Consider the following 57,671-nt stretch of genomic DNA (forward strand, 5'->3'; position numbering starts at 1 on the left):
TAATGGCCCAGAACCAGATTTGGTTTTATTGGATCTGAATTTACCGGGCGCTTCAGGATTTTCAGCTTTGGTGCATGTTCGTGCACAATATCCTTCTATTCCGATTATTGTGGTTTCGGCACATGAAGAAACCACGATTATTCAACGGGCAATTGCACACGGGGCAATGGGTTATATTCCTAAATCGGCGCATCCAAGTCATATTGGTGAGGCCATTCGGCATGTACTCGAAGGGGAGATTTGGTTACCGCCAAACTTACCGACACATACTAATTTTGATCCTCGTGCTGCGGATGAAACGGCATTGGCTGAGCGAATTCAATCGCTCACACCACAACAATTCCGAGTACTCATGATGGTGGCAGAAGGATTGTTGAATAAACAGATTGCTTATGAACTTGATGTTTCTGAAGCGACCATTAAAGCGCATGTTACCGCGATTTTCCGTAAACTGAATGTACAAAATCGAACGCAGGCAGTTTTAGCGATTAGTGCTTTAAATATTGAAGATAAGAAAATGTAATTCGTTTGAAGACAGAATGAAAAGCATCAAAAAGGCACTGAATGAACAGTGCCTTTTTGATGCATTGATGTTTATAAAACGGTGGGTTTTTCATGGTTTAAATTAAGCGACGCAGCTTTGCTTAGGGGTTAAATCTGTACAAAAAAGTGGGTTGAGGGCACATTGTAATTCATCGATTTGTTCTTGTGACACATAGTCTTTTTCTTTCAAATAATCCGCTACACTGTCATCTCTCAAACTGAGAAATGCTGCATCATAAACGCCTAAGTCAACAAACAGAGCCATGGTTTCTAAACTGTTAAAACGGTCTAGATAAACATCATTGCCATACATCAGAAAAATATGATCTTCCTGCGCATGTGCATTTACGTCCAAACGTTTTGCCAACTCTAAAGGTGGTGTTTTAATAAATAATAAATCGGATAACTCGTCAAATTGAGTGGTATCTAATAAAGGTTGATCTGTTTTGACTTTACCAAGCCATGCTTTAAAGACCAGAACTGCACCACCTCGCAGCAACATACTCCAAATTTGATGGCGAACTTGCTCACTTAAACCATTTGATTCAACATCTAACGCTTGAATGAGTTTATCTTCTTGTTCAGCAAGGCGTTCAAATAATCCTAAACCTTGAGGCTTATAAGCTGCGGGTTTAAAGACATCAAAATTTAGTTCAGAAAAAACTTGTAGCGCGAGTGGAACAGCACTTTGATATAAAGTATTTAAGGCTTGAATATGAACATCAGTCAACTTACTGTTCTGAAAAAGTTTATCCCATTGAATTTCAGGCAATAACGCATTGCTGCCGTATTGACGGTAAAATTGTTGTGACTGATCTAGACCGATAGAATACACGTCAGAAATGTTCATTTTTTGGCTCCTGATTTTATATGATGACCAGTTTCTGAGTCGCATTTTTATGGGCCACTATAAATAAAAAAACTGATCGTTTCTTAAGCTTATATATGGAGCAGAGTCAGCTTAAACGGAATACGACTAAAGTTGTAGATAAGCTTTTTGGTTTAAAAAAAATTATTAAAAAATATATACTTAAAAATATTGTAACTAAGTATACAGCTGTGCATTTATAATCTGGTGCACTTTGCCATAGAAAATAGACAGTTGAAGTTTTTGGTCAATTTAATAAGGACTAAAGCGGGATTTTTTGAACAGTTTCGCCTAGAGCAAAAAATAAATTGCCAGTTGGCTTAAGAAAAGGTGTGTTTATGTAAGAAAACGTTCATTTCATGCAAGCGAAATGAACGTTTTTTAGCGATGTTATGAGTTATAAATTTTTAATCCTGAGAGCCAAGAACGTAATGAAGCTGGTTTTAATGGTTTTTTTAGCAATACAATATTCAGCTCTTTTAAAGACTGTGGAAGCTCTGGATCAGAATCTGCAGTAATTAAGGCCACAGGCACCTGTTCTTGCCGATTTTCCAAAATAAAATCCAAACCGATTTTGTGATTATTTAAATGCTGATCGACTAACCAGACCTGAATATTTTCTTGCTGGATTAAAATCAAGGCTTGTTCAGGTTCAGTGGCTTTAAAGACTTGATATCCCCATTTGGTCAAAAGCGTGCTCATGCCTTCTAAAATGGTTTCATCATTGTCTAAACATAAAATTTTGTAGGCCTTACTTTTTAAGGGAATGGCTTGTAGTGGTGTCAGGGCGACTTTGGGTGCTGGCACAATCGGCACTTCTATCATGAAGCAAGAACCTTTGCCATATTCAGAATACACATGCATTGGATACTCGAGCAGGTGAGTCATGCGTTGCACAATCGCAAGTCCTAAACCTAACCCTTGCTCACCCCACGGTGAGGTATGACCACAGCGCTCAAATTCTTGAAACAGTTTAATACGTTGTTCTTCTGCAATGCCGGGACCTGTATCCCAAACACCAATACGAATGGTTTGAGCCTGTTCGGCAGAACGCAGTACGCCAACAATAACGCGACCTTTTGCAGTATAACGTAAAGCATTGCTGACAAAATTCTGAATAATACGGCGAATCCATTGTGGATCAGTATCAATCCAGAATTGGACATCATGAACCCTAAACTGTATTCCACGTTGAGCTGCAATCGATTTAAATTGCAGTTCTAGATCACTGAGTAAGTCATGCAACGGATAAGGTTGTCGCTTCGGTTGAATGGTGCCTCCTTCTAAACGTGCAATATCCAACAAGGCAGATAACATGCTTTCTGCCCCATGTAAGGCACGATCTAGTTGTTGCAAGGTTTTGCGATCTTCATCAGATTGTACACTTTGTTCCAAAGCCGTACTGAATAAACGAGCAGCATGCATTGGTTGTAATAGGTCATGACTGGCAGCGGCAATAAAACGACTTTTTGACATATTGGCACGATCGGCTTGTTCACGCGCCAGTTGTTGTTCAGATAGGGCATTGGCCAATTGTTGAGTTCGATCTTGCACCCGACCTTCTAGGAAAGCTTCATTTTCACGGAACGCGGTAATGTCGGCAAAAGTCGTGACGAAACCACCGCCTTGAATGGGATTACCGCGCATCTGAATCACACGACCATCTTTACGAATGCGTTCAAACTCATGTGCATTGCCCATCGCCATCCAGTGAATACGTTTGCGAACGTGTTCTTCAACTGAACCTGGACCACATTCGCCACGTTCCGCGTTATAGCGAATTAAATCGGCAATCGGGCAACCGACATAAACAATATCTTTTGGGTAATCAAACAGTTTGAGGTATTGATTATTCCAAGCGACCAGACACATATTTTCATCCACCACACTAACCCCTTGGGTCATATGGTCAATCATGGTCATAATCAGATTTTGATTAAAGCGTTGCCATTGAGAAGCCTGATCTAGGATGTTGGCCACCTGACCGAGTGCCAAACCATTATTGACCATCGCCGTAGTCAGGAGGGTTCGTGCAGAAGCGGCACCGATGGTGCCTGCCAGATATTGCTCGGTGAAACGCCACCACATGCCATTGGCACTGCTATTTTCATTTAAGATCACGTTATTTTGAGTGCAAAATTGCTGGAATGCTTTTTGTGTTGGCCCCTCGCCAGTAATGCGTTTGGCTAATGCAATCAGATCACCGACTTTTAAACGAGCAACATCATGTTGTAAATAATTTGTATCATGCGTCATGCTTTGGGCGGGAAGGGGTTTAGTTTCATAATAAAAGAAACTTTCTGCTTGAATTTGTTCGGCAATACTTGGACGAAAAATACGCGATATCCAAATATATAACAGGATATTGAGCCCTAGCGCCCAAATTACGCCGTGGGTTAATGCAGCAAAAGATTCAAATCCGAGCAAGGCTTCTGGGCGTAACCAGCTCACGCCCAAGGGACCTTGCTGAAGAAAATTTTGTGCGAACTGCTGATATTCTGTTGGTAAGCTTCGTAAAACAGTAGGAAATAATAAGGTATAGGCCCAGACTAAAAAGCCGACAATTAAACCTGCATATACGCCCTGTTTACTTCCGCCACGCCAATATAAGCCACCAATGAGGGCGGGAGAAAATTGGGCCACCGCACTAAAGGCGAGCAAGCCAAAAACCGAAAGTTGATCAATATCATTAAAGAAATGAAAGAATAAAAAGCCCAGTAACATCACGGCTAAAATACAAATACGACGTGTAAATTTCAGCACCAACGGCAAACGCTTATCATGCCTTGATAGTAAGCCTGTGCGCCATAGAGCTGGCATAATCAGATCATTACTGAGCATAATAGATAACGCCACAGAGGATACCAATAGCATGCCTGTAGAAGCTGAGAATCCACCTAAAAAGGCCAGTAGCGTTAACCATTCTTGATCATAACTTAAAGGGAGGGATAAAACGGCCACATCTGGAATGGCTAAAAAATGCGGTGCGGCATGCAATGCCCAACTGGCAATTGGAATGATTGCGATGGTGGTTAAAATAAGATAAATGGCAAACCAACGACGTGCCCCACGGATATGTTTTTCATCACGTAACTCGACTACAGCCACATGAAATTGGCGCGGTAAGCAAATAATAGCGAGTGCAGCCAGCATGGTTTGTACCCAAAAAGTATCGGGCACACCAAAAAGTTGAACTTCTTTAAACGTATTGGCAACATCACTTGAAATTTGTTTCAAGTTGTCTGGGGCTTCAAAGACAAAAAATAAAGCCACACAAAGCAGCGCAAATAATTTGACAAAAGACTCAAAAGCCACTGCCAGCATCAGACCGCCATGTTGTTCGGTATTGGCAATCTGCCGAGTGCCAAACATCATCGCCAGAATGGCTAAAACACCCGTCAGGAAAAGTACGCCATTGGTGGTGCTTTCAATGCCAGAGTTTTGCTGCAGAATCACTGCTGCACTTAAAGCAATCGCTCTAAGCTGTAAGGCCAAGTAGGGCACAATTGCAATCACGGCAAGAATAGTCACCAAAGATGCCAGTGTGCCGCTTTTGCCATAGCGGGCTGCAATAAAGTCAGCGATCGATGAAATGGCATGATGTTGACGGACTCGACCTAGGCGTCGCCAAATATCATAACCGACACCGACAAAAATGAGCGGACCAAGGTAAATGGGCAGGAAAATAATTCCTTCACGAACTGCGGCACCCGTCGCACCGTAAAATGTCCAAGAAGAACAATACACGCCTAATGTTAGACTAAAGAGAAGCATACGGCCACGCGTGCTTAATCGACTTGCGTGTTTTTCACCAAAAAATGCACAAATAAAAAGTAATGCGATATAGAGGGCAAGAACCCCCATGATGAGCCAGCTATTCATATTGTCTACAGTGTAACGCTATGCGTTCATCATACCTTATCTCGTAATCTGACGGCTTGAGTTGATCAAAATTTAACGACCAAAGTCGTAATTACAACAACCGCACAAGATTGTTAACTTAGACAACGTAATCGTTAACTTAGACAACGTCATAATTCGAATTAAAAAATAGTGCCTAAATTGGGTGCAAATAGGAGGATTGGTTATGGATGAGAGACAGGTAGAAAGAATTCTACAGAATCCAAAATTTAAACAAATGGTCAGCAAAAAAAGCGCCTTAAGTTGGACGCTAACCGGCATTATGCTGTTTGTATATGTAGGTTTCATGTTGCTGGTGGGTTATAACAAAGAATTTCTAATGAGTTCTTTTAGTGGTGGTGTAACCACTTGGGGAATCCCACTCGGCTTAAGCATCATCGTTTTATCATTTGTACTGTGCGGTGTGTATTCTTATGTTGCCAATAAGATCCTTGATCCATTGACGCAAGATGCAATGAAAGAAGTGGAAGCGATTGCGAATGAAAAAGGACAGTATTAATATGAAAACGACTTCATTCAAAGCTCAGGCACTGGCTCTGGCGACTGTACTTTTTTCAGGTATGGCATGGGCTGGACCAGATTTAGGTGTGGCTGAACAACAAGCCACCAATTGGCATGCCATTATCATGTTCGTCATTTTTGTTGCTTTTACTTTGGTCATTACCAAATGGGCAGCAAAACAAACCACCAATACTGCTGATTTTTATACGGCTGGTGGCGGAATTTCAGGTTTCCAAAATGGACTGGCGATTGCAGGCGACTACATGTCTGCTGCATCGTTCTTGGGTATTTCTGCACTGGTGTTCAGCTCTGGTTTTGATGGCTTGCTCTATTCACTTGGTTTCATGGTGGGTTGGCCGATTGTTTTATTCTTGGTCGCAGAGCGTTTACGTAATTTAGGTAAATACAATCTATCGGATGTGGTTTCATTTCGCTTAGAAGAAAAACCAGTACGTACTTTAGCCGCCATCAGTTCATTGGTTGTGGTTGCATTCTATCTGATTGCACAAATGGTCGGTGCAGGCCAGCTGATCAAATTACTCTTTGGTTTGAACTATAATATTGCTGTGGTGATTGTCGGTTTATTGATGATGGCTTATGTCATTTTTGGCGGTATGTTGGCCACGACTTGGGTACAGATCATTAAAGCGGTAATGTTACTGAGTGGTGCGACTTTCATGGCATTTATGGTCATGAAAAGTGTCGGTTTTAGCTTTACCACAATGTTTGAACAATCGATTCAAGTATTCAGTCAAGTTCATGGCATGAGTCTAGCAGAAGCAGGCAATATCATGGGGCCTGGTAAACTGGCGGCAAATCCTCTTGATGCGATTTCATTGGGTCTAGCACTCATGTTTGGTACTGCAGGTTTACCGCATATTTTAATGCGTTTCTTTACAGTAAAGGATGCCAAAGAAGCACGTAAATCAGTTGTTGTCGCAACAGGCTTTATTGGTTATTTTTACCTGTTAACCTTCATTATTGGTTTCGGTGCGATTTTGTTTGTTTCAAACAATCCACAATTCCTTGATGTAGCGAAAATGGCAGTCACAGGTAAGTTAGAGTTGGTTGGCGGTAGCAATATGGCTGCGGTGCATTTAAGTGATGCGCTGGGTGGTGACTTATTTATGGGCTTCATTTCAGCCGTCGCATTTGCCACAATTCTTGCTGTAGTTGCAGGTTTGACGTTGTCAGGCGCTTCTGCCATTTCCCATGACTTATATGCAAACGTATTCAAAAAGGGTCAAACGACACCTGAATCTGAACTTCGTATGTCTAAAATTGCAACTTTAGGTCTTGCGATTTTTGCCATGATTTTGGGTATTTTGTTCGAGAAACAAAACGTAGCCTTTATGGTTGGTTTAGCATTCTCGGTTGCTGCATGTGCCAACTTCCCAGTACTGGTTTTGTCTATGTTCTGGAAAGGTTTAACTACACGTGGTGCGGTCATTGGTGGTGTGGTCGGTCTATCTTTAGCAGTGCTGTTGATTGTTCTGTCTAAAGCCGTTTGGGTCGATACTTTGGGTATTTCTGATACACCAATCAATCCATTTAATGGCCCTGCAATCTTTGCGATGCCGTTGTCATTCTTCTGTTGTTGGTTATTCTCTGTAACGGATCACTCTGCACGTGCACAGGCGGAACGTAAAGCATTTGATGCGCAATATGTTCGTTCACAAACAGGGATTGGCATCTCAGGTGCTTCTGATCACTAAGGTTTAAAACTTCACATAAACAAGTCCCTACGGGGGCTTTTTTTTTGTCGAATTGATCTGAGTTTTTGTTAAGAGTGAACAATAAAATGTCCAAACTTGTCGAACTCAGCTACTTTAATGCTCGATTCAGAATGATGAGTCAGGTTATTTTTAAACTTATTTGTAGATAAAATTTCATACAAATATAGTGAGAGTGAGTAATTCAATTCATGTTAGATTCAACAGAACCTCAATAAAGCTAAAACTTGATTAAAAATAAAAATAGAATGGAGCCATACATGCATGCCCTGATTGGTATATGGAAAGTTTTTCGTTTATTGCCGAGTGCTTGGCTACTGTTATTACAATTCTTTATTTTAATCTTATCAGTTGTGGTTAATCACAGTGCGACCTATCGGACTTTAACGTGGGTATTGGGCGTTTTAGTCTTATTGATTATTGCCAAAGTCATACGACAGACGCCTATGTTTACGATTATCGGACTTGTTTTTGTAGGAGGTGCAGTCTTTTTCTCGCTATTGCATTTACTCGGTGTGCAGCACGTCATGATTCAAGTGATTGCTCATGCCTTTGAAGCGGCCGCTTATTTTAGTGCAGCCTATGGCTTACTGCGTTATATGTTTGAAGACCGTTACCTTACCAAAGATGAACTATTTGCAGCGGGTGCCGTATTTACTCTGATTGCTTGGGGCTTTGCATTTTTATATAACATTTGCCAACTGCTCATGCCTTTGAGTTTTCAAAATCCCAATATCACCGGTTTACAAACATGGTTAGATTTATTGTTTCTCAGTTTTAGTCTCCAATCTGCGACAGGGCTTTCAGATTTGATTCCGATTAGTGCACCTGCGCGTGTGCTTGCCATGCTACAGATGTTTTGTGGTGTAATGTATTTAGCCCTCGTTGTATCGCGTTTAATTGCGCTGCAATATATTGCCCATTTACCCAATCAAGATAAATTGAATTAAGAATAATGGATGTAGATTCTGTTACAGGAATGTAACTGCTTTATTTATATCATTAAATTAATATGCCCTCAGTGTTTGCAAATTTCTACTGAAAGCATATTGGCTTCATCTCTGTAAAATGCGTCTATTTTGGCCTCACGGTCTGTCATATTCATTTAAAAAATAAATGGGGGATTTATGCCTTCGAAAAATCCATCTTGGTTTGCCAACGTCAATCCAAATGTTTTTTTAAGTACGGTTGTTATTATTGGGCTGTTTCTGGCTGTTGTCGTTTTAGCACCGAATTCATTTGATTTGATCACCAAACAGCTGAACCAATGGGTCACTGACTCATTTAGCTGGTTTTATGTTTTATCTGTTGCCATATTTCTGATTTTATTGATTTATATCGCTTTATCCGATATGGGAAAAATCAAGTTAGGTCCAGATCATAGCCAACCTACGTATAGTAACGGCTCTTGGTTTGCCATGTTATTTACTGCAGGCATGGGCATTGGACTCATGTTTTTTGGGGTGGCTGAACCCGTAATGCACTATGTTTCTCCTCCTACAGGGGAGGGTGAAACCATCCAAGCTGCGCAAACGGCAATGCAAGTGACCTTTTTTCATTGGGGTTTACATGCATGGGCAATTTATACTGTCGTGGGTTTGTCCTTGGCCTATTTTGCTTATCGACATAACCTGCCTTTAAAAATTCGCTCTGCCTTGTATCCGATTATCGGACGAAAAATCTATGGCCCAATCGGTGATGCAGTCGATACCTTTGCCACCATCGGTACTGTTTTTGGTGTCGCGACCACCCTTGGATTTGGCGTGACACAAATCAACTCTGGTTTGAATTATCTGTTTGGCATTGAGCAAGCACCCAGTACTCAAGTGGTTTTGATTATTGTCGTGAGTGCTATGGCATCCATGTCGGTGTTTTTAGGTTTAGACAAAGGCATTAAACGGCTGTCTGAACTGAATTTAATTCTTGCTCTCACCCTTTTACTGTTTGTGTTTTTTGCCAGTTCATCGATTTATTTGCTGCAAACCACCATCCAAAATGCAGGGCAGTACATTTCAAATTTATTTACCATGACATTTAATTTATATGCCTATCAACCCAATGGCTGGATTGGGGGATGGACCATTATGTATTGGGCATGGTGGATTTCATGGTCACCCTTTGTTGGCATGTTTATCGCCCGCGTATCCAAAGGTCGCAGTATTCGCGAGTTTATTGTCGGGGTATTGCTTATTCCAACAGGCTTTACTTTAATTTGGATGGGTTTTATGGGAAATGCTGCGTTATACAGCATTTTGCATGAGAGTAATCAGGCTTTGGTTTTGGCCGTACAACGCGATTCGTCAGTAGCATTGTTTGAGTTTTTACACAGTTTACCTTTTTCATCTGTCATGAGCTTACTGGCGACCTTTTTGGTGATGCTCTTTTTTGTCACTTCGGCCGATTCAGGTGCATTAGTCACCGATTATTTGACCGCAAAATCTGAAAATTCTCCAACATGGCAAAGACTTTTTTGGACAGTATTGATGGCTGTTTTAGCCATCGTATTGCTTCTGGTCGGGGGGTTAAGTGCCTTACAATCTGCCACGATGATGAGTGCGCTACCATTTACATTCATTATGTTGTTTATTTGCTGGGGATTATTGAAAGCATTGCGTTTGGATGTGACCAAAATGAATGCCTTACAAGAGGCAAGAATTACCCCGCGTGCTATTCAAAATCCACGTAGTTGGCAACAGCGTTTGGGTTTGATTATGCATTATCCGCATAACCAACAAGAGGTTCGAGACTATATTGATACACAGGTTTCGGTGGCTTTTAATCAGGTGAAGAAAGAGTTTAAACGTCGGCAGCTTGAAGTGTCCATTCAAAATATTCAGTATGGTATGGAACTTAGGGTTGATCATCAGAATGAAAGTAACTTTGTTTATCAAGTGGTTGCCCGAGAAACGGTTCCACCGAGTTTTATGGCAGAAATGACTTCGGATGAAATAACGTATTATCAAGCTGAAGTTTTTCTCAGAGAAGGTGGACAAAATTATGATGTTATGGACTGGACTTTAGATGATTTATTACAAGATATTATCGACCAGTACGAACGTCATTTACATTTTTTAAGCTTGATCCGAACTTCTGAATAATATTCAAACCTAAAAAAGGACTCAATATGAGTCCTTTTTTTAATTCATTTTCTAAAGTAACTTAGAAACGGAATTTAGCATTTACGCCAACAGTTTGAGTATCCAATACAGAACCTTGTTCAGCATTTGCATTCACATAAGTCGCGCCTACAGCAACAGCTGGAGTGATAAAGTAATTTACATTTGCACCCCAAGCTGAATCAGGAGTACCTGCAAAGCTAGATTCAGCATAAGAAGCACCCATGCTTAATTTAGGCGTTACATATAAATCAGTTTTTAATTGGAATGCAGTGTCATCACCGTAGATGAGGCCAGATTCAAAACCAATCGCCATGTTAGTGTCATCAATCGCGCCTACATATTTAGTACGTGCAGTGATGGCATCTTGATCTTGTCCAATGGTTGCAGTTTCAGCGACAGCTTTAACCACGCCATTACCCATCAGGTTGAACGCATCAATAGCAGTTTGGTCAGCAACGCTGGTATAACCTACAGCAACCAAAAAGTTAGGTACAACAACCGCACCAAGCTCTAACGCATAACGGTCGCCGTTATCATCAGAAGTGTTTGCATTTTTGCCATCAAGGTGAGTATGGCTATAAGACAAGCTTGTATATACAGGTACAACTTGAGTGGGTACATACGCTTCAGCTTTAATACCGTAGTTATGTGCAATCAAATCCATACCAGGAACAAAACTAAGTTCGCCGTAGTTATACGCTACAGAAACATTTGATGCTTGGTTTAAAAATGCAGCTTCAGCCAAAGGGCCTTTAGAAGAATCAACATCTTTAAGGTAGTAAGTACCTTGTAAGCCACCAGTAAAATCTTTGTCATTTACAGTAATGTCGATGTACTCAGATTGACCTTGTACTTCGAATTGATAAGCTTGAGCGCCGGTCATGGCTAATAATAAAGCAGTGGCTAAACCGAGTTTTTTCATGATAGATTTCCAGTTTTGTTACAAATGGATTAAACAGTGAGCATTGTATTGTAACAAAACATTAAGTCAATGAACTAAAACATGATTATTTGCTTCACTTCTTTTGCGATAAAAAATTGAATATAAATTATTCAATGAGTCAAAATGATGTCAACCTAAAAAAAACGTTGCTAGAACAAAAGAATATGGAATTATGGCGCTTGAAATAGTGAAAGAATTAATACCAGAGAATGAAATTATCACAATGTAAAATTAGATTAATATTTAGGTGTTAATTGTAAAAAGCAATTATTTTAAGTAACAAGATTCGTGGTATCAGCTCATTATGCAAATATCATCACATTTAAAATAAAGATGTAGCATGTTTCAACTTAATATTTTTAGTCATGAAACGAGCTAAAAGTCACTGTGGATTGAATCGTCTTTTATTTGAAGCAGTAATTTTTTTTAAATGAAAAGTAGACCAATTTAATAGGCTTTACTTTTTAAATTATTTTTTGCATAATAGTTCTATCAATTCGTGTTTCACACCAATAGTGTGATAATGATCTGATTCTCCATAAACAAGTTTTTGTTTTAATGCCCAACTTTCCCCAAAGTTGGGCTTTTTTTTATCTTTTTAAAATAATATTTCATAAATTTAAGATGAATTTTCCTTTATATATTGATATTCAATCAAATTCAGTTTCTATAAACGGGGCTTCTATTTGAAATTTCATAGATAATTTTTGCACACTATTGGTGCTATTTTGTTGGTATAAAATAATAAAGGTATAAAAAACCCCAGTTTTCAAAAAAAACTGGGGTTTTTTAGCCAAAATGGCAAGAAATTTAATATTTCTGCTGAGGAATAATATTAAATTGCCCTAATGGGGTGCATTATGCACTTATTTGAGGCATGTGTAAATATTTTATTCTCATTCAAATACAGATTCGGTAATTGAAAAATCATTACAACATGATCAATAAAATTTTGTTAAAACAAAATCAGGATTGAAATTTTTAACAGGATATTTAAACGTGCAAAAAATTGGAGTCAGTTTATTTTCTCTCAGCATAATCAGCATAATCAGCATTTTGGCTGGATGTCACAGTATGCAATCCTTACCAAATTATCCTCAAGCTACTGTTGATGGAAAAACAGTACAAGATGTGGCTACACAGCGTACCAAAGAAATTGCAACGCTTTTTAGTGCTGCAGCCAAGCATGCCGTTTTTGTGACTTATGATGGAAAAAACTTTAAATCTTATGGAAATGATTTGATGAGAGCCGAGCAGGCTTATATTCCCGCTTCTACATTTAAAATGTTGAATGCCTTAATTGGTTTACAACATCATCAGGCTACAATGACTGAAATCTTTAAATGGGATGGAGAAAAACGCGCATTTCCAGCTTGGGAAAAAGATATGACTTTGGCACAAGCCATGCAAGCCTCGGCTGTTCCTGTATATCAACAACTGGCAAGACGAATCGGTTTAGAGTTAATGCAAAAAGAGGTGTCTCGTGTTGGATTTGGCAATCAAAATATTGGTCAACAGGTCGACAATTTTTGGCTTGTTGGACCCTTAAAGATTACGCCTATACAGGAAGCAAAGTTTGTCTATGAGGTTGCCACCGAACAGTTACCATTTAATAAATCTGTACAAAAACAAGTGAAAGAGATGTTGTTGATAGAGCAACGTGGAGATGTAAAGTTATATGCCAAAAGTGGTTGGGGCATGGATGTAAACCCGCAAGTCGGATGGTATAGCGGTTGGGTTGAACAGCCGAATGGAAAGGTGACCGCTTTTATTTTAAATCTTGAAATGCAAAATGGAGATGAGGTCAGCGAGCGTAAACAATTAACTTTAGATGTACTGGATAAATTAGGACTATTTTTTTACTTATAGGTTGACTATTTAATGAGCTGAGTCGTGCGCATCATGCAGTTTCTTAATCTTGCTTAAAGTAGTTTTTAAATGTTAAAACAAATAGATCAGCCTTTCTTCTGAAAAAATGCATAATTTTCCTAAATAAAAAACGGTGAATAAATCACCGTTTTAATATGTAACTTTTATAATTTAAAGCTTACTTCAACATCATTTTTAAGAACTTCGCTGTATGAGAAACTTTCGATTTCGCAACGTGTTCAGGTGTCCCTTCGGCAATAATCATCCCACCGCCAGCACCGCCTTCTGGGCCTAAATCAACCACCCAATCAGCAGTTTTAATGACATCCAAATTATGCTCAATCACAATAATGGTATTTCCCTTATTGCGCAGCTGATGCAGAATATCCAGCAATTTCGCAATATCATGGAAATGCAGACCTGTAGTTGGTTCATCCAATATATATAAAGTTTTACCCGTATCACGCTTCGCCAACTCACGTGCTAATTTCACGCGCTGTGCTTCACCACCAGATAATGTGGTGGCAGATTGGCCTAAACGAATGTAACTTAAGCCGACCTGATGTAAGGTTTCGAGACGGCGATGAATCACAGGAATCGCTTCAAAGAAATGCATAGCATCTTCAACGGTCATTCCTAAAACATCAGAAATATTCTTGCCTTTATAGCCAACTTCTAAGGTTTCACGATTATAACGTGCACCATGACAGTTATCACATGGTACATACATATCGGGTAAGAAATGCATGGCCACTTTAATCATTCCGTCACCTTCACAGGCTTCACAGCGACCGCCTTTGACGTTGAATGAGAAACGACCTGCTGCATAACCACGTGCTTTGGCTTCAGGGGTTTGTGCAAAAAGTTCACGAATAGGCGTAAATAAACCCGTATAGGTGGCAGGATTGGAACGTGGCGTACGTCCAATCGGACTTTGGTCAATATCGACGACTTTATCTAAGAACTGTAAGCCATCAATCGAATCAAATTTTTCTGCCGTTAATGTGGTTGCACCGTTTAATTGGGTTGCTGCTAAGGGCAATAAAGTACGATTAATTAAAGTCGATTTACCTGAACCTGAAACGCCCGTAACACAGGTCATGACGCCTAGAGGAATGGTTAAATCAACGTTCTGTAAATTATGACCCGCAGCGCCCATTAATTTAAGTTGTTCATCCGGTTTAGGTGGCTGAACACGTTGCTTCGGCACTTCAATTTTGAGTTTGCCGGATAAATATTGTCCAGTGAGCGACTCAGGATTGGCTAAAATCTCTTCATAAGTACCTTCAGCAATAATATGCCCGCCATGGATGCCTGCACCCGGTCCAATATCAATAATATGGTCGGCTGCACGAATGGCATCTTCATCATGCTCAACCACAAGCACGGTATTTCCTAAGTCGCGTAAACGCACTAAGGTTTCAAGTAAACGATCATTGTCACGTTGATGTAAACCAATGGACGGTTCATCAAGCACATACATGACGCCCATGAGGCCTGCACCAATTTGTGATGCTAAACGAATACGCTGTGCTTCACCGCCTGAGAGGGTTTCGGCAGAACGAGATAGACTTAAATAATTTAAACCGACAGAAACTAAAAAGTGTAAGCGTTCACGGATTTCTTTAAAAATTTTATCGGCAATTTCACCTTTTGCACCTTCAAGGTTCAAATTTTGATAATAGTTTTCGGCATCGCCAATCGACATCTTAGTGATTTGGGCAATGGTTTTATCTTTGACACGCACATGGCGTGAAATTTCATTCAGACGTGATCCATCGCAGGCATCACATGCAGCATTAGATAAATATTGGGCTAAATCGTCGCGTACATAATTACTTTCAGTCTCACGATAACGACGTTCTAAATGCGGCAGAATCCCTTCAAAAGGTTGCACTCTATTGTGTTTACGACCACGTTCATCAACATAGCTTAAATCGACTTTGTCTTTCCCTGTACCATAAAGAAATTTCTTTTTGGTATCAGCATCCAGTTCATTCCAAGGCGTATCTAAAGAAAAACCAAAGTGAGCGGCGACTTTTTCAATCATGCTGTAGTAATAAGGACGCTGTCTATCCCAACCACGAATTGCGCCTTGGCTAATCGAAACCTCGTTATTTGGAATGAGTTTTTCAGAACTGAAATGACTACGTGTTCCTAAACCATCACAAACTGGGCATGCGCCAAACGGGTTGTTAAATGAGAACAAACGAGGTTCAAGTTCGGCCACAGCACGATCACATTCTGGACAAGAATGTTTTGCAGAAAATACCCGTTCAGGATGTTCAGCATTCATCCACGCCAATACCGCAATATCACTGCCTAAGCGCAGAGCTGTTTCAAATGATTCTGCAATACGATTGCCTAAATCATCACGCACTTTAAAACGGTCAACCACCACTTCAATGGTGTGTTTTTTCTTTTTATCCAGTTCAGGTGGCGTATCAATATCAATCACTTGACCATCAACACGGGCTCGTACAAAACCTTGGCTTTGCAATTGTTCAAACAAATGTGTGTATTCGCCTTTACGTTCTCGCACCACGGGCGCAAGTAACATCAGGGCAGTGCCTTCTTCTAATGCTTTTACCGCATCTACCATTTCTGACACGGTCTGTGCCACCATAGGTAAATCATGCTCAGGACAATACGGTGTTCCGACACGTGCATATAAAAGACGCAAGTAATCATAAATCTCTGTAATTGTACCAACTGTAGAGCGCGGATTGTGACTGGTTGATTTTTGTTCAATTGCAATCGCAGGGCTTAAACCTTCAATTGAGTCTACTTCAGGTTTTTCCATTTGTGACAAAAATTGGCGTGCATAGGCAGATAGCGATTCGACATAACGGCGCTGACCTTCGGCATATAACGTATCAAAGGCAAGGGAAGATTTACCAGAGCCTGAGAGTCCCGTAATGACCACGAACTTATCTCGTGGAATATCGAGTGACACATTTTTTAAGTTATGGGTACGTGCGCCTCGAATACGGATATGACTTTGACTCATAAAACATCTCGGTAATGTGCAAATTGAAGGGTATATATGATAGCGATTTAATTTTGTTCAAGTGGGATAAAAACGTTTTTTCACGACAAATTATGTCGGATTGTTTTAAAAAAATATTTTTGCAAAATGAACTTTATTTTATTCAGCAAAATAAGTACAAGTAGATAGGGAATAAAATGAATATACCTCGTCTATCTGATAAAAAACATGCGATGTCACAGGTATAGACAAAATGCCAACAGACCTTCATCTAAGCAGGAACAATTTATGATCATTGCTCAATGTTTAATTGCAATCATTGCTTTACTACATGTGTATTTTTTAGTTTTAGAAATGTTTCTGTGGGAAAAGCCGAGCGGTTTAAAAGCTTTTGGCAATAGTCCTGAAAAAGCAAAACTCACCAAAGTTTTGGCTCAAAATCAAGGGCTCTATAATGGTTTTCTAGCTGCAGGCTTGATTTGGTCACTCTTTGCATCTGCACCTTTTGCCATTCAATTGGCCAATTTCTTTTTGGGTTGTGTTCTGATTGCAGGAATATATGGAGCGATCACGGCCAGTCGAAAAATTTTATATATTCAAGCATTGCCTGCATTACTGGCTTTAATTTTGATAAATATTGTGTAAATGAACGGTTCTGTGGTGGTCTCAATTCAAGTATTCATGATGGTGCGGATGGATAAAGGACGATGCTGGCCTTATTTTTAAAATGTACACTGGGTGCGGCAGTGGTGCTGCTGATTTCGGTTTTATCCAAAAGTAAAGCGTTCTATATTGCTGGACTGGTGCCTTTATTTCCTACTTTTGCCTTGATTGCACATGTGATTGTGTCACAGCAGCAGGGGGCAGAGGCATTACGTAAAACGGCATTATTTGGTTTGTGGTCACTCATTCCTTATGCCTTTTATTTATTGATGGTCTATATATTGGCAACGAAAATGTCGATGTGGTGGTGTTTGGGTATTGCGACGCTGTGCTGGATTGTGGCTGCTGCAAGTCTAATTTATGGCTGGCAAATGTTTCAGCAATAATCATTGAATAAGCAAAAATTAAAGCATCAAAAATATTGATTATTGCGGAAAATCTATTGGCAACTGTTCAAGGCATAAGGTGGATACAGCACAAGATTGAATCAATAATTTTTTGCGATAAATTTGATATCTTCGAGTGCTTGGCGCGTTTTGCGAAGGACAAAGGTTTTTGTCCTCGCGAAGCAATACTTCTCAGGGTGAAACCAAAGTAACCCATGCGCTATTTTAATTCATATCATAGCTGCGAGGCGTCGCCAAAAAATAATCATTTTACTTCATGATCCAAACCTGACCACTGTCTTTGATGATAAGCGCCATCCCAAAATAACCATTCCAGTTCCGCACCACGTGTATATGCCTGATGCATTTTTTCAAGCGTATCCGCATCACAACCTGCGGCAACTTTGTCTATCGTCGCGATGACATTACGTACAGCTTGATTAAATTCTTCACCCGCATAGGTATCAATCCACGCTTGATAAGGATTATCGGGAACAGAATTGTTGACAATCGCTTTGCCAATTTCAGCATAAATCCAAAAACAAGGCAGTAACGATGCCAACACTACAGGATAGCTCTCAGACCATGCCGTTGCGGTTAAAAATGAGGTGTAATGGTGGCAGGCCAAAGTCAGCGGTGTATGTTCAAATTGTGTCTTAGAAATTGCAAAGTCTTGCATAAAGTCATGGTGTAAACTGCGTTCAACCACAATCGCAATTTTTGCGGCTTCAGAAAATTGAATAACGTCATCCGCATCAAAAGCTTTTGCCGCACAGACAGCTAAGGCACGACCATAGGCCAATAAATAATGTGCATCTTGAATCACATAATGACAAAAAATATCTTTATTTAATGTCCCTTGCGCCAATTCTTGATTAAAAGGCAAAGCAAGCGTGCGTTCATACAATGCTAAATTTCGCTGCCAAAGAGCTTGGGAAAAATGCATGTCGTGATCCTATTCATATTCGAAAGAAAATTTAACAAGCGCATGACTATAGCAAGAGTCTGAATAAGAAGATATGTAGCAGAACGCCTGTGCGACTGAATTCAAAAAAATCATACGAAGAACTTTGGCTAAATCTAAAAAAGTCGTCATAATTGTGCCCATCTCATTTAACTGCTTTTATTAGCATTATCGAACTCACTCGATATCAATATTTTCTATAGGTCGATCCACCATGATGAAACATTTTGGTTTCTCAATCTTTTTTACGATCGTGTGTTTGGCTATTTCTGCCTACTGGGGCTACAGCCATGGACCAGAAGCAGGAATAAAAACCATGCTTACGGCACTCACGATCACCACTATTTTAGCGGTGATGGAAGTGTCACTTTCTTTTGACAATGCTGTCGTTAATGCTTCAGTTCTCCGCGGTTGGGATCATTTTTGGAAAATGATTTTCTTAACTGTCGGTATTGTGATTGCGGTATTTGGGATGCGTTTGGTCTTCCCTATTGTGATTGTCGCAGTAACTGCTGACATGGGTATGCTAGACGTCGTAAAAATGGCGTTGAATAATCCAATTGAATATTCAGCAAAACTCATGGCACATCATGCAGAAATTGCAGCTTTTGGTGGTTCATTCTTACTTTTGGTCTTCTTAAATTTTTTCTTGGATGCAGAAAAAGATACCCATTGGTTCCGATGGTTAGAGCGCCGTTTGTCGAATTTAGCAAATGTACCCGCAATGTCGGTATTTTTGGCGTTGGTTGCGTTATTAATCATGGCATCTAATGTACCTGATGCTTCACGTTTGGTCGTAACCATGGCGGGAATTTGGGGGATTGTGGTTTACATTGGGGTGCAAGTACTGAGTCATTTATTGGGCGGAGAGCCTGAAGTTGATGAACAGGGTAATGCAGTAGGTCATGATGCAAATGGTGCGCCGACAGGGGTGATTAAAGCAGGTATTGGCGGCTTTATTTATCTTGAAGTCTTGGATGCCTCATTTAGTTTTGATGGTGTCATTGGAGCATTCGCGATTACCTCTGACGTCGTGATCATTATGCTGGGTTTAGCGATTGGTGCGATGTTTGTGCGTTCTATGACAATTTACTTGGTAGAACAAGGCACATTGGATGCTTATATTTTCCTTGAACATGGCGCACATTATGCGATTGGCGCACTTGCTTTCATTATGATTGCCAGTGGTGCAGGTCTGCATATACCTGAAGTTGTTACAGGTTTAATTGGGGTGGCATTTATTGTTTGGGCAGTGATTGCGTCTATTCAATATAGTAAGCGTCAAGAACACCTCGATTAATGGTCATTTAAGAAAAATAGATACAATAGCGGGCACATGAAAATGTGCCCTTTTTTATACAACCCTGACTTGGAATAAATCAGCATCTGGTCTTTGAATGTTGTAGCATAGACCATCCAAATGAAACCCATCCAGCTAAGCTAATTAATATGATGAATGCTTTAGAACGCCGTTCAACCTTTGCCTTAAGCAGTATTTTTGCACTGCGTATGCTGGGCTTGTTCATGATTATTCCCGTATTTTCCGTGGCAGGGCAGTCATATCAAGGTGCAACGCCCGCTTTGATTGGTTTAGCTGTAGGCGTGTATGGTTTAACCCAAGCGATTTTACAAATTCCTTTTAGTTTGCTTGCTGACCGATTTAGTCGTAAGCCCTTGGTGATTATTGGGTTATTGTTATTTGCCTTGGGTGGTGCAGTTGCGGCAATGTCCGAAACCATTTATGGGGTGATTATTGGTCGTGCAATTGCAGGAGGTGGTGCAGTTTCTGCAGTGGTGATGGCACTTTTGGCTGACGTGACCCGTGAAGAACAACGCAGTAAAGCTATGGCGATTATGGGCATGAGTATTGGTGTGTCCTTTATGCTGGCTTTTAGTCTTGGCCCTTGGCTTACCAGTCTAGTCGGTATTTCAGGTCTATTTTGGGTGACCACGATTATGGGCTTGGCTGCAATTTCGATGCTGTTTTTAGTTCCTAAAATAACCCGTCATCATAAAAATTATCAGCAAGGCTATCTTCAACAACTTAAACAAGTCCTCAAAATGGGTGATTTAAACCGTCTACATATTTCGGTTTTTGCCTTACATTTATTATTAACCGCCATGTTTATTTATATGCCATCGCAGTTGATTCAAGTGGCAGATATTCCTTTAGCCAGTCATGGTTGGGTGTATTTGCCTTTATTGATTATTAGTTTATTTTTTGCATTTCCCAGTATTATTTTGGCTGAAAAATATCGACAAATGCGCGGTATTTTTCTGACTGCAATTGCTGGCATTGTTTTAGGTTTGCTGGTTCTTATTTTTGGCTTTGAATCAAAATATATTTTACTGCTGGGTTTAGGTCTATTTTTTGTGGCCTTTAATGTTATGGAAGCTTTGCTGCCTTCTTGGTTGTCCAAATCTGCACCCATTCAATCTAAAGCCACCGCGATGGGCGTAAATGCCAGTAGCCAGTTTTTAGGGGCTTTTTTTGGCGGCATGATTGGCGGACAGCTTCTGTTGTTGAATAATACCTCAATGGGGTGGGGCATTTTAACGGCAATTGCTGTGCTGTGGTTATTGATCAGTTTTGGTTTGGTACAACCGCGTTACCTTTCATCGCTCGTTTTGGCCTTACCCGAGAGTAAACAAACAGATGAATGGACTTCTCAACTTTTAGCAATTCGTGGTATTGAAGAAGTTGTGGTAATGCCCGATCAGCAATTTGCTTATGTTAAAATTGATAAACAGCTCATAGATGAAGCTGCGCGACAAGATTTAACGCAGTTGTTAGGTAAAGAGGTAGCCATTTAAGCATAACTCTTATAAAGTAAAACATAGTATAAAATAGGAAGAATACGTCTGATGCGTGGTGTTAATAAAGTCATTTTAGTGGGAACTTTAGGAAAAGATCCTGAAACCAAAACTTTTCCAAATGGTGGTTCTCTTACTCAGTTTTCAATTGCAACGAGCGATTCGTGGACAGATAAAAATACGGGTGAGCGCAAAGAACAGACGGAATGGCACCGTATTGTATTGCATAATCGCTTAGGTGAAATTGCACAACAATATCTACGTAAAGGTTCTAAAGTATATATTGAAGGTTCATTGCGTACACGCCAATGGACAGATCAAAGCGGTCAAGAGCGCTACACCACAGAAATTCGTGGTGAACAGATGCAAATGCTAGACAGCAACAACCGTCAGCAAAGTGAACAAAGTGCGGATAACGGCGGTTATAATCAACCTCGTTTTAATAATAATCAGGGTGGTGCAAACAACTCGGGTTATAACAACAACCAAACTAATCAAGGCGGTTTTAACAACAGTCAGCAAAGCGGTTATGCCAACAATAACCCAGCGGCTTTTCAGCCTAAGCCTCAATCAGCACCTGCGGCGACTGCGCCGAGTGACTTAGATGATGATTTACCATTCTGAGATACCCTAAAGATATAGTTTTGTTAAATTTTAATTGATTTGAAAAACGTTTTATATCCTCTAAACCCTTTGTGAAAACAAAGGGTTTTTTATGAGGTGTAGATTTTATGGTAATTCATCCATAGATTAAATCAGAAAACTCGAGAACTGAGCATATAGTGTTGAGTGACATGATTGAGGCTATCTAAAATCAGTGCTTTATCTTGAGTTTGAAGTGCCGTATTTAATTGTTGCATGTAGTTTAATAATTGAGTTTTCGCAGCCGTAGAAAATTCTGCTGTTACGGCTTGATCTTCGTAGAGTAAGACATAGTTTTTTGCAAAACCATAAATCAAAAACAAGGCGCTCTGTTCTAAAGCAGAATTTGCCATTTTGATGTGCTGCTCACACTGATTTTTAAGTTGTTTAAAACTGTCAGAGCCAGAAGGTAGGGCTTGGAATTGTTCAAAAAGAAACTGAAATGTCATTTTAATTATCCACTCAAAAACAAAATTTACAGAACAAGTAGATATTGGTCAACCTAAATTTGAATTGAGTTTAACGATGATAAAAAGCGGAATGATAGAAATATTAAATCTATTTTTTCAATTGTTTTTATTAAAAACTACGGTTTTACCAATGTTTAAAATTTTTGTATTCTCGTTTTACAACATAAGCAATCCCAGAAACGAGCTAGAGGAATTTATCATGAGTTTAATCAATACTGAAATCAAACCCTTTACTGCAACGGCCTATCAAAATGGTGAGTTCAAGGACATCTCTGAACAAAACTTTCAAGGTCAGTGGTCCGTGGTGTTTTTCTATCCTGCCGACTTTACCTTTGTGTGTCCAACAGAACTGGGTGATTTAGCGGACAATTATGCTGAATTCCAAAAAATGGGTGTAGAGATTTATTCAGTGTCAACGGATACTCATTTTACCCACAAGGCTTGGCATGATAGTTCAGACGAAATCAAAAAAATCCAATATCCAATGATTGGTGATCCAACATGGACTTTGGCAAAAAACTTTGAAGTACTGATTGAAGCAGAAGGTTTGGCTGACCGCGGTACTTTTGTCATTGATCCAGAAGGTAAAATCCAAATTATTGAAGTGAATGCTGGAGGGGTTGGCCGTGATGCACAAGAGTTGTTGCGTAAAGTAAAAGCAGCCCAATATGTGCATGCACACCCAGGTGAAGTGTGTCCAGCAAAATGGAAAGAAGGCGATGCTACTTTGGCCCCTTCAATTGATTTGATTGGAAAAATTTAATCTAACTTTTAAATTAATTTTTTTTAAAAATCCAGGACAATATGCCTGGATTTTTCATGGAATCAATACCTAAATGATGCATGACTATCCTATGGTTGGGACGCTGTATATCATAACTCAGCTAGGGTAAAGGCTTTAAAAAGATTAAAATAACCTCATATTATTTCCTAGTGATAGGAGCTGTGAAATGAAAAAAGTAGTGGGCATTTATCGTAATCAAAATATGCATTGGGTCGGAGACGGTTTTCCAGTTAAAAACCTGTTTTCTTATGACCGTTTAGGACAGGCGATTAGTCCTTTTTTGCTTTTGGATTATGCGGCGCCGTATCATTTTAGCCCAACCAGCACGCAGCGCGGTGTAGGTTCACATCCTCATCGTGGCTTCGAAACGGTCACTTTGGCTTATCAGGGTGCGGTGTCCCATAAAGACTCAAGTGGCGGTGGCGGTCAAATCAAGTCGGGTGATGTGCAGTGGATGACCGCAGGTGCAGGTTTAATGCATGAAGAGTTTCATGCGGAAGAATTTGCGCAACAAGGTGGTTTGCTTGAAATGGTGCAGTTTTGGGTGAATTTACCCGCCAAAGACAAAATGACTCCGCCAAAATATCAAGCGATTCAAGCCAAAGATATTCCTGTCATTCAGTTTGATGAGAATGCGGGTTATCTGCGTATCATTGCCGGTGAATATAGAGATCATCATGGCCCAGCCAGCACTTTTAGTGCTGTGAATGTTTGGGATGGTGAGTTAAAAGCAGGTCATTTGCATCCTCTTCATGTGCCTATTGATCATAATACTTTGCTGGTGGTGTTGTCTGGTGAACTATTAGTGAATGGAACGCAAAAGGTTCAAGACAGTTCTATTGTGCTGTTTGCTCAGGATGGAGAGTCTGATATTCAACTCGAAGCCACGACAGATAGCCAATTTGTCGTTTTGACCGGAGCACCGCTGAATGAACCTATTCAGGGTTATGGGCCATTTGTCATGAATACCAAAGATGAAATTGTGCAGGCCTTTAATGATTTTAATCAGGGCAAGTTCGGAGAAATTCCTGTTGCAGGATAATATCTCATTTCATTCTTGCTGTTGAATACATCAAAAGATATTCGTTGATGTAAGCTATACCAGTCAGTGGAGACATTGACTGGTATTTTTTTATTTAGAATTCATTTTTTTTGTCATGACTTTTGTTAAAAAGCTGGATTCTGGAATATTTTAATACCGCCTTTTAATTGGTCTTGGTTCATAATTTAATTAATATTATATGTAACTAACGGATAATAACTTTGGATATTGCAGTTATTGGTAGTGGCATGGCTGGGCTAGCTACCGCTAGAATTCTTAAGGATGCTGGACATAGCATCACCATTTTTGAAGCACTACCTGGGCGTGGTATGGATAGCCACAGCACTGAATTTGAAGATGGTTTAATTGATGCACCTTTACGGGTTATGAATCCGCATCTGTGGAAAAATACTTTAAGTTTGGCCACCTACTTGGGTATTCAAACGTTTCCAGTACGGACTTATATGGCCTGTAGCTGGTTATTTGAAGATCGTACTGAAACATGGTTAACCACTTCGCGTAGCCGTATTGGCAACTTTCCTATTATTAACAATCGTAAAGGGATTCAACAGTACGGTTGGCGTTTGGTTAAAGGTATGTTGCAACTGAAAACAGCCATCGCAAAATTTTTCAAATCAAAAGATCAAGACATTACCCTAGCCGAATTTATCAATCGTAATGATATTGAAGAAGTTTTTTGGCACGGTGCGGTTATGCCAGTGTTATATACCATTTGTACTTGTAATCCTAAAACCATAGGTGAGTGGCCTGCAAAACCGTTATTAATTTTCTTGCGCCAGTTAACCGATGGCGATGCTTTACTGCGTATTCAGGGTGGTACGCCAGCCTTAGTGGATAAACTAATTGAAGGCATAGAAATTCACAACGGAGCTGCGATTACCCAAGTTCAAGAACAAGAAGAAGGTGTTCTGGTTGCCAATGCAGCGGGTGAAAAACGCATTTTTGATCGTGTTATTGTCGCCACGCCAACCAATAAAATTGAAGATTTCTTAGATGCTCAACAATTTGCAGATGACATTGCGCTGTTGAAACAATTCAAATTTGAACAAGGCAAATTGGTGATTCATACTGATCAAACTGTGATGCCACCAAAGCGTAAAGATTGGGCGGTACTTAGTTATATGATGGATCGTAAGTTTACCCGTCAGCAGTTTACTGTGTGGTTAAACTCGGTTGAACCCAGCTTGGTTGGTAAAACAGCGGTTTTCCAAACATGGCAACCTGTAACTGATATTGATCCGAAGAAAGTCATTTCGACTGTGACTTTAACGCGTGCTGTGGTCGATTCACATACCGTAGCGCTCAATAAAGAATTGCAACAACGTCATAAAGACAGCAATCGTAAAGTTTTCTACTGTGGTTCATGGTCATGCGATGGCTTACCTATTTTAGAGTCAGCAGTGACTTCGGCCATGCATATTGCTGAAATTTTCAAAGCACCCTTGCCGTTTGTTGGATTAAAACCTAAAGTTGAAGTTGCCCCACAACTTGGCTACTAATCCTCATGCAATGGCTTCAAGCAATAACGCAGCAACTCTCCCAACATAAATATGCAATTAATGCAAAACAGTTAGGAGATCATGCTGAACTACCTTGGAGCAATTTGGGTTATTGGGATGATGCAACATCATCCTATCCAGAAGCTTGTCGTCAATTGGCAGATCATTTGGCGCAAGCGCTGCAACTTAGTTCACAAGATAAACTGCTCGATTTAGGCTGTGGGCAGGGTGCCAGTTTGCTGTTTTGGCAACAGTACTATCATATTGAATATATCGAAGCTGTTGAGTTGCAAACAGCCTGCGTGAATAAAATTCAAACCTATCTTCCACATATTCATGCCATTCATCGTCAGTCTTTTTTAAATTTAAATCAGATCTCTTTTAACAATCACTTTGATGTGGTGTTGTGTATTGATGCAGCCTATCACTCAAATTTAAATTCATTTCTTGATTCGGTAAATACTGTTTTAAATTCAAATGCTCGGTTGGGTTTTCATTATTTAATCTTAAGTGAAAAATGGTTCAAGCTAAGCTCTGGGCAAAAGCAAAAATATAAATGGCTATTAAAAGCTGCTGATATACATTTGGATTATTTAATGTCTCAATCAGAAGTGATAATAACCATACAAAACTATGGTTTCAAAGAGATTGAAATTGTTGATTTATCTTATGAGGTTTTACACGGATTTTCAGACTATATTCAGCAATCTCCCCAAAATACCTTAAATTTAGATGCAGTTAAAATTCAGATGACAGCAAAATTATGTCATACACTGTATACAGATGGTTTGATTCAATACGTGCAAATTTGTGCCCAAAAAAATCTGTCAGAATAATCAGGTTATTTTCATTATTTTTAATTGAACATTTAAAAACAACAAAGCCCCACGATTAAGTGAGGCTAAGTAAAACATGGTGCCGGCACACGGATTCGAACTGTGGACCTACTGATTACAAGTCAGTTGCTCTACCAACTGAGCTATGCCGGCGTTGTTGCGAGAATAATAGCGAATTTGGTTAAAAACGCAAGCCAAAAATTGAACAATTGAATTTTCTAGGCTTATTTTCATGCTATCTATTCTTAAAGTAGCACAATATTTTCGACGATAAGCATACGCAGAGTTATCTCTTTCTTAAAATTTGGTCTAAATCCTGTGCACATTCTTCTAGCGTTAAAGCCATATCAATTTGCATTTGAGGTTTAAGTTCATTGGCCAGTTTTCGCCATTGCTCGATTAATCGAATTGCTTTTTGAATTTTATGTTTGTTGATATCTTTGGCAAGTGTAGGGGTGTAGCCGCCACGTTTAGCATTTTTAATTTGTTTGACATAATTATTGCTGGTATTCATCTTTACTCCTAACTAGCAGTTTTTCGATGTGTTCAAATCACTTTTATATTTTGATTCAATGCCTTGTCCTATGATTGTTAGCATGCAAATATTACGGCTTGATGATATTTTTTCTGATTTTATTTCATCTTGAAATGATTAGATTTTTATAGAAATGATTTTTAAATTTATTTTTGACGTGTAGGTCGGGTTTCGATTTTTATTTTTCTGTTTGTTAAATAGCGGATAACAACATGCTATTGATATATTTTCTAAATTGATAAAAAAAGAAAGTATCCTCAGATACTTTCTTTCAATGAATCAGATTTGAACATTAATATTCCCAAAACATGCGCTGAATTTCTTTTGCATCTTTGGTTTTGGTCAGCGCAAGTGCCGCCAGTAATTTGGCTTTTTGAGGGTTTAAATCGTGTGCAACCACCCAATTGTATTTATCGTCTGGCTGTTCTGCATTTCTCAATACAAAACCTTGTGCAACACGTGAAGAGCGAATAATTTGTACGCCTTGTTTTTGCAGTTCATTTAAAGTTGGCACAATATTTTTTGCAACCGACCCATTGCCCGTACCTGCATGAATGATGGCTTTTGCACCTGCTTTGGCATAGGCTGTGTAGGCATCAGGAATCATATTGCCTGAACCATATACAATTTGAACCAAAGGCAGAGCATCTCCCTGAATATTTTCTATATTGAATTCAGATGCATTATTAAAGCGTTTGGCGACATTTCTAAACCAATAAGGTTTACCCTCGACCAATGTGCCTAAAGCGCCCCACTGACTCGCAAAACCATTGGTGTGGATATTAACGGCTTTCGTGACATCGCGTGCTGCAAAAATATCATCATTCATCAGCACAAATACACCTTTGCCCTTGGCATTATCAGCTGCTGCCAAAGCAACGGCACTGTATAAATTTAAAGGGCCATCAGCAGACAAGGCAGAAGGTGGGCGCATTGAACCGACCACGACAATAGGTTTATCTGTATGAACGGTCAAATTTAAGAAAAATGCAGTTTCTTCTAAAGTATCGGTACCATGCGTAATTACGACACCATTAATCTCTGGTTTTTTGACTAATTCATTTACTTTACGCGCAATGGTCAGTAGCTCTTTGTCTGTAATACTTTCAGATGCAACTTGAAGTGCTTGTACACCTGTGACATTGGCAAGATTTTGAATTTGAGGTACTGCTTTAAGTAAATCATCTACTGGAACTTTAGCAGCAGTATAGGTTGCGCTGTTGGTTGAACTGGCCCCTGCACCGGCAATGGTGCCACCTGTAGCGACCACAACGACATTATTTTTAGCAAAAGCTGAAAAGGGGAGTAATAAACCGAGGCTTAAGGTGAGGGCCGTAAGTGTGTTTTTCATCATTTTTCCTTATAGAAGTACTGTACATTCCAGCATTGTTTTGTACGTGCTATAAGCTAATATAAACAAGGGTAATTTGCCTATACCAAATTTAAAATGTGGTTTTTAAAATTGAAAATACTAGACTAATGTTTAATCTGGCGAAGAGAAAAAGTCGCTTAAAGCTATTGTATTGCTCGAATTTCATCTACTTAAATCAAATATTTTGTTTTAGATGTAAATGATGTCGGATTTTTGAGATGTCACCAAGATGAGGAGTACGATTAGACTTTTACAAAAGATATTCCCAGATAATATAACCTAAGCCAAATCCAATTAAAGAATAAAGTGTGATAATCAGAAATACAAAACTTGCTTTATTTTTCTTCTTTAAGGAATTCATTGAGATACTCACTCTTTAGCCAAAGTTAAACCCAAGCATCTGATTTCCATATACAAAAGTAGTTCACTTGTTTTAAAGGTGATTCATTCTTGTTATGAAATTTTATTGATTGAGGTTTTTAAATAAAATTTAGTATAAGCCTTGCACATCTGTATTAAAAAAAATTCATGCTTTCTACTATTTTTATTCATATTGATGTTTTTGCTGGTTTTATTGCAGCATCTTTAATCATTAAACGTTTCCCATAGAGATTTGAAAGGATCGAAATGGGTGTAATGGATTATACCCCCAGTTATACCCCCAACTATATCAAGATTGCAACAGATGAAGTCGATTGTGTTAGACGTAAAAAAGGCCTAAATCATTATAATTTAGGCCTTTTACTATTCCACTGGACATCGTTGGAATGAATCTTGGCGGTGAGAGAGGGATTCGAACCCTCGATACGCGCAAACGTATACACACTTTCCAGGCGTGCTCCTTAAGCCACTCGGACACCTCACCAATTGGCCGCGATAATAACGAAAAAAATCCACTCTGCCAAGTTGAAACAATTGATTTAGAGCAAAAGTTTTTTCTCGGTGATATGATGGCGAAAAAATAGTGTCTAAAAACGAAGACGATATATGCAAAGTCCTGCAAAAAAAGCTGCCTTACCTGTGATCACTCTCGCAGCATTGGGGGTGGTGTTCGGAGACATTGGTACCAGCCCATTGTATGCCCTTCGGCAATGTTTTCTCACCGCACATCTTGCGATTACAGAAGCTACAGTTCTTGGGATTTTATCACTGATTTTTTGGTGCATGATGCTCACGATCAGTTTTAAATACGTCACTATCATTATGCGTGCGGATAATAACGGTGAAGGCGGGATTATGTCATTGTTGGCATTAAACCTCAGAACATCGCGTATTGCCGAGAACAAAAAAATTTACCTCATCGCTTTGGGCTTTATTGGCGCATCTTTATTCTTTGGCGATGGGATTATCACACCAGCCATTTCTGTATTGTCAGCGATTGAAGGCTTAAGTATTGCAACGCCAATGTTTAATCAATGGTTAATGCCTTTAGCGATTGGTATTTTGGCTGGTTTGTTTCTGGTACAGCGACATGGCACAGCGACTATGGGGAAACTCTTTGGTCCGATTACCATGGTCTGGTTTTTGTCTATTGGCGCAGTGGGTTTATGGAGCATTATCCAAACACCTTTTGTACTGACAATGGTGAGTCCACATTGGGCCTTCAACTTTGTGGTTCATCAGCCTTATGTGGCTTTTCTTACCATGGGCGCGGTCATTTTGACCATGACTGGAGGAGAGGCTTTATATGCAGATATGGGACATTTTGGTCGGTTACCCATTCGTCTCGCATGGTTTATTGTCGTTTTGCCTTGTTTATTGATTAATTATGCAGGACAGGGTGCATTATTACTACGTAATCCAGAAGCGATTGCAAATCCATTTTATATGTTGGTTCCCGATTGGGCATTATTTCCCATGATTGGTTTGGCCACTGCTGCTGCTGTTATTGCCTCACAGGCTGTGATTACGGGCGTATTTTCAATGACCAATCAGGCGATTCAACTGCGCTATTTACCTCGTCTTACCGTGCATCACACTTCAGATGTCGAGCAAGGACAAATTTATTTGCCCTTCATTAATTGGGTGCTCTTTATCTCAGTGGTTATCCTGATTTTGTTATTCGAAAATAGTGCGAATTTGGCCAGTGCTTATGGTGTTGCTGTGACCATGACCATGCTATGCGGTACGATTTTGATTTCTTTTCTGGCGTATGGTTTTTGGCGTTGGCCTGTATGGAAGGTCTTATTGTTTGCCATACCATTTTTACTGCTAGATGCGATTTTTGTAGCGTCTACGTCACTCAAAATTCTAGCGGGTGGCTGGGTACCCATTTTAATTGGCGCAGCGGTTTATACCATTTTAATGACATGGAAAGCAGGTCGGGAAATTGTATTGGCTCGTTTAGAAAAAGATGCTTTACCGATTGATCTGTTTATTAGAAGTATAGGGATGAGCAATGAAACGCAATTTGTACCAGGCGCTGCAATCTTTTTGACGGGCACACCGAATATTGTGCCGCATGCGATGTTGCATAATATTAAACACAATAAAGTATTGCATGAGTTGAATATCATGGTGACAGTGATTACCCGTGATATTCCCTATGTGGCAGAAGAGGAACGGTTTGAAGTTGAGCAACTGGATCAGCGTTTCTATCGTATTTCGATGTATTATGGATTTAAAGATCAGCCGAATATTCCCCTTGCACTTGAACGGGCGTATACACAATTAGGCTTTGAATTCGATATGATGCAAATGAGTTTCTTTATTTCTCGTGATCGATTGATTCATACCGTTGGAGATGGTTTATCACCATGGCGTGAAAAACTCTTTATTTCTATGCAACGCAATACCAGTCCAGTCAGTGATTTCTATCAAATTCCACCCAATCGTGTGGTCGAATTAGGCAGTCAAATTGAAATTTAGTGCTATATAAATAATCATTCAAATCCAACATAAAAAACCAAGGCAAAAGCCTTGGTTTTTTTCTGGAGGATGAAAGCCAACGGAGTGTGATTAGTTCTCAGTTGAGTCCGCCATAGGTACTTCTGGAGAAGCATTAACTGGTGCATCTGTATTGGGCATCTCAGGTGCTGCTTGTATTGCATCATTGGATTGATCTAATTCTGGCGCTGCTGCCAAGGCCTCAGTATCCATATTTATGTCCGCTTCATTGACTGGCGCTGCTGCAACAGCTTCAGCGGTGACATCAGTTTGCGTACCGTCTCCTGCATTCACTGGCGTTTGAGCAGATGACGAAAGCATCGGTGCGTTATTGGTACTTGGCATTGGTGCTTGTGTAGCCACTTCTTGACCTACAACCTGTTCAGCTTGTTGTGCAGCTAATTCAGCATCAGGCTGTATTGCTGGTGTGTTTTCAGGAGCAACAGCAGCGGCCTGTGCATGAGCAGGATCACTTGACTGGTCTAATGGCGGCTCAATCATTTGCGCTGTGCTATTTACATCCTGTTGTTCAGGTGTCGCTTGTTGCATAGGTGCTTGCATCGTTGAAGCTGGAGAAACTGCTTCTGAAGTGTTTTGAGTTGAAGCACTCGCTACTTGACTCGCATCGACAATGCGAATTTGACCACTTGCAACTAAGTCTTGAATTGAACCTGCTTGACCATTCACGGTGGTCATAACTTTCACTTTAGACAAACTTTCCAAAGTGTCGCCCGGCTGAATAGGGGGTTCTGCGAATGCAGTTGCACTCATAAGTCCAGTAATCAGACTTAAACCTAAAAGCTTAGAATGCATAAAATACTCCATTGAAATCATTATTTCGATTTTTTTCGTATTTTTACCTTGTCATAGTTTGGATGGGTTTCTCAATCAAATATACGTAAAACCCTTAAGACTATTCATAAAAGCTTTATCAAACGAGACATATTGTTACAACAGCTGATTTTTTGTTAAGCAACTATCGTTTAAATGTTAAACAAACAAACTTTACTACATATACATCATTTTGCCCGCTTGTTAAGCTCGTGGAAATTGAGAGTTTGTTGTAGCAATGGCTGTTAGAAAGCGTAAAACGAAAAAATCTTGGGTTCAGTATTTAAATCAAAATAGTTTAAAAATTATTTTAGGTTTAGTGGCAACCAGCAGTTTTGCGATTGCATTTGGGCAAGAAAAAATTCAGCAATTGGTGACTTTACCTGCTGTGTCTAACTCTGCCTGTCTCGATCAATTTTACCGCGATATCCCACCTTATTTGACCAAAGAAAGTTTGAAAAAAAACAGTTACCCATTGTGTTTTAACGGTTTTAACGTGATGTATTCTGGTGTTTCTAAAACACCCTTGTGGGTAGCAGAAGCACTTACTCCTAAGCGTTTAAGTCAGAAAATACCACGTGAAGATAGCTTTCATGAGGAATTAAGCATTCGACCTGAACATCGTGCCACTTTATCGGATTATAAAGCGTCCGGTTATGATCGTGGACACATGGCGCCGAATGCAGATATGCCCAATAAGGCGGCGCAAAATGACAGTTTTTCTTTGGCGAACATGGTGCCGCAAGCGCCTAAAAATAATCAACAAGTTTGGCGTGAGCTAGAAGAAGCGACTAGAGCTATCGTGACTAAACATAGATATGATGTCTACGTAGTCACTGGCCCTGTTTTTGCAACAAAAAAATTAAAAACGATTGGTCAGGGGGTCATTGTGCCCACCGCAGTTTTTAAAGCGATTTATATTCCTAAAACTGGAGCGATAGGGGCGTACTATGCGCCAAATGATCATTCGCTACAGGTTAAAGTGGTCAGCGTATGCTATTTAGAAGAACAACTTGGCATGAACGTGTTTCCTCAATTAACCGAGGAACAAAAGCGCAATACCTATAATTTACCTTTAAAAGCCAATGCCGTTAAAGTCAATAAAACCATTGCTTATTCCCACTGGGATGCAGAAAGCCAATGTGCCGAAGATGTAAACGCAGATGCATTGACTGCTGTACAAAAAGATTTTAAATCTTCTTCTGCTAGCAGCCAAACAGCCTCAACGACTGAAACAAAAAACACAACTTCTAGCCTAGATAGTGATAGCCAAAATGCCGTAGCGCGACAATTGGTGGATGCATTATTACAATATATTTTACAAACCTTGAAATAAGCGATTTTTAAAGTAGGATAAAGTTGGTCTATATAGGGCAATAACAATAATGATGAGTGAAAATAAAATGTTCAAGCCGTTTGAAAATGGTCATGAATCGCATGCGATTCATGATTTAACGCTAGAAAATCAACAGGATTACGTCAGTCTATACGGCAATTTACAAATTACGAAAGACAAGTCTGGATTAGAAACAGCGAGGGTGTTACAGGCATTTTTGAGTGACATTGTTGCAGTATTGGAAAATGACGCTCATCTTCCCGAAAAAATAAGGATTCAGGCTGAACAGGAAATAGAAAATCCTTTTTTATAACTGAAAAAAATAAATGTTCCACATGGAACATCAAAATATATACTGAGTTTTTTAGCGTAAAAGTAAGTCTGAGTTTTTGAGTGAAGTCATTTAAGCTTTATATTTGAAACCATTTAGCTTCAAGGTGAAGTGTGCCGTTGCTTGCGCCATTGCTGAGGGGTTCGTCCAGTCCAGTGTTTAAAAGCACGCTGAAAAGCACTTTGTTCTGAGTAGCTTAGCAATAGGGCAATTTCTAGTAAACTCAAATGTGGGTCCTTGAGATATTGTTCTGCCAATAAATGACGCACTTCCTGAACACGGTTTTGATAAGTGGTGTCTTGTTGCTGTAAATGGCGTTGTAATTGGCGAATAGACATTCCTAATTGTCGGCTAATCGGTTCAATTTGATATAGATTTTTTTGTAAACCCGTCAAAATTGCTTGTTGTAATCGATGATCTAACGTTGTGGAGTTGGGCAGTTTATCTAATAAGGCTTGAGCTTGCTGCATCAGCAAGTGGTGTAAAGTTTGATCGCCTTGACGAAACGGTTTTGCCAGTTCTTGAATAGGTAAAACAATTTGCGCAACAGGTTGAGAGAAACGGACTTTACAATGAAAGTATTGTTCGTACAGTGCGATATTGGGAGGGGCAGGATGGGTAAAATGAATTTCATATACGTAAATACTGTCAAATTCCATAAAGAGATAAAGAAACTTGATCATCAGTGCTATGGCAATTTCATTGGTCACTTGGGTGGTGAGATGGAAGGGAATATCTCCCCAACCAATCCTTAAGTAATCATCTTGCATATTGACTTGTAAGCTACTTCCATCATAGACCAGTCGATGTAAGTCATGATAACGATGTAAAGCCTCACCTAAGGTGGTACAAGATAAAGCAATATAAGCAATAATACCGAGATGTTTGGGTTGTACGTAGTCAGCAATATCCAGACCCAGTGCAGGGACGTGTATCTGTTGTTGAATATCGGTCAGCAATTCTCGCCAAATACTATAATCAAAGCGTTCTAGGTTTTGAATTTGTTCAAGTTTTTCAGAAATAACGAGACCTTTCGCCTGACTATAAGCATATAGTAAATGTCCGAGGCCGCCATAAACGGAACCTGTATAATCTTTAAGTGATTGCATCCTGCTCTTTTTTTGTCGTAATTTGTCAATGAAGTCTTGTTTTAAGGTCAATATTTAGCATGGTTGATGGCTTATATTCAATACCAAAGAGGAGAATTAACCATGTTAAAAGGTTTTTTAGTCGGATTGGTGGTAGCCAATGGTTTTGAATGGGTAGCGCACAAATATGTTTTGCATGGTACACATCGCACAGGAAAACCACGTTATAGTCCTGTGCCAGACAGTATGAAATCTCATTGGGAACATCATCGTGAAGTACGTAAAACCACATTTCTTGATCATGGATACGTAGAAGGAATTTCAAATTGGCGCACTAAAAATGAAATTGTGTCTTTAGCTGTCGTGGCGACTGTGGCAGGTGGATTATTTTATCCAGTTTCTAAAGGAATGGCAGCAGCAGCGGTTTATAGTGCATGTAATTATTATTATATTCATCGCCGCGCACATTTAGAACCAGAGTGGGCCATGAAAAAAATACCGTGGCACTATGACCACCATATGAATTCCAATCAAGATGCAAATTGGTGTGTCACGAAACCTTGGTTTGACTATATTTTGGGTACACGGGTTATTTCATCTGAAGATTTACAAGAACAGAATCCCTTGGGAATTGCACTGCCTCAATCTGTTTCAAAAATATTGAATTCTGTGGCAAACAGCTATTTTCCTGCAAAATGGGTCTCAAAAGTCCCTCAACTAGAAACACACATGTAAAAAAACGCTTGATGATTTTTAGTCGAATTATTTTAGGTGTTTATCATGAAATGATAATTTCTAAGCTCTGTCTTCATGTATCAATATCTTGGCATTGACCTCCAAGAGTAGATGTATTTTTGCACATAAAAATTTATGTAGAGAAATTTTATAATTCTTCGTACATAAGGAGTCTGAAAAGACTCCTTTTTTATTTTGATTTTTTAAGCTTTATTTTTACTTTATGCTCCAGCTTAAAAAAGAGCATATTGATATGCTCTTTAAATGTATTTAAAAAATCTAAAATCTATAGACGCATTTCAATACCTTGATTTGCAAGATATTGTTTTGCTTCTGGAATGCTATGCTGACCAAAGTGAAAAATAGAAGCCGCCAGTACCGCATCTGCGCCACCGACTAAAATGCCATCAGCCAAATGTTGTAAACATCCGACACCGCCAGAAGCAATGGTTGGAATGGTGACACGGTCATTGATTTGACGCATCAATTTAAGATCATAACCTGCCTTTGTACCATCAGCATCCATCGATGTAATCAGGAGTTCACCTGCGCCGAAATCAGCCATTTTTACAGCCCATTCAATCGCATCAATTCCTGTCGGTCTACGACCACCGTGGGTGAAAATTTCCCATTTATTCTCACCTGTTTTCTTTGCATCAATGGCGACTACGATACATTGTGCACCAAAGCGCTGTGAAGCTTGTTGCACAAATTCAGGATTAAATACCGCAGCTGAATTAATGCTCACTTTATCTGCGCCTGCATTGAGCAATAAGCGAATATCTTCCACTTTACGAACACCACCACCCACGGTTAAAGGTACAAATACACTTTCAGCCATACGTTCTACCGTACGATAAGTGGTATCACGCTCCCCAGAAGTTGCGGTAATGTCCAAAAAGGTAATTTCGTCGGCACCTTGTTCATTATAACGACGCGCCACTTCAACCGGATCGCCTGCATCACGAATATCAAGAAATTGTACACCTTTCACAACTCGACCATTATCTACATCAAGACAAGGAATAATACGTTTAGCCAGCATAATTTTTTCCAAAAATAACAGTCGATTATGAAACTTCGTGACTCAGGTGCTACACCTAAATAGTCGGAGCGAGTATTCTATCAAAATTATGTAAGTTTTTTCGCAGGTTTTGTATGTCGGTTTATACCCCTTTGACTTTAAATGAAGTTCAGGTTTTTGCTACACCTTATGGATTGGAGGTGATTGACCTGATTCCGATTCAAGGCGGCATTCAAAATACAAACTATTTTTTAGTCTGCAATACCGGCGAGCATTATGTTTTAACGATATTTGAAGATTTGGATGAGCAAGGTGCGGCTGAATTAGTGCCTGTACTGGAACATTTGGGCAAATCTGGATTACCTGTACCTGTACCTTTAAATTATGCAGGCAAAGCCATTCATATACTTAAAAACAAACCTGCTCAAATTGCTCCGCGTATGCGCGGTAAACATCCAATGCCATCCACAGTAGCGCAAGTTCAAGCGATTGCGATTGCACAAGCTCAAATACATCTTGCCTTGCAAGATTTTCCTTTGCAACGTACTGAAGATCGAAATCATGATTATTGGTTACACGTGGCTAAAGAATTAAAACCGACTCTGAATCCCGCCGATGCTATTTTGCTCAGTGAGGTATTGGGTCTTTATGATGCACTCACATCAGTTTATCCAAACCGTCCGAAAGGCTTTATTCATGCTGATTTATTCCGTGACAATACCTTGTTTGTAGATAATCAACTGCATGGTATTTTAGACTTTTATGAATTGAATAAAGATGAATTTTTATTTGATATCGCCATTACTTTAAATGATTTTTGTACCGAATACCCTGATGTGCATTTGAATGAAGTCAAGGCACAGGCATTTTTAGAAGCCTATGAAACAGTACGTCGATTAACCGAAGATGAAAAAGCCTGTTTAGAGATTTATTTGGCGATTACTGCCGCACGTTTTTGGCTGATGCGTTTACAAGTGGCACAAAAAAATGCACAACAAGAACGTACAGGGGAAGATATTTTGCAGAAAAATCCACAAGAGATGCGTAAGATGTTGGTAGAAAGACTTAAATTTGTTACCGCTTAAAATAGGATGCACACATGCGCGATCAGGGACGTTTAGTCGAATGGTTGGACGATCAAGGCTACGGTTTTATTCAACCGAATGATGCTGATAAAGATCGCGTATTTTTACATATTAAGGATTTTGCCCGGCAAGGCCCGCGTCCCATCGTCGGTTGTGCGCTAGAATATACGGTAGCACATGATGGGAAGGGACGCTTTCGTGCTCATCAAGTGACTTATCTTAAAGCCTCTCAAACCCAAAAAACGTCCACCCCGATAAAAAAAATAAAGCAAGAAACGAAGTTGCATCCCGTCCAAATAGCTGCTGTGGTGTATATTTTGGCTTTGGCTGTATTGAGCATATCGGGACTCATCAGTGGAATCCTGCTGCTCTTTATCAGCATCATCAATGCAGCAACCTATTGGTTTTATGCCCAAGATAAAGAGGCCGCGCAGTTAGGAAATAAGCGTGTAGCGGAAAATATCTTACATATTTTATCTTTTTTGGGGGGATGGCCGAGTGCTTGGCTCGCACAACAAAAATTGCGACATAAAACACAAAAACAACCATTTAGAAGAATTTATTTTTGTACTATAGTTTTAAACATACTTTTGATTTTATGGCTGATTTCTCCTTTAAATGTGTTGAAAATTTAAAGGAGCCAAATGACTTTAAAAGAGAGGATCAATATGAATTATGCTATAGATCGAGATTCTAATCGAACACTCACGTTAATCTTGTATGTACTTTATATTATCGCTATTTTTTCTGGCGGTTTATTGGCCATTGTGGCTTTAGTCATTAATTATATCAAACGTGATGATGTGCGTGGCTCTATTGTTGAAAGCCATTTTACCTGGCAAATTCGAACTTTTTGGTGGTATCTGATTTGGAATATCATCGCTTTTGTTCCGTTTCTTTTTTTATTCTTTACTGGTGAGAATGTTGATGTTTTTGCGGGTGTTGCCCTGATTGCAACCACATTTTGTCTGTTGGTGGTTGGAATTTCATGGCTCTGGATTGTTTATCGGGCGATCCTTGGCATGATTCGTTTAAATGATCATCAGCCCATGTATCAGTAAGTGTACCAATCCGTTAAAAAAGAGCTCAATTGAGCTCTTTTTCATCATTTTACACGATCAGTTTATTAAATTGACTGATCATCCCATAAGGATTGAGCTTCACGCAGATTGAGCGTGCCTTCATAAATAGCCCGACCCGTAATCGCCCCTAAAATTCCGGGTTGACCTTTTAAGTTACGTACATCATCAAGGTTGGTCACGCCACCCGAAGCAATGACAGGTAAGCCAGAATAAGTAGCTAGATTTACTGTTTGTTCAATGTTGACACCCTGCATCATGCCGTCACGTGCAATATCGGTGTAAACAATGCTAGATACACCTGCATCAGCAAAACGTTTAGCTAAATCGATGGCTTTAATATCAGTGATATTGGCCCAACCATCGGTTGCCACCATCCCATTCATAGCATCAATCCCGACAATGATGCGACCTGCGAATTTCTTACAGGCCTCTTCAACAAAAGCAGGATCTTGAACAGCTTTGGTTCCAATAATGACGAAAGAAACACCCGCATCCAAATAATGTTCAATGGTTTCTAATGAACGTATTCCACCACCAATCTGAATCGGAAGTTCAGGTTGTGCACGTGCAATCGCTTCGACCACAGGTTTATGAATGGGTGTACCTGCGAAAGCACCGTTTAAATCAACTAAATGTAAACGACGTGCGCCTTCATTCACCCAATGTTGTGCAGTTGCCACAGGATCATCCGAAAATACAGTATCGTCTTCCATACGGCCTTGTTTTAAACGGACACATTTGCCATCTTTCAGGTCAATTGCAGGGATGATCAGCATGCCTTCGCTCCTTGCTTAATTTCATTAAATAGAATGTTGCTCATTTTAGCAAAGTATTGTCCAAACACTAAGCATCAGTTTTGGCTTTATTTTGTTGCCATAATCAAAGCATGATTATGTTATTTAGACGTCGTATGAGAAATAAATCCTAAACGGCGTAATTCTTCAAAGACCAATACTGGCGCATAAGCATCCGCAGCCGCATATTGAATTTGTGGCGAAGTCAGTACTCTTCTTGCCCAATTGGAGGTGCTTATTTTTTTACTTTTGGGGAAATTAACCTGAAATAACAGTGCCATCGCATTTTTCAGGCCCATAGTATTTGTAAAGCCCAAAGGGGAAAAACATTTCGATAAGTCGACTATATTATTAAGTTGGATGCCCTTTTTTCGAAACAGTGGCGCATCATTTTTTAAACCAAAACCGACCTTCATTTGATTTCTATTTTCAAATATGGGTTTTAAAAATGCGAGAATTTGTGGATTGACTTGAAATAGATAAGCTTGATGGACAGTTGCCAACTGAATTATGTGTGGTCCTGTAGAAATTTCACCTTTATTAAAGGTGGGTTTCGACTCGGTATCAAAACCGAATAGGGTACAATTTTTGAATACTTGTTCTATAGCCAGACATTGCGATAAAGAATGAATAACCTGAATATTTTCTGGTTCAAGGTTCTGAAACAATGGTAATTTTTGAATGTATTCTTTGCTGGGTAAAACTGGATTAAGGTTTGTAGGATTCATTTGAACTAAAACGTGAGCTTTTTTGCAGACTAACGTGTTTTAAACAGAATGGCAAAAAAGCATTAATATCGTTAATTACGCCATTCCAAAAAATAAAAAAGCCTAATCAGAATTAGGCTTTATCTAGGCTTAAAAAATTAAAATTTAGATTTTCCATTCCACAAAGTTTTTTAGTAATTGCAAACCTGCAGTGTGACTTTTTTCAGGATGGAATTGTGTGGCAAATAAATTTTCTTTATGCAAAGCGGTACAAAACGCTAAACCATAATCACATGTTGCAGCAATAAGGTCAGTATCTTGAGGTTCAACATAGAAACTATGCACAAAGTAAAAACGTGCATCTTGTTCAATATCTTTCCACATCGGATGGCTAGGGTCTGCTTGATGTACCTGATTCCAGCCCATATGCGGCACTTTTAAGCCTGCAATATTGGGAAAGTGTTTGACTTCACCTTCAAATATAGCCAAAGCATCTGCACCGCCATTTTCTTCTGAGCGTTGCATCAACGCTTGCATGCCCACACAAATGGCAAGTACAGGCTTATTAAAGACGGCATGACGTACCACTTCATCAATACCTGCTTCATGCATGCCATGCATACAATCACGCATTGCACCGACACCCGGAAAGACAATTTTATCCGCTTGAGCAATCAGCTTAGGATCGTGAGTCACATCAACCGTTGCACCGACATGTTCTAAGGCTTTGGCTGCTGAGTGTAAATTCCCCATACCATAATCAAGAAGGGCAATACGGGTCATTACAAGCTTCCTTTGGTTGATGCAACAGTGTTTGCTGCACGAGGATCAACTTCACAGGCCATACGTAGCGCACGTGCAAATGCTTTAAATACACATTCAATTTGATGGTGGCTATTCTTGCCTTTTAAATTGTCGATATGTAAAGTCATCAGCGAGTGGTTTACGAAACCTTGAAAAAATTCAGAAAATAGATCGACATCAAAACGACCAATCATTGAACGCGTGAAGGGAATATCCATAAATAAACCCGGACGACCTGATAAATCGACCACAACACGGCTCAATGCTTCATCTAATGGTGCATAAAAATGGCCATAGCGACGTAAACCTTTTTTATCACCCAAGGCTTGTGCAAAAGCTTGTCCGAGTGTAATACCACAGTCTTCTACGGTATGATGGTCATCAATATCAAGGTCGCCATCACAGTGAATATCAATATCAAATAAACCATGACGCTTGATTTGATCAATCATATGATCTAAAAATGGAATACCTGTATTGAGGGTGCCTTGACCCGTACCATCAAGATTCACACGAACTCGAATTTTGGTTTCGTTGGTGTTTCTTACCACTTCACTGATACGTTGCGTCATAGACACGTTCCTCAAAAACGTTAAAAATGATGATGTAAAATGTTCTTTCGCGGTGACGAAATCACCGCATATTAGATTGCTCAGGAGGGTTAATCAATGCCTATTACCGTACATGCTTACACTTCACTAGAAAATGCAGAAGTACGCAGCCAACTTGAGCGACTGTATGATACCAGTCCAGAATTTGGAGATGGGCAAGATGCCATTGATCAACTAGAGCTCAACTTAGCTCAGTATACCTTAGTTTATACAGCAGAATTTAATACAAAATTGATTGCTGCAATTTGGAGTACGGGACAAGGAGAAAGTCGCACCTTGGAAAATATTGTGGTGCACCCAGCCAATCGTGGACGTGGTATTGCAGATCGCTTGGTCAGTGAAGTCTGTCGGATTGAAGAAGAAAAAGGTGTAAAGGTATTTGAACCAGGCTGTGGTGCCATTCATCGTTGTTTGGCGCATTTGGAAAAAATTTAATCCAAACTTGCCCTAAAAAAGTAGTCTGATGACTGCTTTTTTAGGGCAAAAAATAAGCTCGGCTTAAATTACGTTGCGCATGGATCGTCAAAATGAGTTAAATTTTAGGGTTATTGCTGTAAAAATAAACACTTGCTTAAAGAAAATATAAAAGCCTCTTGACTGAAAAACACTTAAACTGTTTAATACGCGGCATTGGCGTGATAGCTCAGTCGGTAGAGCAACGGATTGAAAATCCGTGTGTCCCCAGTTCGAACCTGGGTCTCGCCACCATATTTAAAATCTATTTTAAGATTTCAATCCCTGATCCCATCAGGGATTTTTTTTGGGCAAAAAATATTCAATCAAATAAAAATGTGATGAATTATATTGACTAATGTCCGGAGATACGGCTTAATACACGGCATTGGCGTGATAGCTCAGTCGGTAGAGCAACGGATTGAAAATCCGTGTGTCCCCAGTTCGAACCTGGGTCTCGCCACCATATTTTAAAAAACCTCAAACATTGTTTGGGGTTTTTTTTATGCTTAAAAATTGTCTAACAGTTTTTATTCAAATCGAACTATTTTTCGATATATTCAAATCATAAGAAATTAATTAAATTATTCTAAAAATGAAAGATCTCTTTTCTCAGCACAGTTTTGGTTATAAACAGGCCCGTCCACATTATTCTATTCAAATTATAGAAGAAATTTTAAAATACGTGCCCGAATTTGGTTTTTCTTGGGATTGTGGGGCAGGATCAGGACAATTGACCCAATTGTTGGCACCTTATTTTGATCATGTGGTGGCAACCGATATCAGTGCAGCACAATTACAACACGCACCTTATTTTGAAAATGTCAGTTATCAATTACAGCCTGCCGAACAAACCAGTATTCCTACCCAGTCGATTGATTTGGTAACGGTGGCGCAAGCGATTCATTGGTTTAACTTTGATGCTTTTTATGCAGAAGCCAAACGTGTGCTTAAACCACATGGTGTTATTGCCGTGATTGGTTATGGCTTAATTCAAGTACAACAGGTTGAGGTTCATGATTTAATCGAGCAGCTATACGCTGAAACTTTAAATGGTTATTGGGAGCCTGAACGCTGTTATATTGATGAGCAATATCAAACCATTTCTTTTCCTTTTCATGAATATCCCGTGCCACAACTGAGCTTAAATTATTCATGGACAGCACAGCAATTACTTGCTTATTTAAAAACATGGTCCGCATTACAACATTATCAAACCATACATTCGGATGATCCACTTCAGGATCTTACTCAGGCTTTAACAGATGCGCCAGAACATTTTTCTGTGACGTTTCCAATTTGGTTGCGTATAGGAACTGTACTCGCGTAAATATAAAAATAAACAGCGATTCATTTGGATTAAATTTTTGATTTTATTAAATTATTGATAATTTTTTTATAAATTCTTTTGAAGTTGATGAGCAAAAATGTGTTTGCATCTAGTGAATGTATTTAACCATTTATCTGAGTTTAATTTTTAGGTTGATTGTTTAATATACAATTAATCTTGTTCACGGTTGAGTGTGATCTTCATTTTTTATTCATTTTGAGTAGAATTACCATGAATCTCCTAAAAGTTATATCTTATTGTATCTTGGTTGTTGCTGGAGTAGCTGCTAGCGTTACTGCCTTTGCAGATACGGTTGAATTACCTGTGTTAAAAACTTTGGCAGAACCTGAGTTAAGAGCTGAAACAGGGATTATTCAATATCAAGAAGATCCAGCAAGAGTCAAAGCGTTGCAGCATGAGGTGATGAAACTGAGCGATGAAGCTCAAAATTTTATGATTGCCCCTAATGTGCTGACCAATGTGGAAATTTTGCCTGCTGCACCATTACCAAATTTAAATAGTTTACCTTTGATATTACAGCAGCATATTTTATCGATTGCACAAGGTTTACAGTCTTCGGATCCTAAACAAGGTTTGTATATTATGCTCCAGCCTTTTGGTATAGATCGTAATGCAACCAATGCACAAATTGGTCGAGAGCAGTTTTCAATAGATAAAATTGACCGTCAACTTGGAAGTGGTGAAATTGTTATGCCACCATCCAACAGCTTACCTGTGGGCGGGATACGTTAGCATTTAGCGCTAAAATTTTAATAGTTTGATCAAAAAAAGGATGCAATCAAATGCATCCTTTTTTGTTTGAGATATTTTTATATCTCTGCTATTACACAAGCATTAAGCTGCTTTCTTTTTGAACCAAGAAAAGAACCCTTTCTTCTCTTCAGTTTTTACCGCATCTGCTTTTTCTTCCGCTTGATCCACTTGCTCTGCTACAGTTTCTTTTACTTCAGTGGTTTCACTTATCACTGTATCTTTAGCATCCGTTGCTTGTGCTACAGCGGCATCTTTGGCTTCTACTGTTTTTGCTACAGTTGCATCTTGTACTTCAGTTGTTTTCGTCACAACCGCATCTTTTGCTTCAGTTGCTTCTGTTACAGCCGTGTTTTTAGCTTCTACAGCTTCAACAATAGTTGCATCTTTAGTATCAATAACGGCGGTTTGAACTTGTTCTGCTTGAACTTTTGCAACGTCTGCTAAAGTCGTTGTTTGTGGTTGCACAGCAGTTGTAGCCATCACTGAAGTTGTAGCAGCAACGAGAGCAATGCTCATCGCAGTTTGAAGCATATTCATGGGTGAGTATCCAGAATTGAAGGGGGAGTTTAAATTGAGCGGGCTATGTTAGCGCTTGGGAAAAAGTAATGAAGGCATTGCTTGAGAATTGGTCTAAATTTGTGTGAATAATCAACCATATTTACAGATAAATAACAGGATGTTGCGGAGTGGTTACATTTGGAATTTAGATTTTGGAGTATTTATCTTTATATTATTTATTGGGTTTTTAACCATTCCAAGATAAAAATCCTGCACAGAGTAGGAATTTTTATCTTGAAAATAAATGTTTAAATAGGGTTAGTCGAAAATTTTCTCAGCGGCTTGGAAGGGTAAGCTAATCACATCTATTGCAACTGCAAAGGGAAATAGCACCAGTTTTTGTAAAGGGTTGAGTCCAGAATAACTTTGATAACTTTCCTTTTGCATGGTGTAAATATTGACTTGATATGGCTTACTCAGTGCTTTCAATGATGCAATATTGCCTGCAACCGGATAAACCACACCCGAAAGTTTCAAGTTAAAACAAAAACGCTGTGCATTCATGCGCTTATCACTTGAAGTTGAACATTCCTCTGCGCCATTTTCAATATAAAACTCAAGATCTTTTTTATTAATATCTTCCTGTAATTTGACATAAGACAAAGGAAGCGTACCTGAGAAATGACCATCATTTTTTTCTGAATAGAAGGTGAGTTCTTTGGTCATTTGAATATTTTTAGCATCCAGTTTGTTGATTAATCGAACAAATTGTGCACCACCTTGGGTTAAAACATAGCTATTTTTATATCCAGCAATCACGAGACTATCTGCAGGTAAATGATTTTGTACTTGGGCAAGTCTTCCAAAAGCCACCACTTGATCATCGACTAATGAGGTTTTAACGTCGCGTGTATGGCTGCGGTTGTCTTTTTGAATTAAGGTGGAGGTTGCACAGCCTGCTAAAAGAGTGCCAAGTATTGCTAAACTGAGAACAGTTTTTATAGGGGATAAATGCATCTGTTGACTCCAAATTATTTGAAATTTATGAAAGCTGTATTTTTATTGTCCTTAAGCCTAACATTAAAACCTAAAATATAGAGACAATATCATGATCAAATCGCGTTATTGAGATGTATTCACTGAACAATGTAGGGTGGGAAATAAGCGTATGCAAGACTTGATTTGTTATAAAGAGCTTCCAGTGTGGACAGCACAAACCATTCCTCAAGGCTTTAAAAAGCAACACAATACCAAAGCAGGCACTTGGGCAAAGTTAAAGATTTATCAAGGTGAGCTGAAATTTGCTTTTTTAGATGATGCAGGTCAAGTGCAATCTGAACATCTATTGACACCTGAGCAACAGCCACCGTTTATTGAACCTCAAGCATGGCACAAAATTGTTTCGACCAGTGATGACATTGAATGTCAGCTGCAATTTTACTGTACTCCACAAGATTATTTTTATCAGAAATATCAGCTTTCACCCACGCACTCAGAAATCTTGGCAGCGACACCATATTTGCAAGGCGGTCATGCTCTAGATGTCGGCTGCGGGCAGGGGCGAAATTCGTTGTACTTAAGTCAGCAGGGCTTTGAGGTGGATGCTTGGGATGTCAATGCGAATAGTTTGCAAAAACTACAGCAGATAATAGATGCCGAAGGTATTCAAAAGATTCATTTGCAACAGCGAGATTTAAATGCCGACCCAAGTATTACAGGCACATATGACTTTATTTGCTGTACGGTGGTGATGATGTTTTTAGAAGCTAAAACGGTGAAACCATTGATTGCGCAGATGCAGCAAGCCACAAATGTAAATGGATTTAACTTGATCGTCTGTGCGATGGATACCGATGATATTCCTGTGCAGCCTGACTTTCCATTTGCGTTTAAAACAGGAGAGTTAAGTGGGCTATACGATGGCTGGAACATTGTGAAATACAATGAAAATGTAGGGGAGTTGCATCGGGTAGATTCCGAGGGCAATCGGATTAAACAGCATTTTGCGACATTGTTGGTGCAGAAAGTTTAGAATCACCATTAGAGAATTTCGATCAAAATAATATTTATATTTGATTCCACTTTTAAAATGAGAAAATCAGGGATAAAAAGATGTTAGCGGATATTTTTTAGCTTAAATTATCTTAAGTAGCTTTTATGAACCGAGAAAAGCAGTCTTTTTCCTTAGTTTTAACTGCATCATCTTTTTTTCTTTAGCTACAACAGTTGTAACTCCTGCTCGTACTTATGATTTATGTACGTTTTATAACTGATTTGAAAGTATAATATCTTTAGAAAAATTCAAAAGTTATGAGAATGAATAAACTATTTTTAATTATGATAATTTTTTTACTTACCGCTTGTTCAAGTCTAGAAGTGGAAACCCATAATTCTTTAGAAAAAAGAGTGCCAAATATCTCAGTTAATACTATAAATGTGGAAACTAAAGTTGATTTAGAAGGAAAAGATAATGCGGATAGTATACAAAAAGTAATTGAGCTTGAGGAAGCTGATGCATTAGGTGAAGAATATGTATTTTTTCCTATTGCTAAAAAAATAGTGAAAAATAAGACAGCAGTTTATGATGCTCCACTCAATGGTAAAATACTAAAAATATTAAATAAAGGTAGTGAAGTCCTTATTTTTGATCGTAAAAATAATTGGGAAAGAATAACGATAGAAAATGATTCACCTCAATGGATTAATATTAAAGATTTATGTAGTAATGAAAATTGCCATAACGTAGATAAAAAAAAGACAGAATCTAAGCAGATAGCTGTAAAAAATATTAGCCATTTAAAAAAATCTGACCAACTTAAAACTAATAATTATAAATCACATACTATATCTAAATCGAAGATAAATTATTCTAAAAATAAATCAGCTAATATTTATAATAATAGCTGTTCTTGTACAGTAATTGATTATTGTGTAGGGCCAAGAGGTGGACATTACTGTATAACCAGTGGCGGTAATAAACGATATTTACCAAGATAAAAAGAACCCCGCAATACGCGGGGTTCTTTTTATCTCAGTATTTAATTAAACATTAAACACGTTCGATAATGGTCGCGATACCTTGACCCAAACCAATACACATGGTCGCAAGACCAATTTGCGTATCTTGTTGTTCCATCACGTTCAACAACGTCGTTGTAATACGCGCACCAGAACAACCCAATGGGTGACCCAATGCAATCGCACCACCATTTAAGTTAATGATGTCTTGCTTCTCATATACGCCTAAGCCTTTCATGACCGATAAGCCTTGAGCAGCAAATGCTTCGTTTAACTCGATGGTTTGAATATCTGCCATGGTGAAACCTGCACGTTTAAGCGCTTTTTGCGTTGCAGGTACTGGACCATAACCCATAATCGCAGCATCACAGCCTGCAACCGCCATAGAGCGAATGACAGCACGTGGCTTAAGACCTAAAGCTTGAGCGCGTTCAGCAGACATCAGTAACATTGCAGAAGCACCATCAGACAACGCTGAAGAGGTTGCCGCAGTGACAGAACCACCTTTCGGGTCAAATACAGGACGTAATGAACGGAATGCTTCAATGTTGGCATCTGGACGAATCACTTCATCGATGTCACACAGAATTTTGAAGCCATTTTGATCATGACCTTCAACACCCACGATCTCATTTTTAAAACGACCTTCTTGCGTTGCAGCCCAAGCGCGGCGATGAGATTCCACACCAAATGCATCTTGTTCTTCACGGGTAATGCCGTTCATACGACCTAACATTTCAGCGGTTAAGCCCATCATGTTAGATGCTTTTGCATAGTGTTTAGATGCTTCTGGGTTCAGGTCGATGCCGTGCATCATCCCAACGTGCCCCATGTGCTCAACACCACCAATAATGAATACATCACCTTGGTTGGTTGCAATTTGCGCTGCTGCCGTATGAATAGACTGCATAGATGAACCACAAAGACGGTTAACAGTTTGACCTGCAACAGTTTTTGGAAGATCAGCCAATAATGCAATGTTACGACCAATATTCATGCCTTGTTCTAGGGTTTGATTGACACAACCCCAGATCACATCTTCAACTTCATTGGTGTCGAATTGGTTACGAGCAACTAAAGCACGTACAAGTTCAGCAGATAAGCTGTCTGCACGTACATTGCGGAACATACCGTTTTTGGTTTTACCCATTGCAGAACGTACACCATCAACGATGACAACGTCACGCGGATTTAAAGTAGCCATTCACGTTGCTCCTTAACCGTAGAATTTTTTGTTGTTAGCTGCCATGTCACGCAACATTTGTGGCGCTTCATAAGCTTTACCTAAGTGTGCGTATTTGTCGCAAAGTGCTACGTATTCAGCTACACCTGTTTGGTCGATATAACGGCATGGACCACCGCGGAATGGAGGGAAACCCACACCCATAATCATCGCCATATCTGCTTCAGAAGGCGTTGCCACAATGTTGTCTTCCAAGCAACGAACTGTTTCGTTACAGAAAGTCAGCATCATACGGTCAATGATTTCTTGAGCATCAAACTCATGCTTTTCAGTAGTCGCCATTGATGCAACAAGCTCATAAGCTGTTGGATCGATGGTTTTCGCTTTTTTACCTTTACGATCAAGCTCGTATTTGTAGAAACCAACGTCGTTCTTTTGCCCCAAACGTTTGTTTTCATACATCAGCTCAATAGCGCCTTTAAAGTCTGGCTTCATACGGTCTGGGAAACCTTCCGCCATCACTTCTGCACCATGAACACCAGTATCAATACCGACAACGTCGATCAAATACGCAGGACCCATTGGCCAGCCGAATTTTTCCATCACTTTATCAACTTGCTGGAAGTCAGCACCGTCTTTAAGCAATAGGTCAAATGCACCGAAGTAAGGGAACAATACACGATTGACCAAGAAGCCCGGGCAGTCGTTCACCACGATTGGTGTTTTACCCATTTTTTGGGCAAGAACCACAGTGGTTGCAATCGCTTCAGCAGAAGTTTTTTCACCACGAATGACTTCAACCAAAGGCATCATATGCACTGGGTTAAAGAAGTGCATACCCACAAAGTTTTCAGGACGTTGTAAGCTTTCAGCTAAACGAGTAATTGAAATCGTTGAGGTGTTTGATGCAATAATGGTGTTTTCACGAACTGATTTTTCAGTATCTGCAAGCACAGCCGCTTTAATCTTCGGATTTTCAGTCACCGCTTCAATTACGATATCCACTTCTTTAAACTCATCTAAGCTTAAAGTTGGACGGATACGTGCAAGGGTTTCACCCATTTTTGCAGGTGTCATTTTTTTGCGTTCAACTTGTTTGGTCAACAATTTGTTCGCTTCAGACATACCGAGTGCAAGTTGCGGGTTACCAATATCTTTCATGATAATAGGTGTGCCTTTGCTGGCTGCTTGATAAGCAATACCACCACCCATGATACCTGCGCCTAGAACAGCCGCTTGGTTGACAGGATGCGCACCTTTTTCATGTTTTTTAGAGGTTTTTTTCACAATTTGGTCATTGATGAATAAACCAATCAATGCACCTGCTTGTGGCGTAATCGCAGCTTTTGCAAAACCTTCTGCTTCTGCTTTTAATGCTTCGTTACGTGGAAGGCTTGCACCTGCTTGTAAAGAATCAAGAAGAAGTTTTGGTGCAGGATATTGTGCAGGATTTGCTTTAGCGAGAACCGCACCTTTAGCGCTATTGAATGCCATCATTTGTTCTAATGGATTCAATTTCACAGGATCTAATTTTTCTTGGCGTTTTGCTTTCCAATCAACACGACCTGCAATCGCTTGTTTAACTAGGTCAATCGCAGCGTCTTGCAGTTTATCAGCAGCAACCACTGCATCGACAGCACCATCTTTAAGTGCAGCAGCGGGACGTTTAGGGTTCGCCATTGCCATCCATTCAACGGCATTGTCGATACCAATCACGCGGCTTAAACGAACAGAACCACCGAAACCAGGGAAAATCCCGAGTTTAATTTCAGGTAAACCGACTTGAGCTGCTTCTGACATGACACGGTAGTCACAGACCAAGCACATCTCAAAACCACCGCCCAATGCAATACCATTGATTGCAGCGACTTTAGGAATGTTTAAATCTTCAAATGCGTTGAAGATGTCGTGAACAGGCATGACCCAATCCACAATTGCTTTTTCGCCTTGAGAAAAGTTATCACCGAATTCAGTGATGTCTGCACCGACAATAAATGTAGATTTAGCAGAGGTGACGATTAGGCCTTTAACGTCGTTATTGGCTTTAACCGCATCAATTGCAGCTTTAAAATCTTCAATTGTTACACGGTTAAATTTGTTGACCGACTCACCTTGTAAGTCAAAGCGGAATTCTGCAATTCCGTCCGAAAGCATTTGGACGGTAATGGCATTGCCAGCGTGGATCATGCCTGATCTCCTTTCTTTTGGAGGACTTATTTAAGTGGATGTTTTGAAGCCTGTACGTATTTTTGACGCACATCGAGCTTCACTAAGCTTACGATAACTATATCTAAAAAGAACATAACAAGTTGTATCAAGCCGTGACGCAATGGTCATCAATTTATTTGAGTAAATCTTGTTAAGAAATGACTTTATTTTTGTCATATTTTTTAAAAATGTAGTGATCTTTCTGTTTAAATTAAAGTTTTTTAATTAATTGGGCTTTAGTTATATCGGATATAAGCTTTAAATTTCAAGTTATTTATCGCTTTGTTTTAGTCAAATAAGTCAATATAGAAAAATGTTGAGTAAGATTTAAACTGCTTTCAATATCATAAGCAGTAAGATCTTAACTAAAATATTAAACCAAGACGACGATTTTTACAGAGTAATGGGCGTGTACAAGCTTGGGTCGATTACGGTAAACGTACCGAATTGGCTTGAAAAAATCAGTAAAAGCATCACATCATGTATAAAGCAAAGCTCATTGTAAATAAGGCTGAATGTGAACGAAAAAGCGCGTGCAAATATTGAAAAAATTTTAGCCAATATGACCACTTTGCCTGGTATTTATCGAATGCTGGGTAAAGAAGGTGAGTTACTGTATGTCGGTAAAGCCAAAAATCTAAAAAATCGCGTATCCAGTTATTTTGTTAAAACCATTGAGCATCCTAAAACACAAGCATTGGTCGCACGGATTTATCATATTGAAACGCTGGTGGTGCGTTCTGAAACCGAAGCCCTCTTGCTTGAACAAAATCTAATTAAGCTCCATCGTCCGCCTTACAATATTATGCTGCGCGATGATAAGTCGTACGTCTATATTTTTGTGTCGAGTGACAAACCTTATCCACGTATTGCAGCAGGGCGTGGTAAAGGCAAGCATCAGGTGGGTAAATTTTTTGGGCCTTATCCGAGTGCTTATAATGCCCGTGACACTTTATTGGTTTTACAAAAGCTATTTAATGTGCGGCAATGTGAAAATAGTTATTTTTCACAACGTAAACGTCCATGTTTGCAATATCAAATAAAACGCTGTACCGCACCTTGTGTGGGGCTGATTTCGTCTGAAGAATATAATGAAGATGTTAAAAATTCGATTCGCTTTTTACAAGGTGACACCAAAGAACTCAATCAAGAATTGATTGCCAAAATGGAAGCGGCGGCCGAAACCTTGGAATTTGAAAAGGCGGTCTTTTATCGTGACCGTATGGCCTTACTACGTGATGTGCAGTCGCAACAAGCCATTTATAAAGTCAAAGGTGAAGCTGATATTCTGGCCATTGCCTATTATGCAGGTGTGACGTGTGTGCAGATCATGCATGTCCGTAATGGTAAAATGTTGGGCGGTAAAAGTTATTTTCCTGATATGTGGGGTGAAGATTTAGGGCAAATGTTATCTGACTTCATGGCTAACTTTTATTTTCAGGTGGCAGATGAAGTTCCAAGTGAGCTGATCATCAATACCGAATTGCCCAATACCAAAGAACTTGAAGATGCAATCCAACAAGAATTTGCTCAGAAAGTACAGATTAAACACAAGGTGCGAGAAACGCGTGCCGAGTGGCTAGAACTGGCCAGTATGAATGTTCAACATGCGATTAAAGGTCAATTGGCCAATCATTTTGAATTGAATGAGCGTTTTCATCAGCTTGAACAGGTGCTGGGGCGACCCGTAGATCGGATTGAGTGTTTTGATATTTCACATACCATGGGTGAAGCCACCATTGCATCTTGTGTGGTATTCGATTCGGGTGGTGTGCGTAAACGAGATTATCGTCAGTTTTCGATTGAAGATATTACGGGTGGTGATGATTATGCTGCTATGCGTCAAGCATTAACGCGACGTTATAAAAAAGCCATGCTGCCTGATTTGTTGCTGATTGATGGGGGCAAGGGACAATTGCATATGGCCATGCAAGTGATGCAGGACTTAGGGCTCGAAGCCTTTATGGTGGGCGTATCCAAAGGTGAGGGACGTAAGCCGGGCTTAGAAACCTTACACTTTACTGATGGTACAAAAATTCAACTGCCCGAAGACCATAAAGCGCTGCATTTGATTCAACAGATTCGCGATGAAGCACATCGATTTGCTATTACCAAACATCGGGCCAAACGAGATAAAAAACGTGGCGGCTCTGTGTTGGAAGTTATTCCCGGATTAGGTCCAAAACGTAGACGTGATTTATTGACGCATTTTGGTGGGATTCAGGGAGTCTTAAAAGCGTCAGAAAATGACTTGAAATTGGTTCCAGGTCTAGGTGCGGTGATGGCACGTACGATTTATAAAATTTTACATGAATAAAAATTTGAACATGGCCAAAAAGTACATTGACGCCCGAGTCATTGGTCATTTACACGCTTTAAAAATCAGTAAAAGATAAAATTATAGAAAAGCTGTAGGATTGAAAATGTCATTGAGTCAATTATTTACGGAAATTGAACAAACGGAATGGGTCAATATTCCTTCAGGTTGGTTGCAAGGACGAACCATTTATGGAGGATTGGTCGCAGGCATCTTGATGCATAAGGCTTTAATCACCATTGCTGACTCAGCAAAATATTTGCTCAGTACCAGCATCACCTTTGTTGGACCAGTACAAGAAAGTAAAGCTCGTCTCACGGCTGAAATTCTGCGACAGGGCAAATCGGTGACCACCATTGAAGTGCGCTTATGGCAAGATGAAGCGGTACAAAGTATTTTAATTGCCAGTTTTGGAACGCAACGTGCATCAAGCATTCAAGTCCACCAAGAATGTATTGCGCCGGATTATCCAGCCCCAGAACATTTGGTTAAACCTCTCCAGCATGAGGCAATGCCACAGTGTTATCGGCAGTTTGATGTCTCTTGGGCAGAAGGTCAATATCCATGTACAGCAAGTGAAACACCTGATTTTGGTGGTTGGTGTCGTTTTAATCCTGAGCAGCATGAAAACCGCGAATTTAGTGTCGCCGATTTAATGATTTTAATGGATATTTGGCCACCTGGGGTATTGCCTATGTTTAAGACACTGGCACCTGCCAGTTCTCTCACTTGGCATGTCACCTATGTCCACCCCGTACAGCATCAATTACAGGATTGGTTTAAATATAAAGTATTTACAGATTATGCTGCAGACGGCTATTCCACTGAATCTGCCCATCTTTGGGATGCTGAAAACCGACTGATTGCTATTTCCAGACAGACCGTGACCGTGTTTAGCTAGTGACACTGTATAGCAATTCGTATAAAGTGAGGCTGAATTAACGATGAATCAATTCTCGAAATATGTGTGGTTTTTCATCGTACATAAAGGGGAAAATTGGCGGTGTCTATGACTACAGGTCGCATCCTGAATATTCCAAATATCTTGACTTTGGCACGTATTGGTTTAATACCTGTTTTTTTAGCTGTGGCTTATTGGCCACCTGCAATGGGTATGGCTGAACACGATACAGACATGACACGTCATGTTATTTTAACTGCTATTTTTGTCGTGGCAGCTGTAACAGATTGGTTTGATGGCTATTTGGCGCGAACACTTAATCAAACTTCAGCTTTTGGGCGCTTTTTAGATCCTGTTGCAGACAAGTTGATGGTTGCCGCAGCCTTAATAGTGCTAGTGCAATGGCAACCGAGTATTTCGATGGCCTTCGCTGCCATTGTGATTATCTCGCGTGAAATTACCGTTTCAGCACTGCGTGAATGGATGGCAGAGTTAGGTGCACGTACCAATGTGGCTGTCTCTACGGTCGGTAAATACAAAACAGCTTTTCAAATGATCGCAATTTCAGTGTTTTTACTGAATTGGCAGCCGCTTGATACTTTGGCTTATTTGTTGCTGTACACCGCCGTTATTTTGACTTTATGGTCGATGTTTATTTATTTAAAAGCAGCATGGCCATATTTGAAACAACCTTAATACCTTGATCTATCCAGTATAAATAAAACGTCCAAGTGGGCGTTTTTTTATTTTATTTTTTATGAAAAAATGGCGATTAGGAATAAAAAAAATCCTAGATTTTGGGGGAAATCTAGGATTGAAATCGAACATATTTCTATTCTTATCAAGATGTTTAACCATCTCGTTGAAAACAAGTATAAGCAGACTAAAAAATAAAATCATGTACCTTATTGTGTTGGAATGTATTGTTTTATTGAGAAGTGTATATTCGCTTTACAGTTATTTCTAAATGTTAAAAATTGATTCAAAAGCATCCATATTTTCAAAATTAAACAGCATTCCAGTGATGGTTTTTTTAGGTCTAAATAAAAAAGCCCCACTTGAATGGAGCTTTTTGTGCAAAGGGATCGCTAACTTAACTTATATGCTCGATATTTTTAAATCAACATGATTTAAAACTTAAGCAAGGGCTCATCAGAAAAATGAATAAGATTCTTATTTTTCTGCTGTCCAACCTTCTGCTTTTTCAACGGATTCATCATTGCTAAAGAATTTTTCACGTTGTTCTTCAAGAAACTTTTTTGCATCAGCTTCAAACACATTTAATCGTTTTTCATTAATTAAAGTGGTTTGGTGCTTAAGCCACTCTTGCCACGCTTGTTTAGAGACAGTGTCAAAAAATTCCTGACCCTTTGCACCGGGGAAAGGTGCAAAGTCTAAACCGTCCATGTCGGTTTGATACTTACGGCAAAAAACTTGTCGAGACATCTTATTATTCCTTAAGCATAAATTTTTTCTAAGCGCGTATAAGCACGGGCAATTGCTGCTTCTACTTGAGCAGGTGCAGTTCCACCAATGTGGTTACGTGCATTTACAGAAGCTTCGAGCGTTAATGCTTTTTCAAATACATCTTCAGAAATTAAATCCGAAAATTGTTGGAGTTGTTCAAGGGTCAGTTCAGATAAATCTTTAGATTCAGCCACACCCAATGCGACTGCTTTACCCACAATTTCATGTGCGTCACGGAATGCTACGCCATTTTTTACCAAATAATCGGCTAAATCGGTTGCAGTTGAGAAACCACGTAGCGCCGCTTCACGCATAATGTCAATGTTTGGCACCAGTGCAGGAATCATATCGGCAAAAGCCATCAATGAACCACGAACTGTATCAATCGCATCAAATAAAGGTTCTTTATCTTCTTGATTGTCTTTGTTATAGGCCAAAGGTTGACCTTTCATTAACGTTAATAAGCTCATCAAGTCACCATACACGCGACCCGTTTTACCACGAATAAGCTCTGGGACATCTGGATTTTTCTTCTGCGGCATAATCGAAGAACCAGTGCAAAAACGATCTGGAATATTCACAAATTTAAACTGTGCTGAAGTCCACAAAATCATTTCTTCTGACATACGTGATAAGTGCATCATGATGAGTGATGCGGCCGCATTAAATTCAATGCCGAAATCACGATCAGAAACCGCGTCGAGAGAATTCTCACAAATATCTTCAAAACCGAGTAACTGCGCAGTATAAGCACGGTCAATCGGATAGGTGGTTCCGGCCAAAGCCGCGGAACCCAGCGGTAAGCGATTGACGCGTTTACGGCAATCGATTAAACGCTCGCTATCACGAACCAACATTTCAAACCAAGCCATCAGGTGATGACCGAAAGTGACGGGTTGTGCTGTTTGCAGATGAGTAAAGCCCGGCATAATAGTGGTGGTGTTTTTCGCGGCTAAACTTAAAATACCTTTTTGTAATTTTTCTAATAATTTTAAAATGGCATCAATTTCATCACGTACATAAAGACGAATATCCGTTGCCACTTGGTCGTTACGGCTACGCCCAGTATGCAGTTTTTTACCTGTAATACCGATACGTTGAGTCAGGCGAGACTCAATATTCATGTGCACATCTTCTAGGTCAATACGCCATTCAAAATTGCCCGCTTCAATGTCTGCTTGAATTGCGGTTAATCCAGTAATGATGTCATCACGTTCTTGCTCGGTGAGTACGCCAACTTTAGCCAACATGGTGGCATGTGCAATTGAACCCGCGATATCTTGTTTATAAAAGCGTTGGTCAAATTGTACAGATGCTGTAAATTCAGCAACAAAAGCGTCAGTAGCTTCAGAGAAACGACCGCCCCACATACCCGAAGTTTGGGATTGTGACGGATTTGAGGAATTAGAAGATGTGGTCATGTCGGCTCAATAAGATAAAAAGCATTAGAACGAAAAACAGTATAACAAATTCAGCTTCACTTGCCGAAGGACAAGATGATCAAACTTTTGCACATACGTTAGAAAATAAGACATATGCCTACTTTTTTACCAAAATTGGGCATTGGCAACATTTAATTGAATTGTTTATTGCCAGTAATATTTTAGCCATGATTTTGGCTTTGGCTGAAGCACAATCTTGGGAAAATTTAAGTTTAGTTCGTGTATTACAACATGTTTTATTTATTAATTGGG

53 protein-coding genes and 4 tRNA genes (2 of these 57 running past the window's edge) are annotated in these 57,671 nt (G+C 39.5%); 33 read left to right on the plus strand and 24 right to left on the minus strand.

The genetic code is table 11. From position 1 onward, the window contains the following. On the plus strand, positions 1-523 hold the 3' portion of the coding sequence (locus GA0116959_RS08130; RefSeq protein ID WP_053579283.1) for a response regulator. It extends 128 nt beyond the left edge of the window; 523 of the gene's 651 nt are visible here — the last part of the coding sequence; the start codon falls outside the window, past its left edge; the stop codon is at positions 521-523. A gap of 102 nt (positions 524-625) precedes the next feature. Here the strand turns inward: GA0116959_RS08130 and GA0116959_RS08135 are convergent, their stop codons facing one another. Both GA0116959_RS08135 and GA0116959_RS08140 read right to left on the minus strand, forming a co-directional pair. Next, positions 626-1,393 carry a hypothetical protein gene (locus GA0116959_RS08135; RefSeq protein ID WP_053579284.1) on the minus strand — a complete coding sequence of 256 codons (768 nt, stop codon included), beginning with the start codon at positions 1,391-1,393 and terminating at the stop codon, positions 626-628. A 408-nt stretch (positions 1,394-1,801) separates the two neighbouring features. Next, the gene (locus tag GA0116959_RS08140; RefSeq protein WP_092720102.1) at positions 1,802-5,293 is read right to left on the minus strand and encodes a hybrid sensor histidine kinase/response regulator; all 3,492 of its coding nucleotides are present in this window, start codon (positions 5,291-5,293) and stop codon (positions 1,802-1,804) included. A 205-nt stretch (positions 5,294-5,498) separates the two neighbouring features. Between GA0116959_RS08140 and GA0116959_RS08145 the strand changes: the two genes are divergently transcribed. From GA0116959_RS08145 to GA0116959_RS08160, 4 genes are all read left to right on the plus strand, one after another. Then, a complete protein-coding gene (locus GA0116959_RS08145) occupies positions 5,499-5,831 on the plus strand; it encodes a DUF485 domain-containing protein (RefSeq protein WP_092720104.1) in 333 nt (110 codons plus the stop codon). 1 nt (position 5,832) lies between these two features. Then, positions 5,833-7,548: a cation acetate symporter gene (locus tag GA0116959_RS08150; protein ID WP_092720106.1), complete on the plus strand. Its 1,716-nt coding sequence runs from the start codon at positions 5,833-5,835 to the stop codon at positions 7,546-7,548. A 278-nt stretch (positions 7,549-7,826) separates the two neighbouring features. Beyond that, the gene (locus tag GA0116959_RS08155) at positions 7,827-8,516 is read left to right on the plus strand and encodes an ion channel (protein ID WP_092720107.1); all 690 of its coding nucleotides are present in this window, start codon (positions 7,827-7,829) and stop codon (positions 8,514-8,516) included. Between the two features lie 177 nt (positions 8,517-8,693). Then, positions 8,694-10,664, plus strand: a complete 1,971-nt coding sequence (locus tag GA0116959_RS08160) for a BCCT family transporter (protein ID WP_092720109.1) — start codon at positions 8,694-8,696, stop codon at positions 10,662-10,664. A gap of 61 nt (positions 10,665-10,725) precedes the next feature. Here the strand turns inward: GA0116959_RS08160 and omp33-36 are convergent, their stop codons facing one another. After that, positions 10,726-11,607, minus strand: coding sequence for a porin Omp33-36 (gene omp33-36, locus GA0116959_RS08165; protein ID WP_053579289.1), 882 nt, complete (start codon positions 11,605-11,607; stop codon positions 10,726-10,728). Positions 11,608-12,702: 1,095 nt separating this feature from the next. On the opposite strand from omp33-36, the gene blaOXA reads away from it, so the two are divergent. After that, positions 12,703-13,497, plus strand: a complete 795-nt coding sequence (gene blaOXA, locus GA0116959_RS08170) for a class D beta-lactamase (protein WP_092720111.1) — start codon at positions 12,703-12,705, stop codon at positions 13,495-13,497. Between the two features lie 178 nt (positions 13,498-13,675). Here blaOXA and uvrA read toward each other — a convergent pair whose 3' ends face one another. Further along, positions 13,676-16,507: an excinuclease ABC subunit UvrA gene (uvrA, locus tag GA0116959_RS08175; RefSeq protein ID WP_092720112.1), complete on the minus strand. Its 2,832-nt coding sequence runs from the start codon at positions 16,505-16,507 to the stop codon at positions 13,676-13,678. A 270-nt stretch (positions 16,508-16,777) separates the two neighbouring features. Between uvrA and GA0116959_RS08180 the strand changes: the two genes are divergently transcribed. Then, a complete protein-coding gene (locus GA0116959_RS08180) occupies positions 16,778-17,131 on the plus strand; it encodes a DUF1304 domain-containing protein (RefSeq protein WP_092720189.1) in 354 nt (117 codons plus the stop codon). Between the two features lie 62 nt (positions 17,132-17,193). After that, positions 17,194-17,535: a GlpM family protein gene (locus GA0116959_RS08185; RefSeq protein ID WP_092720114.1), complete on the plus strand. Its 342-nt coding sequence runs from the start codon at positions 17,194-17,196 to the stop codon at positions 17,533-17,535. Between the two features lie 265 nt (positions 17,536-17,800). On the opposite strand, the gene tenA is transcribed toward GA0116959_RS08185, so the two are convergent. Beyond that, the gene (gene tenA, locus GA0116959_RS08190) at positions 17,801-18,481 is read right to left on the minus strand and encodes a thiaminase II (protein WP_092720116.1); all 681 of its coding nucleotides are present in this window, start codon (positions 18,479-18,481) and stop codon (positions 17,801-17,803) included. Between the two features lie 232 nt (positions 18,482-18,713). Between tenA and GA0116959_RS08195 the strand changes: the two genes are divergently transcribed. The 3 genes from GA0116959_RS08195 (at position 18,714) to ssb (ending at position 21,937) form a co-directional block, all read left to right on the plus strand. Continuing rightward, complete coding sequence (locus GA0116959_RS08195) at positions 18,714-19,799, plus strand: DUF475 domain-containing protein (protein ID WP_092720118.1); 1,086 nt, start codon at positions 18,714-18,716, stop codon at positions 19,797-19,799. Between the two features lie 149 nt (positions 19,800-19,948). Beyond that, complete coding sequence (locus GA0116959_RS08200) at positions 19,949-21,313, plus strand: MFS transporter (protein WP_053579295.1); 1,365 nt, start codon at positions 19,949-19,951, stop codon at positions 21,311-21,313. A gap of 51 nt (positions 21,314-21,364) precedes the next feature. After that, positions 21,365-21,937, plus strand: coding sequence for a single-stranded DNA-binding protein (gene ssb / locus GA0116959_RS08205; protein ID WP_092720120.1), 573 nt, complete (start codon positions 21,365-21,367; stop codon positions 21,935-21,937). A gap of 131 nt (positions 21,938-22,068) precedes the next feature. Here the strand turns inward: ssb and GA0116959_RS08210 are convergent, their stop codons facing one another. Next, positions 22,069-22,404: a hypothetical protein gene (locus tag GA0116959_RS08210; RefSeq protein ID WP_092720122.1), complete on the minus strand. Its 336-nt coding sequence runs from the start codon at positions 22,402-22,404 to the stop codon at positions 22,069-22,071. A 220-nt stretch (positions 22,405-22,624) separates the two neighbouring features. Here GA0116959_RS08210 and ahpC point away from each other — a divergent pair, with 220 nt between their 5' ends. The 4 genes from ahpC (at position 22,625) to GA0116959_RS08230 (ending at position 26,607) form a co-directional block, all read left to right on the plus strand. Then, positions 22,625-23,188 (plus strand): alkyl hydroperoxide reductase subunit C, encoded by a 564-nt coding sequence (ahpC, locus tag GA0116959_RS08215; RefSeq protein ID WP_092720123.1) that lies wholly within the window; start codon positions 22,625-22,627, stop codon positions 23,186-23,188. Positions 23,189-23,375: 187 nt separating this feature from the next. After that, entirely contained in the window at positions 23,376-24,251 is an 876-nt protein-coding gene (locus GA0116959_RS08220) for a pirin family protein (protein ID WP_092720125.1), read from the plus strand. A gap of 221 nt (positions 24,252-24,472) precedes the next feature. After that, the gene (locus GA0116959_RS08225; RefSeq protein WP_141684228.1) at positions 24,473-25,771 is read left to right on the plus strand and encodes an FAD-dependent oxidoreductase; all 1,299 of its coding nucleotides are present in this window, start codon (positions 24,473-24,475) and stop codon (positions 25,769-25,771) included. A gap of 5 nt (positions 25,772-25,776) precedes the next feature. After that, positions 25,777-26,607 (plus strand): SAM-dependent methyltransferase, encoded by an 831-nt coding sequence (locus tag GA0116959_RS08230; protein ID WP_092720127.1) that lies wholly within the window; start codon positions 25,777-25,779, stop codon positions 26,605-26,607. A gap of 77 nt (positions 26,608-26,684) precedes the next feature. Here the strand turns inward: GA0116959_RS08230 and GA0116959_RS08235 are convergent. The 5 genes from GA0116959_RS08235 to GA0116959_RS08255 all read right to left on the minus strand — a co-directional run bounded on the left by GA0116959_RS08235 (position 26,685) and on the right by GA0116959_RS08255 (position 29,379). After that, positions 26,685-26,760 (minus strand) — tRNA-Thr (locus GA0116959_RS08235). Positions 26,761-26,893: 133 nt separating this feature from the next. After that, positions 26,894-27,121 (minus strand): hypothetical protein, encoded by a 228-nt coding sequence (locus tag GA0116959_RS08240; protein WP_053579318.1) that lies wholly within the window; start codon positions 27,119-27,121, stop codon positions 26,894-26,896. A gap of 313 nt (positions 27,122-27,434) precedes the next feature. Further along, the gene (locus GA0116959_RS08245; RefSeq protein ID WP_081405753.1) at positions 27,435-28,493 is read right to left on the minus strand and encodes an asparaginase; all 1,059 of its coding nucleotides are present in this window, start codon (positions 28,491-28,493) and stop codon (positions 27,435-27,437) included. 271 nt (positions 28,494-28,764) lie between these two features. Continuing rightward, positions 28,765-28,875 carry a hypothetical protein gene (locus GA0116959_RS08250; protein WP_092720130.1) on the minus strand — a complete coding sequence of 37 codons (111 nt, stop codon included), beginning with the start codon at positions 28,873-28,875 and terminating at the stop codon, positions 28,765-28,767. Between the two features lie 414 nt (positions 28,876-29,289). Then, positions 29,290-29,379: transfer RNA gene (locus GA0116959_RS08255), tRNA-Ser, on the minus strand. Positions 29,380-29,501: 122 nt separating this feature from the next. Between GA0116959_RS08255 and GA0116959_RS08260 the strand changes: the two genes are divergently transcribed. Continuing rightward, positions 29,502-31,382, plus strand: a complete 1,881-nt coding sequence (locus GA0116959_RS08260; RefSeq protein ID WP_053579323.1) for a potassium transporter Kup — start codon at positions 29,502-29,504, stop codon at positions 31,380-31,382. A gap of 90 nt (positions 31,383-31,472) precedes the next feature. Here GA0116959_RS08260 and GA0116959_RS08265 read toward each other — a convergent pair whose 3' ends face one another. Further along, entirely contained in the window at positions 31,473-32,213 is a 741-nt protein-coding gene (locus GA0116959_RS08265; protein ID WP_092720132.1) for a hypothetical protein, read from the minus strand. A 256-nt stretch (positions 32,214-32,469) separates the two neighbouring features. On the opposite strand from GA0116959_RS08265, the gene GA0116959_RS08270 reads away from it, so the two are divergent. Then, positions 32,470-33,567 (plus strand): DNA/RNA non-specific endonuclease, encoded by a 1,098-nt coding sequence (locus tag GA0116959_RS08270; RefSeq protein ID WP_092720134.1) that lies wholly within the window; start codon positions 32,470-32,472, stop codon positions 33,565-33,567. A 67-nt stretch (positions 33,568-33,634) separates the two neighbouring features. Continuing rightward, positions 33,635-33,880 (plus strand): hypothetical protein, encoded by a 246-nt coding sequence (locus GA0116959_RS08275; RefSeq protein ID WP_053580289.1) that lies wholly within the window; start codon positions 33,635-33,637, stop codon positions 33,878-33,880. A 119-nt stretch (positions 33,881-33,999) separates the two neighbouring features. On the opposite strand, the gene GA0116959_RS08280 is transcribed toward GA0116959_RS08275, so the two are convergent. Further along, complete coding sequence (locus GA0116959_RS08280) at positions 34,000-35,007, minus strand: AraC family transcriptional regulator (protein WP_092720136.1); 1,008 nt, start codon at positions 35,005-35,007, stop codon at positions 34,000-34,002. Between the two features lie 102 nt (positions 35,008-35,109). Here GA0116959_RS08280 and GA0116959_RS08285 point away from each other — a divergent pair, with 102 nt between their 5' ends. Further along, positions 35,110-35,721, plus strand: coding sequence for a sterol desaturase family protein (locus tag GA0116959_RS08285; RefSeq protein ID WP_092720138.1), 612 nt, complete (start codon positions 35,110-35,112; stop codon positions 35,719-35,721). A 286-nt stretch (positions 35,722-36,007) separates the two neighbouring features. Here the strand turns inward: GA0116959_RS08285 and hisF are convergent, their stop codons facing one another. Then, positions 36,008-36,766, minus strand: a complete 759-nt coding sequence (hisF, locus tag GA0116959_RS08290) for an imidazole glycerol phosphate synthase subunit HisF (RefSeq protein ID WP_053579328.1) — start codon at positions 36,764-36,766, stop codon at positions 36,008-36,010. Positions 36,767-36,879: 113 nt separating this feature from the next. Between hisF and GA0116959_RS08295 the strand changes: the two genes are divergently transcribed. From GA0116959_RS08295 to GA0116959_RS08305, 3 genes are read left to right on the plus strand one after another with little or no spacing between them, the layout of a single operon-like run. Then, complete coding sequence (locus tag GA0116959_RS08295; protein WP_092720140.1) at positions 36,880-37,830, plus strand: homoserine kinase; 951 nt, start codon at positions 36,880-36,882, stop codon at positions 37,828-37,830. 14 nt (positions 37,831-37,844) lie between these two features. Next, positions 37,845-38,465, plus strand: coding sequence for a DUF1294 domain-containing protein (locus GA0116959_RS08300; protein WP_092720142.1), 621 nt, complete (start codon positions 37,845-37,847; stop codon positions 38,463-38,465). Positions 38,466-38,498: 33 nt separating this feature from the next. Beyond that, positions 38,499-38,891 carry a DUF4870 family protein gene (locus GA0116959_RS08305; RefSeq protein ID WP_053579331.1) on the plus strand — a complete coding sequence of 131 codons (393 nt, stop codon included), beginning with the start codon at positions 38,499-38,501 and terminating at the stop codon, positions 38,889-38,891. A gap of 65 nt (positions 38,892-38,956) precedes the next feature. Here GA0116959_RS08305 and hisA read toward each other — a convergent pair whose 3' ends face one another. The 4 genes from hisA to hisB form a co-directional block, all read right to left on the minus strand. Next, entirely contained in the window at positions 38,957-39,688 is a 732-nt protein-coding gene (hisA, locus tag GA0116959_RS08310; RefSeq protein WP_053579332.1) for a 1-(5-phosphoribosyl)-5-[(5-phosphoribosylamino)methylideneamino]imidazole-4-carboxamide isomerase, read from the minus strand. A gap of 119 nt (positions 39,689-39,807) precedes the next feature. Next, positions 39,808-40,434 (minus strand): 3'-5' exonuclease, encoded by a 627-nt coding sequence (locus GA0116959_RS08315; RefSeq protein ID WP_092720144.1) that lies wholly within the window; start codon positions 40,432-40,434, stop codon positions 39,808-39,810. 144 nt (positions 40,435-40,578) lie between these two features. Beyond that, positions 40,579-41,196, minus strand: a complete 618-nt coding sequence (gene hisH / locus GA0116959_RS08320; RefSeq protein ID WP_092720146.1) for an imidazole glycerol phosphate synthase subunit HisH — start codon at positions 41,194-41,196, stop codon at positions 40,579-40,581. Beyond that, the gene (gene hisB / locus GA0116959_RS08325) at positions 41,196-41,789 is read right to left on the minus strand and encodes an imidazoleglycerol-phosphate dehydratase HisB (protein WP_053579335.1); all 594 of its coding nucleotides are present in this window, start codon (positions 41,787-41,789) and stop codon (positions 41,196-41,198) included. Before hisB ends, hisH begins: the two co-directional genes overlap by 1 nt. 96 nt (positions 41,790-41,885) lie before the next feature. On the opposite strand from hisB, the gene GA0116959_RS08330 reads away from it, so the two are divergent. The 5 genes from GA0116959_RS08330 (at position 41,886) to GA0116959_RS08350 (ending at position 44,364) form a co-directional block, all read left to right on the plus strand. After that, on the plus strand, positions 41,886-42,263 hold the full coding sequence (locus GA0116959_RS08330) for a GNAT family N-acetyltransferase (RefSeq protein ID WP_053579336.1): 378 nt from the start codon (positions 41,886-41,888) through the stop codon (positions 42,261-42,263). Between the two features lie 197 nt (positions 42,264-42,460). Continuing rightward, positions 42,461-42,536 (plus strand) — tRNA-Phe (locus GA0116959_RS08335). Between the two features lie 135 nt (positions 42,537-42,671). Beyond that, a tRNA-Phe gene (locus GA0116959_RS08340) sits at positions 42,672-42,747 on the plus strand. Positions 42,748-42,876: 129 nt separating this feature from the next. Next, on the plus strand, positions 42,877-43,611 hold the full coding sequence (locus tag GA0116959_RS08345) for a class I SAM-dependent methyltransferase (protein ID WP_092720147.1): 735 nt from the start codon (positions 42,877-42,879) through the stop codon (positions 43,609-43,611). Between the two features lie 231 nt (positions 43,612-43,842). Next, complete coding sequence (locus GA0116959_RS08350; RefSeq protein WP_092720149.1) at positions 43,843-44,364, plus strand: hypothetical protein; 522 nt, start codon at positions 43,843-43,845, stop codon at positions 44,362-44,364. Positions 44,365-44,466: 102 nt separating this feature from the next. Here the strand turns inward: GA0116959_RS08350 and GA0116959_RS08355 are convergent, their stop codons facing one another. Together GA0116959_RS08355 and GA0116959_RS08360 are read right to left on the minus strand one after the other, a co-directional pair. Then, a complete protein-coding gene (locus GA0116959_RS08355) occupies positions 44,467-44,922 on the minus strand; it encodes a hypothetical protein (protein ID WP_092720151.1) in 456 nt (151 codons plus the stop codon). 279 nt (positions 44,923-45,201) lie between these two features. Beyond that, a complete protein-coding gene (locus GA0116959_RS08360) occupies positions 45,202-45,900 on the minus strand; it encodes a YidX family protein (protein ID WP_092720153.1) in 699 nt (232 codons plus the stop codon). A 151-nt stretch (positions 45,901-46,051) separates the two neighbouring features. Between GA0116959_RS08360 and tehB the strand changes: the two genes are divergently transcribed. Both tehB and GA0116959_RS08370 read left to right on the plus strand, forming a co-directional pair. Then, entirely contained in the window at positions 46,052-46,915 is an 864-nt protein-coding gene (gene tehB, locus GA0116959_RS08365; protein ID WP_092720155.1) for an SAM-dependent methyltransferase TehB, read from the plus strand. A 284-nt stretch (positions 46,916-47,199) separates the two neighbouring features. Continuing rightward, positions 47,200-47,880: a hypothetical protein gene (locus GA0116959_RS08370; RefSeq protein ID WP_092720157.1), complete on the plus strand. Its 681-nt coding sequence runs from the start codon at positions 47,200-47,202 to the stop codon at positions 47,878-47,880. Between the two features lie 52 nt (positions 47,881-47,932). Here the strand turns inward: GA0116959_RS08370 and fadA are convergent, their stop codons facing one another. Both fadA and fadB read right to left on the minus strand, forming a co-directional pair. Continuing rightward, positions 47,933-49,105, minus strand: a complete 1,173-nt coding sequence (fadA, locus tag GA0116959_RS08375) for an acetyl-CoA C-acyltransferase FadA (RefSeq protein WP_092720158.1) — start codon at positions 49,103-49,105, stop codon at positions 47,933-47,935. A gap of 12 nt (positions 49,106-49,117) precedes the next feature. Then, the gene (gene fadB / locus GA0116959_RS08380) at positions 49,118-51,271 is read right to left on the minus strand and encodes a fatty acid oxidation complex subunit alpha FadB (RefSeq protein WP_092720160.1); all 2,154 of its coding nucleotides are present in this window, start codon (positions 51,269-51,271) and stop codon (positions 49,118-49,120) included. A gap of 538 nt (positions 51,272-51,809) precedes the next feature. Here fadB and uvrC point away from each other — a divergent pair. The 3 genes from uvrC to pgsA all read left to right on the plus strand — a co-directional run bounded on the left by uvrC (position 51,810) and on the right by pgsA (position 55,206). Then, the gene (uvrC, locus tag GA0116959_RS08385) at positions 51,810-53,609 is read left to right on the plus strand and encodes an excinuclease ABC subunit UvrC (protein WP_092720161.1); all 1,800 of its coding nucleotides are present in this window, start codon (positions 51,810-51,812) and stop codon (positions 53,607-53,609) included. A gap of 106 nt (positions 53,610-53,715) precedes the next feature. After that, the gene (locus GA0116959_RS08390) at positions 53,716-54,510 is read left to right on the plus strand and encodes a thioesterase family protein (RefSeq protein WP_092720163.1); all 795 of its coding nucleotides are present in this window, start codon (positions 53,716-53,718) and stop codon (positions 54,508-54,510) included. Positions 54,511-54,618: 108 nt separating this feature from the next. Beyond that, positions 54,619-55,206 (plus strand): CDP-diacylglycerol--glycerol-3-phosphate 3-phosphatidyltransferase, encoded by a 588-nt coding sequence (pgsA, locus tag GA0116959_RS08395; RefSeq protein WP_053579349.1) that lies wholly within the window; start codon positions 54,619-54,621, stop codon positions 55,204-55,206. 477 nt (positions 55,207-55,683) lie between these two features. Here the strand turns inward: pgsA and GA0116959_RS08400 are convergent, their stop codons facing one another. Beyond that, positions 55,684-55,956, minus strand: coding sequence for an oxidative damage protection protein (locus tag GA0116959_RS08400; RefSeq protein ID WP_092720165.1), 273 nt, complete (start codon positions 55,954-55,956; stop codon positions 55,684-55,686). Between the two features lie 11 nt (positions 55,957-55,967). Further along, on the minus strand, positions 55,968-57,398 hold the full coding sequence (gene argH / locus GA0116959_RS08405; protein ID WP_171256891.1) for an argininosuccinate lyase: 1,431 nt from the start codon (positions 57,396-57,398) through the stop codon (positions 55,968-55,970). On the opposite strand from argH, the gene GA0116959_RS08410 reads away from it, so the two are divergent. After that, positions 57,389-57,671, plus strand: partial view of a sensor histidine kinase gene (locus tag GA0116959_RS08410; RefSeq protein ID WP_092720167.1) — the start only. Its footprint extends 872 nt past the window's final position; the window shows 283 of its 1,155 coding nt (coding positions 1-283); its start codon is at positions 57,389-57,391; its stop codon lies off the right edge, out of view. The genes argH and GA0116959_RS08410 overlap by 10 nt on opposite strands.

The sequence above is a fragment of the Acinetobacter albensis genome (genome assembly GCF_900095025.1).
In the GTDB taxonomy this organism is placed as follows: domain Bacteria; phylum Pseudomonadota; class Gammaproteobacteria; order Pseudomonadales; family Moraxellaceae; genus Acinetobacter; species Acinetobacter albensis.

Excerpts from the sequence above, each read along its gene's own strand:
- GA0116959_RS08355 (WP_092720151.1), bottom strand. The coding sequence starts at position 44,922 with ATGAATATGCTTCAAACTGCGATGAGCATTGCTCTCGTTGCTGCTACA.
- fadA (WP_092720158.1), bottom strand. The coding sequence starts at position 49,105 with ATGGCTACTTTAAATCCGCGTGACGTTGTCATCGTTGATGGTGTACGT.
- GA0116959_RS08360 (WP_092720153.1), bottom strand. The coding sequence starts at position 45,900 with ATGCATTTATCCCCTATAAAAACTGTTCTCAGTTTAGCAATACTTGGC.
- GA0116959_RS08295 (WP_092720140.1), top strand. The coding sequence starts at position 36,880 with ATGTCGGTTTATACCCCTTTGACTTTAAATGAAGTTCAGGTTTTTGCT.
- GA0116959_RS08230 (WP_092720127.1), top strand. The coding sequence starts at position 25,777 with ATGCAATGGCTTCAAGCAATAACGCAGCAACTCTCCCAACATAAATAT.
- tehB (WP_092720155.1), top strand. The coding sequence starts at position 46,052 with ATGCAAGACTTGATTTGTTATAAAGAGCTTCCAGTGTGGACAGCACAA.
- hisB (WP_053579335.1), bottom strand. The coding sequence starts at position 41,789 with ATGACGCAACGTATCAGTGAAGTGGTAAGAAACACCAACGAAACCAAA.
- GA0116959_RS08135 (WP_053579284.1), bottom strand. The coding sequence starts at position 1,393 with ATGAACATTTCTGACGTGTATTCTATCGGTCTAGATCAGTCACAACAA.
- GA0116959_RS08140 (WP_092720102.1), bottom strand. The coding sequence starts at position 5,293 with ATGAATAGCTGGCTCATCATGGGGGTTCTTGCCCTCTATATCGCATTA.
- GA0116959_RS08145 (WP_092720104.1), top strand. The coding sequence starts at position 5,499 with ATGGATGAGAGACAGGTAGAAAGAATTCTACAGAATCCAAAATTTAAA.
- ssb (WP_092720120.1), top strand. The coding sequence starts at position 21,365 with ATGCGTGGTGTTAATAAAGTCATTTTAGTGGGAACTTTAGGAAAAGAT.
- hisA (WP_053579332.1), bottom strand. The coding sequence starts at position 39,688 with ATGCTGATCATCCCTGCAATTGACCTGAAAGATGGCAAATGTGTCCGT.
- GA0116959_RS08315 (WP_092720144.1), bottom strand. The coding sequence starts at position 40,434 with ATGAATCCTACAAACCTTAATCCAGTTTTACCCAGCAAAGAATACATT.
- GA0116959_RS08220 (WP_092720125.1), top strand. The coding sequence starts at position 23,376 with ATGAAAAAAGTAGTGGGCATTTATCGTAATCAAAATATGCATTGGGTC.
- fadB (WP_092720160.1), bottom strand. The coding sequence starts at position 51,271 with ATGATCCACGCTGGCAATGCCATTACCGTCCAAATGCTTTCGGACGGA.
- GA0116959_RS08155 (WP_092720107.1), top strand. The coding sequence starts at position 7,827 with ATGCATGCCCTGATTGGTATATGGAAAGTTTTTCGTTTATTGCCGAGT.
- GA0116959_RS08250 (WP_092720130.1), bottom strand. The coding sequence starts at position 28,875 with ATGAATTCCTTAAAGAAGAAAAATAAAGCAAGTTTTGTATTTCTGATT.
- GA0116959_RS08400 (WP_092720165.1), bottom strand. The coding sequence starts at position 55,956 with ATGTCTCGACAAGTTTTTTGCCGTAAGTATCAAACCGACATGGACGGT.
- GA0116959_RS08390 (WP_092720163.1), top strand. The coding sequence starts at position 53,716 with ATGTCATTGAGTCAATTATTTACGGAAATTGAACAAACGGAATGGGTC.
- ahpC (WP_092720123.1), top strand. The coding sequence starts at position 22,625 with ATGAGTTTAATCAATACTGAAATCAAACCCTTTACTGCAACGGCCTAT.
- GA0116959_RS08305 (WP_053579331.1), top strand. The coding sequence starts at position 38,499 with ATGAATTATGCTATAGATCGAGATTCTAATCGAACACTCACGTTAATC.
- GA0116959_RS08210 (WP_092720122.1), bottom strand. The coding sequence starts at position 22,404 with ATGACATTTCAGTTTCTTTTTGAACAATTCCAAGCCCTACCTTCTGGC.
- GA0116959_RS08200 (WP_053579295.1), top strand. The coding sequence starts at position 19,949 with ATGATGAATGCTTTAGAACGCCGTTCAACCTTTGCCTTAAGCAGTATT.
- GA0116959_RS08330 (WP_053579336.1), top strand. The coding sequence starts at position 41,886 with ATGCCTATTACCGTACATGCTTACACTTCACTAGAAAATGCAGAAGTA.
- GA0116959_RS08370 (WP_092720157.1), top strand. The coding sequence starts at position 47,200 with ATGAATAAACTATTTTTAATTATGATAATTTTTTTACTTACCGCTTGT.
- blaOXA (WP_092720111.1), top strand. The coding sequence starts at position 12,703 with ATGCAATCCTTACCAAATTATCCTCAAGCTACTGTTGATGGAAAAACA.
- GA0116959_RS08275 (WP_053580289.1), top strand. The coding sequence starts at position 33,635 with ATGTTCAAGCCGTTTGAAAATGGTCATGAATCGCATGCGATTCATGAT.
- GA0116959_RS08150 (WP_092720106.1), top strand. The coding sequence starts at position 5,833 with ATGAAAACGACTTCATTCAAAGCTCAGGCACTGGCTCTGGCGACTGTA.
- GA0116959_RS08300 (WP_092720142.1), top strand. The coding sequence starts at position 37,845 with ATGCGCGATCAGGGACGTTTAGTCGAATGGTTGGACGATCAAGGCTAC.
- GA0116959_RS08195 (WP_092720118.1), top strand. The coding sequence starts at position 18,714 with ATGATGAAACATTTTGGTTTCTCAATCTTTTTTACGATCGTGTGTTTG.
- GA0116959_RS08240 (WP_053579318.1), bottom strand. The coding sequence starts at position 27,121 with ATGAATACCAGCAATAATTATGTCAAACAAATTAAAAATGCTAAACGT.
- GA0116959_RS08260 (WP_053579323.1), top strand. The coding sequence starts at position 29,502 with ATGCAAAGTCCTGCAAAAAAAGCTGCCTTACCTGTGATCACTCTCGCA.
- GA0116959_RS08345 (WP_092720147.1), top strand. The coding sequence starts at position 42,877 with ATGAAAGATCTCTTTTCTCAGCACAGTTTTGGTTATAAACAGGCCCGT.
- GA0116959_RS08245 (WP_081405753.1), bottom strand. The coding sequence starts at position 28,493 with ATGAAAAACACACTTACGGCCCTCACCTTAAGCCTCGGTTTATTACTC.
- tenA (WP_092720116.1), bottom strand. The coding sequence starts at position 18,481 with ATGCATTTTTCCCAAGCTCTTTGGCAGCGAAATTTAGCATTGTATGAA.
- uvrA (WP_092720112.1), bottom strand. The coding sequence starts at position 16,507 with ATGAGTCAAAGTCATATCCGTATTCGAGGCGCACGTACCCATAACTTA.
- GA0116959_RS08270 (WP_092720134.1), top strand. The coding sequence starts at position 32,470 with ATGGCTGTTAGAAAGCGTAAAACGAAAAAATCTTGGGTTCAGTATTTA.
- GA0116959_RS08285 (WP_092720138.1), top strand. The coding sequence starts at position 35,110 with ATGTTAAAAGGTTTTTTAGTCGGATTGGTGGTAGCCAATGGTTTTGAA.
- GA0116959_RS08280 (WP_092720136.1), bottom strand. The coding sequence starts at position 35,007 with ATGCAATCACTTAAAGATTATACAGGTTCCGTTTATGGCGGCCTCGGA.
- hisH (WP_092720146.1), bottom strand. The coding sequence starts at position 41,196 with ATGACCCGTATTGCCCTTCTTGATTATGGTATGGGGAATTTACACTCA.
- GA0116959_RS08350 (WP_092720149.1), top strand. The coding sequence starts at position 43,843 with ATGAATCTCCTAAAAGTTATATCTTATTGTATCTTGGTTGTTGCTGGA.
- argH (WP_171256891.1), bottom strand. The coding sequence starts at position 57,398 with ATGACCACATCTTCTAATTCCTCAAATCCGTCACAATCCCAAACTTCG.
- omp33-36 (WP_053579289.1), bottom strand. The coding sequence starts at position 11,607 with ATGAAAAAACTCGGTTTAGCCACTGCTTTATTATTAGCCATGACCGGC.
- hisF (WP_053579328.1), bottom strand. The coding sequence starts at position 36,766 with ATGCTGGCTAAACGTATTATTCCTTGTCTTGATGTAGATAATGGTCGA.
- GA0116959_RS08265 (WP_092720132.1), bottom strand. The coding sequence starts at position 32,213 with ATGCATTCTAAGCTTTTAGGTTTAAGTCTGATTACTGGACTTATGAGT.
- GA0116959_RS08160 (WP_092720109.1), top strand. The coding sequence starts at position 8,694 with ATGCCTTCGAAAAATCCATCTTGGTTTGCCAACGTCAATCCAAATGTT.
- pgsA (WP_053579349.1), top strand. The coding sequence starts at position 54,619 with ATGACTACAGGTCGCATCCTGAATATTCCAAATATCTTGACTTTGGCA.
- GA0116959_RS08185 (WP_092720114.1), top strand. The coding sequence starts at position 17,194 with ATGCTGGCCTTATTTTTAAAATGTACACTGGGTGCGGCAGTGGTGCTG.